Source organism: Streptomyces griseoluteus, assembly GCF_004784465.1.
Lineage (GTDB): Bacteria > Actinomycetota > Actinomycetes > Streptomycetales > Streptomycetaceae > Streptomyces > Streptomyces griseoluteus.
Map to the genome: position 1 here is coordinate 56,666 of NZ_SRRU01000015.1, position 43,450 is coordinate 100,115.

The 43,450-nt window shown below is 68.8% G+C and carries 47 protein-coding genes, 7 pseudogenes and 1 riboswitch (1 of these 55 only partly in view); of the genes and pseudogenes, 26 read left to right on the plus strand and 28 right to left on the minus strand.

From position 1 onward, the window contains the following. Positions 1–127 carry the 5' portion of a TetR/AcrR family transcriptional regulator gene (locus E5082_RS30305; protein ID WP_135794439.1) on the minus strand. It extends 440 nt beyond the left edge of the window, so 127 of the gene's 567 nt are visible here — the first part of the coding sequence; its start codon is at positions 125–127; its stop codon lies beyond the left edge, outside the window. Positions 128–248: 121 nt separating this feature from the next. Between E5082_RS30305 and E5082_RS30310 the strand changes: the two genes are divergently transcribed. Both E5082_RS30310 and E5082_RS30315 read left to right on the plus strand, forming a co-directional pair. Continuing rightward, complete coding sequence (locus E5082_RS30310; RefSeq protein ID WP_135794440.1) at positions 249–1,271, plus strand: NAD-dependent epimerase/dehydratase family protein; 1,023 nt, start codon at positions 249–251, stop codon at positions 1,269–1,271. Between the two features lie 110 nt (positions 1,272–1,381). Next, complete coding sequence (locus tag E5082_RS30315) at positions 1,382–1,846, plus strand: peptidase inhibitor family I36 protein (protein WP_135794441.1); 465 nt, start codon at positions 1,382–1,384, stop codon at positions 1,844–1,846. 516 nt (positions 1,847–2,362) lie between these two features. On the opposite strand, the gene E5082_RS30320 is transcribed toward E5082_RS30315, so the two are convergent. The 4 genes from E5082_RS30320 to E5082_RS30340 all read right to left on the minus strand — a co-directional run bounded on the left by E5082_RS30320 (position 2,363) and on the right by E5082_RS30340 (position 9,022). Further along, complete coding sequence (locus E5082_RS30320; RefSeq protein WP_135794442.1) at positions 2,363–2,611, minus strand: hypothetical protein; 249 nt, start codon at positions 2,609–2,611, stop codon at positions 2,363–2,365. Further along, on the minus strand, positions 2,608–3,942 hold the full coding sequence (locus E5082_RS30325) for a S8 family peptidase (protein WP_135794443.1): 1,335 nt from the start codon (positions 3,940–3,942) through the stop codon (positions 2,608–2,610). Before E5082_RS30325 ends, E5082_RS30320 begins: the two co-directional genes overlap by 4 nt. Positions 3,943–4,860: 918 nt before the next feature. After that, complete coding sequence (locus tag E5082_RS30335) at positions 4,861–6,045, minus strand: DUF2235 domain-containing protein (protein WP_135794444.1); 1,185 nt, start codon at positions 6,043–6,045, stop codon at positions 4,861–4,863. A gap of 1,126 nt (positions 6,046–7,171) precedes the next feature. Continuing rightward, on the minus strand, positions 7,172–9,022 hold the full coding sequence (locus E5082_RS30340) for a peroxidase family protein (RefSeq protein WP_135794445.1): 1,851 nt from the start codon (positions 9,020–9,022) through the stop codon (positions 7,172–7,174). A gap of 665 nt (positions 9,023–9,687) precedes the next feature. Here E5082_RS30340 and E5082_RS33930 point away from each other — a divergent pair. Next, the gene (locus tag E5082_RS33930) at positions 9,688–10,200 is read left to right on the plus strand and encodes a hypothetical protein (RefSeq protein WP_466523084.1); all 513 of its coding nucleotides are present in this window, start codon (positions 9,688–9,690) and stop codon (positions 10,198–10,200) included. Here E5082_RS33930 and E5082_RS33600 read toward each other — a convergent pair. Beyond that, positions 10,148–10,291 carry a GNAT family N-acetyltransferase gene (locus E5082_RS33600; RefSeq protein ID WP_341869184.1) on the minus strand — a complete coding sequence of 48 codons (144 nt, stop codon included), beginning with the start codon at positions 10,289–10,291 and terminating at the stop codon, positions 10,148–10,150. The genes E5082_RS33930 and E5082_RS33600 overlap by 53 nt on opposite strands. Before the next feature lie 237 nt (positions 10,292–10,528). Next, positions 10,529–11,476, minus strand: coding sequence for a YcxB family protein (locus tag E5082_RS30360; protein WP_135794447.1), 948 nt, complete (start codon positions 11,474–11,476; stop codon positions 10,529–10,531). A 562-nt stretch (positions 11,477–12,038) separates the two neighbouring features. Here E5082_RS30360 and E5082_RS30365 point away from each other — a divergent pair. Then, positions 12,039–12,698, plus strand: coding sequence for an NADPH-dependent F420 reductase (locus E5082_RS30365; RefSeq protein WP_135794448.1), 660 nt, complete (start codon positions 12,039–12,041; stop codon positions 12,696–12,698). Between the two features lie 28 nt (positions 12,699–12,726). Here E5082_RS30365 and E5082_RS30370 read toward each other — a convergent pair. After that, a protein-coding gene (locus E5082_RS30370; RefSeq protein ID WP_425276875.1) for an IS5 family transposase occupies positions 12,727–13,544 on the minus strand; the annotation gives its coding sequence in 2 pieces (ribosomal slippage) (positions 12,727–13,199 and positions 13,199–13,544; 819 coding nt in all). Between the two features lie 219 nt (positions 13,545–13,763). Between E5082_RS30370 and E5082_RS30375 the strand changes: the two genes are divergently transcribed. From E5082_RS30375 to E5082_RS33205, 4 genes are all read left to right on the plus strand, one after another. Next, positions 13,764–14,255, plus strand: coding sequence for a DUF6461 domain-containing protein (locus E5082_RS30375; protein ID WP_135794449.1), 492 nt, complete (start codon positions 13,764–13,766; stop codon positions 14,253–14,255). A gap of 86 nt (positions 14,256–14,341) precedes the next feature. Next, positions 14,342–14,578, plus strand: coding sequence for a helix-turn-helix domain-containing protein (locus E5082_RS33815; RefSeq protein WP_380949470.1), 237 nt, complete (start codon positions 14,342–14,344; stop codon positions 14,576–14,578). After that, entirely contained in the window at positions 14,544–14,951 is a 408-nt protein-coding gene (locus E5082_RS33820; RefSeq protein ID WP_135794451.1) for a winged helix-turn-helix domain-containing protein, read from the plus strand. The genes E5082_RS33815 and E5082_RS33820 overlap by 35 nt, the downstream gene beginning before the upstream one ends. 22 nt (positions 14,952–14,973) lie before the next feature. Further along, positions 14,974–15,141 carry a hypothetical protein gene (locus tag E5082_RS33205; protein WP_244321653.1) on the plus strand — a complete coding sequence of 56 codons (168 nt, stop codon included), beginning with the start codon at positions 14,974–14,976 and terminating at the stop codon, positions 15,139–15,141. Positions 15,142–15,603: 462 nt separating this feature from the next. On the opposite strand, the gene E5082_RS30395 is transcribed toward E5082_RS33205, so the two are convergent. Together E5082_RS30395 and E5082_RS30400 are read right to left on the minus strand one after the other, a co-directional pair. After that, positions 15,604–16,404: an SDR family oxidoreductase gene (locus E5082_RS30395; protein WP_135794452.1), complete on the minus strand. Its 801-nt coding sequence runs from the start codon at positions 16,402–16,404 to the stop codon at positions 15,604–15,606. Between the two features lie 450 nt (positions 16,405–16,854). Further along, positions 16,855–17,254, minus strand: a pseudogene (locus E5082_RS30400) (NUDIX domain-containing protein); the annotation flags it as partial. A gap of 65 nt (positions 17,255–17,319) precedes the next feature. Between E5082_RS30400 and E5082_RS30405 the strand changes: the two are divergent. Continuing rightward, positions 17,320–17,760 (plus strand): transposase family protein, encoded by a 441-nt coding sequence (locus E5082_RS30405; RefSeq protein ID WP_244321654.1) that lies wholly within the window; start codon positions 17,320–17,322, stop codon positions 17,758–17,760. 130 nt (positions 17,761–17,890) lie between these two features. On the opposite strand, the gene E5082_RS30410 is transcribed toward E5082_RS30405, so the two are convergent. Then, positions 17,891–18,100, minus strand: coding sequence for a hypothetical protein (locus E5082_RS30410; protein ID WP_135794453.1), 210 nt, complete (start codon positions 18,098–18,100; stop codon positions 17,891–17,893). 49 nt (positions 18,101–18,149) lie between these two features. Then, a complete protein-coding gene (locus E5082_RS30415) occupies positions 18,150–18,662 on the minus strand; it encodes a DUF3293 domain-containing protein (protein ID WP_135794454.1) in 513 nt (170 codons plus the stop codon). A 195-nt stretch (positions 18,663–18,857) separates the two neighbouring features. After that, positions 18,858–18,966, plus strand: a riboswitch (SAM riboswitch). Positions 18,967–19,089: 123 nt separating this feature from the next. Here E5082_RS30415 and E5082_RS32540 point away from each other — a divergent pair. Further along, positions 19,090–19,377: a hypothetical protein gene (locus tag E5082_RS32540; RefSeq protein ID WP_167514179.1), complete on the plus strand. Its 288-nt coding sequence runs from the start codon at positions 19,090–19,092 to the stop codon at positions 19,375–19,377. Here E5082_RS32540 and E5082_RS33825 read toward each other — a convergent pair. Together E5082_RS33825 and E5082_RS30425 are read right to left on the minus strand one after the other, a co-directional pair. Next, a pseudogene (locus E5082_RS33825) lies at positions 19,266–19,562 on the minus strand (helix-turn-helix domain-containing protein); the annotation flags it as partial. The gene E5082_RS32540 and the pseudogene E5082_RS33825 sit on opposite strands and share 112 nt — an antisense overlap. A gap of 132 nt (positions 19,563–19,694) precedes the next feature. Beyond that, the gene (locus E5082_RS30425; protein WP_167514182.1) at positions 19,695–20,396 is read right to left on the minus strand and encodes a TetR/AcrR family transcriptional regulator; all 702 of its coding nucleotides are present in this window, start codon (positions 20,394–20,396) and stop codon (positions 19,695–19,697) included. A 277-nt stretch (positions 20,397–20,673) separates the two neighbouring features. Between E5082_RS30425 and E5082_RS30430 the strand changes: the two genes are divergently transcribed. After that, positions 20,674–21,105, plus strand: coding sequence for a hypothetical protein (locus E5082_RS30430; protein WP_135794456.1), 432 nt, complete (start codon positions 20,674–20,676; stop codon positions 21,103–21,105). A gap of 147 nt (positions 21,106–21,252) precedes the next feature. Further along, positions 21,253–22,467 carry an FAD-dependent monooxygenase gene (locus E5082_RS30435; protein WP_244321659.1) on the plus strand — a complete coding sequence of 405 codons (1,215 nt, stop codon included), beginning with the start codon at positions 21,253–21,255 and terminating at the stop codon, positions 22,465–22,467. 31 nt (positions 22,468–22,498) lie between these two features. Here E5082_RS30435 and E5082_RS33830 read toward each other — a convergent pair whose 3' ends face one another. Next, positions 22,499–22,723 carry a hypothetical protein gene (locus E5082_RS33830; protein WP_167514183.1) on the minus strand — a complete coding sequence of 75 codons (225 nt, stop codon included), beginning with the start codon at positions 22,721–22,723 and terminating at the stop codon, positions 22,499–22,501. A gap of 110 nt (positions 22,724–22,833) precedes the next feature. After that, positions 22,834–23,802 (minus strand): GlxA family transcriptional regulator, encoded by a 969-nt coding sequence (locus E5082_RS30445; RefSeq protein ID WP_135794458.1) that lies wholly within the window; start codon positions 23,800–23,802, stop codon positions 22,834–22,836. A gap of 135 nt (positions 23,803–23,937) precedes the next feature. On the opposite strand from E5082_RS30445, the gene E5082_RS30450 reads away from it, so the two are divergent. Next, complete coding sequence (locus E5082_RS30450) at positions 23,938–24,576, plus strand: HD domain-containing protein (RefSeq protein WP_167514184.1); 639 nt, start codon at positions 23,938–23,940, stop codon at positions 24,574–24,576. 119 nt (positions 24,577–24,695) lie between these two features. After that, positions 24,696–25,625 carry an NADP-dependent oxidoreductase gene (locus tag E5082_RS30455; RefSeq protein ID WP_135794459.1) on the plus strand — a complete coding sequence of 310 codons (930 nt, stop codon included), beginning with the start codon at positions 24,696–24,698 and terminating at the stop codon, positions 25,623–25,625. Between the two features lie 43 nt (positions 25,626–25,668). On the opposite strand, the gene E5082_RS33605 is transcribed toward E5082_RS30455, so the two are convergent. Both E5082_RS33605 and E5082_RS33220 read right to left on the minus strand, forming a co-directional pair. Then, a complete protein-coding gene (locus E5082_RS33605) occupies positions 25,669–26,088 on the minus strand; it encodes a divalent metal cation transporter (RefSeq protein WP_341869185.1) in 420 nt (139 codons plus the stop codon). Next, positions 26,028–26,531, minus strand: a pseudogene (locus E5082_RS33220) (hypothetical protein); the annotation flags it as partial. The pseudogene E5082_RS33220 and the gene E5082_RS33605, both read right to left, overlap by 61 nt. Before the next feature lie 12 nt (positions 26,532–26,543). Between E5082_RS33220 and E5082_RS30465 the strand changes: the two are divergent. Together E5082_RS30465 and E5082_RS33225 are read left to right on the plus strand one after the other, a co-directional pair. Continuing rightward, positions 26,544–26,993, plus strand: a complete 450-nt coding sequence (locus E5082_RS30465) for a hypothetical protein (RefSeq protein WP_135794460.1) — start codon at positions 26,544–26,546, stop codon at positions 26,991–26,993. A 130-nt stretch (positions 26,994–27,123) separates the two neighbouring features. Then, positions 27,124–27,297 (plus strand): annotated as a pseudogene (locus E5082_RS33225) (IS701 family transposase); the annotation flags it as partial. Between the two features lie 51 nt (positions 27,298–27,348). Here the strand turns inward: E5082_RS33225 and E5082_RS30470 are convergent. Beyond that, positions 27,349–27,690, minus strand: a complete 342-nt coding sequence (locus tag E5082_RS30470; RefSeq protein WP_135794461.1) for a helix-turn-helix transcriptional regulator — start codon at positions 27,688–27,690, stop codon at positions 27,349–27,351. 234 nt (positions 27,691–27,924) lie between these two features. On the opposite strand from E5082_RS30470, the gene E5082_RS30475 reads away from it, so the two are divergent. Then, complete coding sequence (locus E5082_RS30475; protein ID WP_244321656.1) at positions 27,925–28,332, plus strand: STAS domain-containing protein; 408 nt, start codon at positions 27,925–27,927, stop codon at positions 28,330–28,332. Between the two features lie 198 nt (positions 28,333–28,530). Further along, positions 28,531–29,213 (plus strand): annotated as a pseudogene (locus E5082_RS33235) (PALP domain-containing protein); the annotation flags it as partial. A gap of 75 nt (positions 29,214–29,288) precedes the next feature. Here E5082_RS33235 and E5082_RS33835 read toward each other — a convergent pair. The 5 genes and pseudogenes from E5082_RS33835 to E5082_RS30510 all read right to left on the minus strand — a co-directional run. Next, positions 29,289–29,446: pseudogene (locus E5082_RS33835) on the minus strand (IS701 family transposase); the annotation flags it as partial. A 158-nt stretch (positions 29,447–29,604) separates the two neighbouring features. Beyond that, positions 29,605–29,766: pseudogene (locus tag E5082_RS30495) on the minus strand (SDR family oxidoreductase); the annotation flags it as partial. A 66-nt stretch (positions 29,767–29,832) separates the two neighbouring features. Next, positions 29,833–30,183: a hypothetical protein gene (locus E5082_RS30500; RefSeq protein ID WP_208766263.1), complete on the minus strand. Its 351-nt coding sequence runs from the start codon at positions 30,181–30,183 to the stop codon at positions 29,833–29,835. A 4-nt stretch (positions 30,184–30,187) separates the two neighbouring features. After that, positions 30,188–30,526 (minus strand): hypothetical protein, encoded by a 339-nt coding sequence (locus tag E5082_RS30505; RefSeq protein ID WP_208766264.1) that lies wholly within the window; start codon positions 30,524–30,526, stop codon positions 30,188–30,190. Between the two features lie 11 nt (positions 30,527–30,537). Then, complete coding sequence (locus tag E5082_RS30510) at positions 30,538–30,861, minus strand: PadR family transcriptional regulator (protein ID WP_135794464.1); 324 nt, start codon at positions 30,859–30,861, stop codon at positions 30,538–30,540. A gap of 697 nt (positions 30,862–31,558) precedes the next feature. Between E5082_RS30510 and E5082_RS30520 the strand changes: the two genes are divergently transcribed. Continuing rightward, positions 31,559–32,560 (plus strand): alpha/beta hydrolase, encoded by a 1,002-nt coding sequence (locus E5082_RS30520; RefSeq protein ID WP_135794466.1) that lies wholly within the window; start codon positions 31,559–31,561, stop codon positions 32,558–32,560. A gap of 661 nt (positions 32,561–33,221) precedes the next feature. Here the strand turns inward: E5082_RS30520 and E5082_RS30525 are convergent. Beyond that, positions 33,222–33,410 (minus strand): hypothetical protein, encoded by a 189-nt coding sequence (locus E5082_RS30525; RefSeq protein ID WP_135794467.1) that lies wholly within the window; start codon positions 33,408–33,410, stop codon positions 33,222–33,224. A gap of 294 nt (positions 33,411–33,704) precedes the next feature. Here E5082_RS30525 and E5082_RS30530 point away from each other — a divergent pair, with 294 nt between their 5' ends. Both E5082_RS30530 and E5082_RS30535 read left to right on the plus strand, forming a co-directional pair. Then, the gene (locus E5082_RS30530; protein ID WP_135794468.1) at positions 33,705–34,355 is read left to right on the plus strand and encodes a DUF4360 domain-containing protein; all 651 of its coding nucleotides are present in this window, start codon (positions 33,705–33,707) and stop codon (positions 34,353–34,355) included. Positions 34,356–34,877: 522 nt separating this feature from the next. Further along, positions 34,878–35,807 carry an amidohydrolase family protein gene (locus tag E5082_RS30535; RefSeq protein WP_135794469.1) on the plus strand — a complete coding sequence of 310 codons (930 nt, stop codon included), beginning with the start codon at positions 34,878–34,880 and terminating at the stop codon, positions 35,805–35,807. 63 nt (positions 35,808–35,870) lie between these two features. On the opposite strand, the gene E5082_RS30540 is transcribed toward E5082_RS30535, so the two are convergent. Next, on the minus strand, positions 35,871–36,308 hold the full coding sequence (locus E5082_RS30540; protein WP_135794470.1) for a glutaredoxin domain-containing protein: 438 nt from the start codon (positions 36,306–36,308) through the stop codon (positions 35,871–35,873). 297 nt (positions 36,309–36,605) lie between these two features. Between E5082_RS30540 and E5082_RS30545 the strand changes: the two genes are divergently transcribed. The 3 genes from E5082_RS30545 (at position 36,606) to E5082_RS32550 (ending at position 37,705) form a co-directional block, all read left to right on the plus strand. After that, on the plus strand, positions 36,606–36,920 hold the full coding sequence (locus E5082_RS30545; protein ID WP_135794471.1) for an ArsR/SmtB family transcription factor: 315 nt from the start codon (positions 36,606–36,608) through the stop codon (positions 36,918–36,920). After that, positions 36,917–37,327 carry an SRPBCC family protein gene (locus E5082_RS30550; protein ID WP_135794472.1) on the plus strand — a complete coding sequence of 137 codons (411 nt, stop codon included), beginning with the start codon at positions 36,917–36,919 and terminating at the stop codon, positions 37,325–37,327. Before E5082_RS30545 ends, E5082_RS30550 begins: the two co-directional genes overlap by 4 nt. 177 nt (positions 37,328–37,504) lie before the next feature. Next, the gene (locus E5082_RS32550; RefSeq protein ID WP_167514180.1) at positions 37,505–37,705 is read left to right on the plus strand and encodes a hypothetical protein; all 201 of its coding nucleotides are present in this window, start codon (positions 37,505–37,507) and stop codon (positions 37,703–37,705) included. A gap of 1,122 nt (positions 37,706–38,827) precedes the next feature. On the opposite strand, the gene E5082_RS30560 is transcribed toward E5082_RS32550, so the two are convergent. Further along, positions 38,828–39,994 carry a hypothetical protein gene (locus tag E5082_RS30560; RefSeq protein ID WP_135794474.1) on the minus strand — a complete coding sequence of 389 codons (1,167 nt, stop codon included), beginning with the start codon at positions 39,992–39,994 and terminating at the stop codon, positions 38,828–38,830. A gap of 203 nt (positions 39,995–40,197) precedes the next feature. Between E5082_RS30560 and E5082_RS30565 the strand changes: the two genes are divergently transcribed. After that, entirely contained in the window at positions 40,198–40,800 is a 603-nt protein-coding gene (locus tag E5082_RS30565; RefSeq protein ID WP_244321657.1) for a Tat pathway signal protein, read from the plus strand. 999 nt (positions 40,801–41,799) lie between these two features. Here the strand turns inward: E5082_RS30565 and E5082_RS30575 are convergent. Beyond that, complete coding sequence (locus E5082_RS30575) at positions 41,800–42,201, minus strand: hypothetical protein (protein ID WP_135794475.1); 402 nt, start codon at positions 42,199–42,201, stop codon at positions 41,800–41,802. Between the two features lie 143 nt (positions 42,202–42,344). Between E5082_RS30575 and E5082_RS30580 the strand changes: the two genes are divergently transcribed. Further along, on the plus strand, positions 42,345–43,328 hold the full coding sequence (locus E5082_RS30580) for an ArsR/SmtB family transcription factor (protein WP_135794476.1): 984 nt from the start codon (positions 42,345–42,347) through the stop codon (positions 43,326–43,328). Positions 43,329–43,450 lie beyond the last annotated feature (122 nt).

Here is a 43,450-nt window from a genome sequence, read left to right on the forward strand (position 1 = left end):
CCGACCGCGCGATCGCGGTCAAAGAGGCACCCGTCGATTCGGTCAGCGCCGCCCGCGCGGCACTCAGGATGCGCTCGCGGTTGTCGGCGGCGTCCTTTCGGGACGGTTTGCGAGGGGTCGGGTTCATGCACTGTCACTTGTCCGCTCGGGGCTCGGCTGGCGAAACGGAGGCCCCTCCGGTATGTTCCAGTCAGGTGCGGAGGCCCCTCCGCTTTGCATTCTGGCACATCCCCTGCAGGGAGGCTCCCATGAGCGAGACGGTTCTGGTCACCGGTGGCACCGGCTATGTGGCCGGCTGGTGCATCACCGAACTACTCAAGCGTGGCTACGACGTACGCACCACCGTGCGCAGCGCGAAGCGCGAGCAGGTCGTCACCGGCGCCGTCGCGAGCGAAGTCAACCCCGCCGGCCGGCTGACCTTCGCCACCGCAGACCTGACCGCCGACACCGGCTGGGACGAAGCCATGCACGGCGTCACCTACGTCCTCCACGTCGCCTCCCCGCTCGGTGTGCAAAACGACAGCGCCGCCGACCTCATCACCCCGGCCCGCGACGGCAGCTTGCGCGTCCTGCGGGCCGCGGCCAAAGCGAGTGTCAAACGCGTCGTGATGACCTCCGCGGCGAACGCCGCCAGCCCGTCGTCCTACGCAACCGAGGGAGTGACCGACGAGACGCTGTGGACCGACCCCGCCGACCCCACTCTCATTCCCTACCGCCGCTCCAAGACCCTCGCCGAACGCGCCGCCTGGGACTTCATCGAGAACAACGACACCGGTGATATGGAGCTGACCACCGTTCTCCCCGGTGCTGTGTTCGGGCCGATCCTGACCACCAGCAACATCGGCTCCGTCGGCATCATCGCGCGCATGCTCAAAGGCGAAATGGCGGGCATTCCCCGGATCGGACTGGAGATCGTGGATGTCCGCGACCTCGTCGACGTCCACCTGCGCGCCATGACCTCGCCGGCCGCCGCGGGCCAACGCTTCCTCGCCACCGGGGAGTTCATGTGGATGGCAGACATGGCCCAGGCGCTCCATGACGGGCTCGGCGCCCGCGGCAGCAGGGTCTCCACCCGTCACATCCCCGACTTCGCCGTCCGCCTCGCCGCCCGCTTCCGCGACCCGTCATTGCGCGAAATCACCCCGGCGCTGGGGCGACGCAACCGGCACAGCACGGAAAAGGCCCGCACTCTGCTCGGCTGGCAGCCGCGCCCCGCCCGGCAAAGTGTCCTGGACTGCGCCAACAGCCTCATCGCCCACAACGCCGTCTGACACTGGCACCCGCACCAGCCCGACGCGTCACGCCCAGGGCCGCACCACCCGCGGCCCCACCGCATCCCTGATGAGGACACTCCTCTGGATGAACGTCGCGGGGAGGCCGAATGGCGAACCGTTCCGCCTGGACAGACGGATGTCATGAAACGTCCGCACCTGGAGCACCTCCGCACCGGAGCGACCACGCGCTCCCCGCCGTCATCACGACCGTCCTGGCCGGTCTCTCCCCCGCCCACACCGCCACCCCTGCGGGTACCCTCACCGTGGTCCGGGGCCAGATCGCGTGTCCGCGCGGGTTCGTATGTATCTACCCCGACATCAACTTCAACGGCCAGCCCTACGTCAAACGCGCCGTCGACGGGTCCCTGCCGCACCTGCCCGACTACATCCGCGGCAAGGGCAGCTCCATCATCAACAACAGCCGCACCGCCCGCGTCTACCAGAAGGACCACTACTTCGACCGGCACGTCTGCGTCGGACGCGAGGGCGGCACCATCGGCGACCTGCGCTCCTACCCGCTCAACGACACCGCCCACAGCCTCCGCAACAATGACACTCCCTGGGGCTCCTGACCAGCCACCAACAGATGGAGAGGAGCAGTCAGCCGGTGTGTCCGGGATGGCCCCCGGTCAGCAGGGTGTTATCGGATCTGTGCTTGCCCTAAACATGGCCGTTTCCGACGTCACCCAGCTGACGAACCGGGCGGGTGCGGTTGAGATTGGGCCACTAGCCTGCGAGTGCCCGGCTCTGACAGGCAGCCAGGCATCGGTGGCCCTTGCCGAGCGCTTTGCTGCTGGTCACGGACCCTTTCGGTCGTGTGGCGGCGCCGGGATTCGAACCTGGGAAGGCTGAGCCGGCAGATTTACAGCGGGCTCCACTCCGTTCCCCGCCTCTGGCCTGCGACTTCATTTGAGGACGCCATGTCGGGGTCCGCCCGGAAACACGGCACTCACGCCGCTCCCGTGTGTACCGGCGCCCATGCTCCGGGCAGCGGCGCGCACCAAACGCGCTCCGCGAGGTCTCCCAAACTCCCGGGGGACTCAAGCACGCAGCGTCCTGGTTGAGGCGGGGGACGGCCGTCACTGAGCTCACTGGATCGGGGAGTCGGGCGGGGAGAGCCGGATGCTGCGCTCCCGGTCGACGGAGTCGACGCCATCGACCGCCTCGAGGGCCGGGATCCGGTCCTCCGCGACGGTACCGGAGAGCGTGCCGAGGACCGGCTGCTCGCCCGTGACCGTCAGCCCGGCCCGCCGCAGGGCCTCGACCACTTCCGCGAACCGGTCGGGGTCGACCGCAAGGATGACCCCGACCGGCGCGGATGGGGACGACTCGCTCACGGGGCCTGGAGCAGGCCCGCCCCGACGTCCCGGACGGGCTGCATCAGCGGGAACGCGCCGGACTTCAGGCCGGCCATGAGATCGGCCGCGGAGGCGTTGGGGTTCGCCTGGGCGAGCAGGGCGATGACACCCGCCACGTGCGGCGTGGCCATGCTGGTGCCACTCATTGGTTGGTACCCGCCGCCGGGGGCGGCCGAGTGCACCTGCCAGCCGGGCGCGGCAATGTCGATCTCGCCGCCCTGTCCGTTGATGCCGGCGTTGGAGAAGAACGTCGGCGCGATCGCCTTGTCGAGCGCGGCCACCGCGAGGATGGAGGGACAGTTGGCCGGCCGACCGACCGGCTGGATGACCTGGGGTCGTTGGCTTTCGTTGCCCGCGGCGGCGACGATCACCGTCCCGCGCTCCAGCGCGCGCTGGGCCAGGATCTCGTAGGTCTGCGGGAACAGTTCACCCAGTCGGACCCCAGCGCCGAGCGACATGGAGATCACCCGCGCGCCGTGGGCGACGGCCCAGGCAATGCCGGCCAGGATCTGGCCGTCGGTGCCGGTACCCGCGTTGCTGAGCACCTTTCCCGCGAGGATCTGGGCTTCGGGAGCCACGCCGTAGCGGGGGCCCTGCCGGGGGCCGGCCGGACCGGCGGCGGTGCCGATGCAGTGCGTGCCGTGGCCATGACCGTCCTTTACGGTCTCGCCGGGCACGAAGGATTCCGTCGCCTCGATGCGGCCGGCGAAGTCCGGATGGTCGGTGTCCACGCCGGTGTCCAGGACGGCGATCTTCACACCGCGTCCGGTCAGGTGGGACAGGTTGGCTCGGATCGCCTGCAGGCCCCAGGTCCACTTCTCCTCGATCCAGGTCGGGCCCTGGCCTGCGGCTATCTCGGTCCTGGTGTGGCGGGCGACCACGTCCTCGTCGCTGCGGTAGGCCGGGAAGTACTCGGTCGGCGCCTGCTGCGGGGCGGTGATCGGCAGTGCGTAGACCATGCGCTCCGGTTCCGCCGCGATGATCGAGGGTTCCGCCTCGGCCGTGGTCACCAGCGCGTGGCGCTGCTCGGGCCGGACCTCAACGACGGCGGCGTTGAGGTCCTCGAAGAGCACCGAGACGTCGGGGCGATCGAGGAGTTCGGCAACGTTCCCGGCCTCGGTGCCTCGAACGCGCTCGACGGACGCGATGTCGGCGGAAGAACGCAGTGCGTTGATTCCGCTCTCCTGGTTGCTCGGGTCGAGCAGGACCACGTACCGACCGGTGTACTCGGCGCCGTGGCCTCTGACGGAGCCGTTGGGCCGGTTGGGCTGCTCGCCGAAGGCGCGCCCGTCCATGGGACCGTTCGCCATCAAATTTCCCACTTTCTGTTGGTTTACCCCGCTTCGTGGACGCGCGTCGATGCACAAAGTGTCGGGTGCGAGGGGTGGCGGGGTGCGGTTCGATCGTGGATCGATGCGCGATGCCGTCGCCTGCAAGGCTGCCCCTCGCCAGGCCGTCAGCGTCCCTCGCTTAGACCGTGGCATTGGGCACGGAAGCCCGCAACTTAGCGCCGCCCCGACCGGCCGCGTGTAAAGCGCCGCCCAGCCGGCCGACGATTCCTGGAGCGGACAACTCGAAGCGTCAATCGTTCGGTGGGTCAGGCCTGCCGAGGAGCGCCGCGGTGAATCCTCACAGTCGTTCGTACAGTGCGCGCCCATGAACCGCGCCCGCTCCACATGCGGGTGGGTCGACGGCGGACAGGATGGGAGCTAGAAAGAGTGGACGACGTAGGGCGAGGTCAGTCCCCTACGTGGACCACGATGAGGTCTGAAAGCGGGTATCTGGGCGGGGCTGTTCGGCCGGTCCGCCGTCTGCCCTGGCGCGAGATCACGCTCGACCACCACGACCGCACCCGAGCTCACCACCGCCTGGACATCCGGCGGCTGAAGACCGTCGACTTCGCCCACCTCGACTACCCCGACGCACGCCAGGCCATACAAGTCGTGCGCTGGAAGAAGGACTTCACCGGCGCAAGCTCACCATCGAGCACGTCTCCCCGATCACCGGCCTGCCGCCCGGCACGGCGACCGCTGCCAGCTCGCGGCCTGGATCAGAGGGCACTGACGAGTTGGTGGGTGATAGCGGGTAAGGCGTGTTTGACCTGGTCGCGGCCTGTTCTCAGGTGGGTATGTTGGGCCCACACGGTGGCCGACGTGGGCACGCGAAAGCCATCGACACGGGCGGGCGGGGCAGTCCGTCAGTCGGCCGGAGTGAAGTTGAGCGCCTCATCAGCCAGTGCGGCCAGCCCCCGGCTCAGCCGGTGCGGGCGCCATCGGCGGCAGGACGGCCGCGAGGTCTGGCAGCAGGACGGGCTCCAGCCGGACCCGCTCCTGGTGGATGAGATACCGCCTGAGTTCCGGCGGCCGGTATCCGGCGTCGCGGTCGTAGCGCTCCTTGACCGGAACCGCCAGGAACTCGTTCCCGTCGGGCTCGTTCCTATCGTTCACCGCGCTGTCCAGCGGCCGGTGGTAGGCCTTGGCCAGCCGGTACATGCGCGTCCGCGACTCGTGCAGCGTACCCGAGCCGTCCGGCTCGACCCGGAAGCCCACGCTCTGCTGCGGCCTCATCTCCTCCGGCCCGGCCGCGCTGAGCGCCTCGTCGTCGAACCCCAGGCCGTAGCGCCGGGCCTGATCGGCCATCCACAGCAGGGCTATGTCGGACAGGCCCGCCTCCGTGTACCCGCCACCCACATCGCAGTGCACCCCGGCGAACCAGACCTGCTTCAGCTCCTGCCCCTGCTGGGCGGCGTCGGGTCGCTGGTGCCACAGCGCCGGCCGGAACGCCGAGCGCTTCTCGTCGATAGCCAGCGCGTGGAAGGCCCCGTTGACCCAGCCGCTCAGCTCGGTGTCGTGGAACGCCCAGCGGTGGTTGAACCCGTTCACCGCCGACTGGAGCAATGCGGCGTCCTGCAGAGGTATGCCCAGAGCACCCACGGTGTCCCACACCCCGATGAAGTGGATCCTCGTCTCGCGGGCGTACGAACGGCGGAACAACGTCGATGCCACGCCGTTCGGATGCTCGGTCCGGTCGCGGTAGAGGGACCACGCAGCCTGCATGCGGTCGGCGTGTTCCCGCCGCAGGATGCCGCTGTTGCGCACCAGCCCCGCCAGGCTGCGGGCGGTGAACGCGCCCCGGCTGAAGCCGAAGAGGAACAGTTCGTCGTGGGGCTCGTACGTCTCGACGAGGAACCGGTAGGCGTCCGCGACATTCCGCGAAAGCCCCACACCGAAGGCGCCGCCCCGCAGCCGCTCCCACTGCTGGGTACCGACGCCGCTGTGGTAGTAGACCCGCTGCTCCTTCCCCTCGACGGACCCCTGAAGCACGGACAGAGCGACCTTGGCAACGTTCGTCTTGCTCGGCTGGTCGGCGAAGTTCCATGTGCCGTCGCAGCAGACGACCAGACGCTTGGCCATGATCATCCCTCCTCGCGAGAGCGTGGAGTGGCGTATAGCACCACCTCCATGCTTCCACCACCCGTCGGGCCGCGCCATCCGTGAACGGGATCTGTCCAGGCGAGGTTGTTTGGTGTGTCGCGCCAGTTCGGGGTGGGGCCTGTCGGCGCATCCGGAGCATGGCGACCAAGGACGGGAATGACGCGCCGGGAATGACCTCAATCAGGTGAAGCCGAAGAGGAGTACCGGGCACAGGTGCGGCGACCGGCGACGAAGCAGGCCGCCGAGCGTGAAGCCCGCCGTCGCATCTGCACCGACTGCGGGGCGAAGTTCACCGACGCCCGCTGGGAGACGGCGCAGGCGACGGACTGGGGAGCCCCGAAGGACTCCCACCCGCGCTTGTGCGACGGCTGCAAGCAGAGGGCCGCCGCGGTCGCCGCGAGTACATTTCTGTCGTTTCCGTCGGGCCAATTGGCGATCAGCTCCCCCGCGTCTGGCGCCCTGGCCTGCAGCCCTCTGCTCACCCCTGACGACAAGAGCCCCCCTTGGGCACGCAGTTCAGCCGCTGCGGGGACTCTTTTAATTCCCATATCCACGCGGACCTCCGCGGAGAAGTACAAGACGCCGGGTAAGCAGGTCGGGAGCAGGGTCACCCTGACGGCGGCGCACTGCATAAACATGCGTGGTGATCCCTACAACACATACTCGGCCAAGGTGGCTGCTTGCGACCGCCGCAACCCTCCCGCGGCGGACACCCCTGCCCTCGTTGGTCGCCAGAGGTGTTGTTGAGCTACTTCACGTAACCCTATTGATGGACGTGGCAGGAAGCGCACGGCGGGCCCTGGTCGGGGCGGGCATTGACAAGTGCCTGGCGCCCTCCAGCTAGTGTGCCTGGAGGACAGCTGGGTCAGGGTCGTGTAGGTGCTCACACAGGAGACAGACCATCAGGCCTGAGCCGATTCAAAAAGCGTCCCCGTCCGCAGACGCATCAGCCCAACGCTCTGCAAGCGCCGCAATGCAGTCACACCCCCATGACATGGCGTCGCTGACGGCCGATAAGCACCAAACGAAACGACGTCATTAGGCCACGCATCCCACTGCCCTCCAGGACGAGGTCGGCCCTGAATGCTGCTGCCATCACGGCTCCTCACTCTCGCCCGGCGGTGTTCCAGGGCGTGAAGGCGTTCTCCACTCCGGCTAGTGCGGTCCGCAGCTCCGGGTGGTGGCGCAGCAGTACGGTCCCCATGGTGGTGTCGTCGATCCAGCGCAGTCCGGCATTCGAGTAGACCTCGGGCGTGTAGTACTCGGTGAAGAACCGGTCGCTGTTCAGCCGACGCGAGGCCATGAGGATGAAGATACGGAACGCGGTGTCGCTGAAGGCGAATCCGGCGGGGAGTTTCTCCGCGTACAAGCCGACGGTCAGGTCGACCTTCTCGATGTCGCCCCCGTAGACCCGTTCGATCTGGTCGGCCCAGTCGCGGTTCTCGGTCAGCTCCTCGAAAGACTTGGCGGGCTTCAGGCGCAGCAGTCGGCGGAACTCGTTGTAGCGGGGGACGCCGAGTTCCCTGCTGCGCAGGATGTCCGTGGCGGCGAGGTCCTGCAGGTGCCCGTCCGGCCGTTCGAACTCCTGCAGGAACTTAGGGAAGTTGTGCATGGTGACCAGGCCCGGGTGGAGGGTGCCGAAGCTGTAGAGCAGGTCGCGCATGGGGACGGTTTCCATGATTTTCAGCGCCTCGGGACCGGCGAGCTCGCGGAGGGTTGCCTCCCGTAGCGTCGCGTCGTCGCTCGCGGCACGCAGGTGCCAGTCGTCGCGGACCAGCGGGTGCATGCGGTAGACGGCGACGAACTCCTCCGTGATCGCGTACGGAACGCCGTAGTGGTCGGTCTCGTCCCCGGGGATGCCGCTGATCACTTCGGAGCCGCTGATCCGCCCGAAGAGGTTGTGGACGCGCTCGCCCGCGAGTCCCCACCAGTTGGTACGCAGCGCGGTGACGGTGGTCGGATGGCTGATGACCGCCGGGGTCCACTCCACCGTGTGGATCTTGGCGAGGAGAGCGGCGTTGACCAGCCGGGCGCGCTGGAAGAGCTCCTCGTCGTCCCAGCCGGGGTACTGCGCGTGGAGATGGTCGCAGATCGCGTTGTGCTCCTTGGCGAACAGCGTCTGCATCATCGCGAGACCCAGCCAGAAGCCGGGCACGCGGGACGGGTCGCGGTCCGGGTCGGACGGGAACGGCGTTCCGTCGTCGCCCCACAGGCGCAGTTTGCCGTTCTCCCCGGTGCGCAGCGCGCGCTGTTCCTCCCCGCTCGACCCGTAGATCTGGGAGGCGTCCCACCAGTGCGAAGAGACGTTGACACGCGTGTCGGGCGTACCGGCCGGGGCGTGCGGGTCGCGGGTGGGGTCGTCAGGGGTGCGCATGATACGCATGGGCCGCTCGGGCCAAGGGTCATCGTCGCGCAGGGGGACACTCCACGCCCGGTCCGTGGGGCTCGTGCCGTGGCTGAACCAGTCACGCACCATGAACTGCAGCCAGGCCGCCACGAGGGAGTTCACCGTCTCGGCAGGAATGAACTCGTGCCGGGTGAGAAGTTCGCGGCTGACCATGCGCGGGTTGGGCTCGGAGAGCACGTCGTCGGCCGAGACCGGAGGGATCCTGTCCAGCGGGATGTTGCGGCCGAAGCGGGTGCCGGCCATACCCATGCGCGGCTGGTCGAGGTCGTTGTAACTGCCGTCGGCCGTCCGGTTCACCAGGTGTGCCGTGCCGTTCAACGGGGCCGGCTTGGGAACGTTCACCGCGGGGATCCGGTTGGTGTCGTGCAGGTTCTCCTGCCGCAGTTTCACGCGCAGCCCGAACAAGGTACCGAGTCCGAACGGCACGGGCAGCTTGTCCCAGCCGATCCTGCGGTCCGCGAACTCGGCGACACCGGTGGCGATGCGCCAGGGCAGTGTGCGGCGGTAGCCGGAGGGCGCGTCGTCGGCGGACGGGCGTTGATCAGTCATCGGATCCTCCTTGCGAATGGTTCAGGGTGCTTGAATCGTTGGGCGGCACGGCGTCGGCGAGGATCACGTCACTGGCTGGCCTTCTCACTGATCATGTAAATCGGGGTGGCTACGAAGAATCTGGAAACGCCTGGGAAGACGGAGGCGTCCACAAACTCGCAGCCGCCGCACGCCGCAGACCCGGAACCGGCTGTCGACGACGGTGGCGGAGTCCGGGGCCCCATCGGCTGCGGAGTCCGCCCGGTAGGCGTGCGCGCGGGCGAGGTACTGGACGCTGACCGCCGCCTGGTTCTCGTCCAGGACCACTCGAGTCACTAGGCCCTCGAGCGCGTCGGTCTGCGTACCCGCATGCCGGCTCTGGCGAGACGAGCGGCGAGCGGGGCGCCGCCGGCCCACGCCCCCACTACGACGTAGTCGAACCCTTCCGTGGCTGCCGCCGTCGCGCCTTCGGCCGGTCGCCGGTTGCCGGCCAGCCCGAGAACCGCCGTCGACCGCCTGCCGACGACACGTTTTCCTGCCACCATGATGTCCTCCCTGAAGGAGACCTGCGGAGCGGCCCAGCTCACCCAGGTAGTTGTCCCCGCCGGACGCCTCTCGATCCCTGCCGTCCTGCAGAATCACCCGCTCGTCGGAGCCCTGACGCAAGTGACGTCGAGGAGTGGGACGTGTGCGACCTGCCGCTGCCTTCTTGCGGCATCGCCAACCGTTGCGAGGAGTGGCGTAAGAAAACCTTCGCGGACACGCTCACGGCCAGCATCGAGCGGCTCCGCGAGCAGGCAGCGATGACACGACGCCAGGCGACGGCGCGGGAGCGAGCGACAGCTCAGCCGATCACGGACCGTGCGAAGGCGACGGTGCCGCCGAATGCGCCCGCGGCGGCCAGGACCGCGACAGCCCAGTGCTGCGGGACAGCCGGTCTGCCGGAGGCTGCGCGCGCCTTCCGGCAGATCGACGCCCTCACCACCGCCGGATGCCGAAAGGTCACGGGGCGAGGAGGACCCGCTTGCGGAGCAGCCCTCACCTCCGGCGGCCTGTGCGTCCCCTTCTCCCTCCAGGTCACCCTCGGCCAGGACCATCTGCCTTCCCGTATCGACACCGCCAGCGGCGTCACCCTCGGCCTCACCGTCAGCACAACTGCATTCCGATCCCGGCGCCCCAGATCTCGGGCATCGCGTTGAGCGTGCCGAATTGCGCGACGGCAGAGCTCTCCTCAGACGGGCGGAAACTTGCGAACCCGACGATCCCCGCCTCGGTTTCGGCTACCAGCATTCTCGACGATGGCCACCGTGTCTCAGCGATACGTGACTTGTCGAGACCCACCGGATGAGCGGGCGGGTCGTCGAGTGCCCGATCGACGAGAATGGTCCATCGTGAGCATGGACTTCACCGTGTGCAGAGCCCACCAGCACGCCGCCGGACTGCTTCGTGGACGCCCACACCATCGAGATCTTCGGCACCTGCGGTTGCTGCGCCCCACAGCCGCCGAGGAGTGGGCTCCGGGCCCGCTCAGAAGTCGTAGCAGGCGTAGTCGCCGTCGGGGCCCCGAGCGATCCGGTCCGAGCCCCAGCAGTGCAGCATCGGCCCGATGCGGTAGACGGCGGCGCCCCCGACCAGCAGCACGGCTGCGGCGAGCACGGCGGTCACGATCCGCATCACCTTCATCCGGCGTACGACCCACCACGCGCGGGCGACGGCCGCCACCCCCAGGATCAGGGCAATGGCCGAGACCGGCGCGTTGTTGTGCTGGAGTTCGGAGAAGGCATCTGGATCCACGGCCTTCTGGACGGCGGCGTAGGCGAAGAAGAGCAGCACCAGCCCGAGGAGCAGCAGCCCGACGGAGCCCGCTCCGCGCCCGACGTCCCGGCCCCGGGTCGGCGTACTGTCGGCGTCCGGCGCCGCGGCGGCGTCCGCGCGTATGAGGTGCCGACCGAAGATCGCCCGCAGCCGGTCCGCATCCTCCGGGTTGCTCAGGCCGCGCTTGGGCAGGACGCCGACGCCGACGGCGGACTTGTCGGCGCTGAGCAGCACGAACAGCTCCGGGGTCTCGGCATAGCGCGGGTAGAGGTGCCAGTCGAGGGTGGCCGAGCTGTGGGCGGTGGTGAGGCAGATCCCCGTGTCGTCGACGACGGCGCGGAAGTCGCCCTGCCGCTCGCTGAGCCGGTGGAACTGGCGGGCCTGCAGCCGCGGCCCGGCGGTCATGAAGGCGACGGAGGCCACCAGCGCCAGGTACAGATACCACGGGGTGTCACGCCGGCCGTCGCCGAGCGTCGACAGAAGGACTCCGACGGCCGTGACCACCAGCGTGTAGATCAACAGCCGACGCCGGAAACGGCCCGCTCTGGTGACCTTCGCCCGGGTGCGGATCGCTGCCGCGAGGTCGTCGACGGTGACCCGGTAGGCCAGCTCCACCGGTCTCTCCGCGACGGCGTCCGTCGCTTCCCGGCCCTCGGCCATGTCCCCTCCCCGGTTCGGTGATCAACCGGATCGTAGCGCCGGGGAAGGAGGGGACGTGCTCGGGGTCAGGAGGCGGTTCTGAGAGCGTCGCCGCCCTGGTCGTGACCTGCTGGAACCGTGCTTACCGCTACAGTAATCGCTGTTCCGTTGTTCCCCGAGGCCGAAGACATTCGGGACGCCGGCGGGCAGAAGCGCCGCTACCGAGTCGGCGACCGCCTCACGGAGGGGGCGGGTGGAGTCTTCACCCTCTGGCTTCGGCCGCAATCCAGTTCCGCCACACGTGAATCGTGTTGGGTACCTCGGGGCGATCGAGGAGCCGAAGAGCATAACTGGCATGTCACCAGGCCCATGGATTGTCAGATCGAGCGGCAGTTTCCAGCCTGCCGCGCAGATCCTCACAGCCGCTACTCCCCCTCCCCGCCGGCTCACGGCAGGCTCCCGGTTCGGGCCCGGCCCGTGCTCCGTCACCGGCTCGGCGCAGCGGCCGGAATAGGGCCCGGCTCCGTGAGGTTGACGCCGATGACAGGCGCATGCACGTGCATGGACATCGGGAGGGTCAGCCATGAAGATCGGCATCATCGGCGCGGGGAACATCGGCGGCAACCTCACCCGGCGGCTCACCGCCCTCGGGCACGACGTCGCCGTCGCCAACTCCCGCGGCCCGGAGACGCTCCGCGAACTGGCCGAGGAGACCGGCGCGACCCCGGTCCGGGCCGAGGACGCGGCCGAGGGCGCCCAGGTCGTGGTCGTCACCGTCCCGCTGAAGGCGGTCCCGCTGCTGCCCGACGGCCTGCTGGACGGCGCGGCCGAGGGCGCCGCGGTGATCGACACCGGCAACTACTACCCGCAGCGGGACGGCCGGATCGCGGCCATCGAGGACGAGGGCCTCACCGAGAGCCGCTGGACCGAGCGGCACCTCGGCCACCCGGTGATCAAGGCGTTCAACGGCACCTACGCCCAGGACATCCTGGACCGTCCACGCCCGGCGGGCGACCCGGACCGCCTCGCCCTGCCGGTCGCCGGCGACGACGAGGCGGCCAAGCGGACCGTCCGGGCCCTGATCGAGGAACTGGGCTTCGACACGGTCGACGCCGGCGGCATCACCGACTCCTGGCGCCAGCAGCCGGGCACCCCCGTCTACGGCCTGCGGGCGGGCGTGGAGGCGGTCCGCAAGGCCCTGGCCGAGGCGTCCCCGCAACGCCCGGCGGACTTCCGGGCCTGAGGGAGGGCCTCCACGCGCCTAAGAGGTCCTAACAAAGGCGTTGGATGTGTCGGTGAGTGATGAGGCAGGTGGCGAGACCGAGGAAGGCCTCGTGGATGTCGTCGCGTCGCTCCCAGCGGATCCGCAGGCGACGGAATCCGTGCAGCCAGGCGATGGTGCGCTCGACGACCCAGCGGAAAACGCCCAGGCCAGAGCCGTGTTCCACGCCTCGCTCCGCGATGACTGGGCGGATACCGCGCTGCCACAGCAGGCGCCGGTATTTGTCGTGGTCGTAGCCGCGGTCGGCAAGCAGGGCGTCAGGCCGATGTCTGGGCCGGCCGACGACGCCGGCAACCGCCGGGATCTTGTCGAGCAGGGGCAGCAGCTGAGTGACGTCGTTGCGGTTTCCACCGGTCAGCGACACCGCGAGCGGGATGCCCTGGCCGTCGGTGAGGACGTGGTGCTTGCTGCCCGGCCGTGCGCGGTCGACCGGGCTGGGACCGCTTTTGGGCCCCGTCGAGCGGCCCGGACGTGGGAGGAGTCGATCACCGCCCGCGACCAGTCCAGCTTCTTCGCCGCCCGCAGCTTCTTCAGGAGCACCAGGTGCAGTTCGTCCCACACGCCGGCCTCGTTCCACGCGGCCAGCCGCCGCCAGCAGGTCATGCCCGAGCCAAAGCCCAGCTCCTGCGGCAGGTACTCCCACTGGATGCCCGTGTGCAGGACGAACAGGATCCCGCACAGCGCCTGCCGGTCCGGGACTCGCGGTCTGCCCTCGACCAGCTTCGGACCCGGCACGGGCAACAACGGCTCGATGAGCGACCACAGTTCGTCCGAAACGATCCAGGGCCGCGACTGACGTTTCCCCACGATCGGACCAACGACCAGCCAAGCCGAACGTCACATGATCAACGGCTTCTGTTAGGACCTCTAAGCGGTTACGGCGAAGTTGACTACTGAATTCTTTGGCCGCTCAGGCGCGCGACCAGAGGGTCTGCTGCTACACCTGTCGCTGACCGACCGGCCGCCGTTCTGACGACGGCTCGCGGCTGTGCTGGCTTGTCAGGGGGTTCCTCTACGGTGCCCGGTATGACGCACTGGATACATGGCCCGCTCCCGCATCACGAGGAAGCCAACGTCGTCTTCTTCCGAGGGATCTCTCTGGACGCGCTCACGCAAGGACTCCTCGGTCAGCGGCGAATGCCACTCGCGTACGGCAAGGGCACCGATTGGGGGTTGGTGATGCACGACATGCTCAGCTGGGAGAGCGGTGACTACGACCTCGCCCATTATGGGCAGTTGTGCCCGGCCAGCGGCGAGCTCGTCGTTTTCGTGATCGAACCATGCATCGCCAAAGCCCATGGCCCCTCGTTCCAGTACTACCGCGATGGACGGCTGATCACCGCCTTCAGCTTTGAGACTCCGTACTACCGGGGAGGCGAGGAGCCCGACCTGCTGCTGCCCACCCTCAGGGCGGCGAACCTCATCGACCCGGCGGATCTTGACAGGGATGACAACGAGGAGCGGATTGTGGAGGTGATCACCGGTTTCTTTTCGTTGCCCGAACTCGAAATGCCTTGACCGACGGAACTGAGCAGCCTCGGTGATATGGGTATGAGGCAGGGCGGGAGGGGCTGCCCATGCCGAAGGCCCTGCGTGTGGAGTTGATGTCTGATCAGGAGTGCGAGGTGCGTGAGCGTCTGCGGGCACGTGGTCTCACGCCGGGCACCAGACCGCGTCTGGAGTGCACACGGCTGGTGGGACGGGGCCTGACCGTGCCCAAGGTCGCTGACCTGCTCGAATGTAACGACGTCACCGTGCGTGGTGCGGTCCACCGCTTCGCGGCACGCGGGTTGGACGCGCTGACGGATGCCCCACGCCCGGGGCGCCTCGGTCACCCGTGAGGACGGCGAGGCGCTGGCTGCCCTACTGGACGAGTCCGCCCGGCAGGGCCGTACCTGGACTGCCGCCGCGTGGTGTGACTGGCTGGCCGCGGAACGGGGCGTCCGGGTCTCGGCGGCCTGGCTGACAGAGGCGCTCCACCGGCACGGATTCCGGTGGAAACGACCCGGGGACACGCTGCGGCACAAGGCCGACCCCGTCCTCCAGCAGGCCGCGCGGGCCCAGCTGGGGGCTCGGGCCGGGCATAGGGTCGGTGCTCCACGACCTGTGCGAGTCGGTCGAGGGCATGTCCCCCCCTGCGAAGACTGGGCCGTCGGCCGTCCGTTCACGAGGGACGCATGCTGGAGTGGGCCGACCTGCACCACCCCTGTGTGACCGAGCGGGAGTTGACCGCGCGGTGACGGTCCACGACGAGCGGGACCTGATCCGGCAGATCGAGAGTCATCTGCTGCTGGCCGCCGCCCGGGAGGAGGGTCGTACCGCCGCCCTACGCCTCAACTCCCGGCTGGGCTGGCTCACCGACAGTCAACGGGATGCTGTAGAGGAGCACTTCGAGACCGAGTAGCTGGCGCTGGCCCGGCTCTCGTGGCGGCGTACGGCCGAGCGGGCGAAGGAGCTGCGGCAGGCGTACGAGTCGTGTTACCGGGTACTCCGCCGCTGACCTGCTGTGTGCTGGGGTGCGCGGTGCTCGCGGCGGCGGCCCTGGTGGTGTCCGTCGCGGCGTCAATAGCGGACTGGCCGGTTGGCCCTCGTACCGCCGGCCGGCGTTGGCCAGGCGCTGGTGAACCCCAACCGGAAGCGAGCGCCGCCGGAGAGCATCTTCCGGCAGGCGCCGTCTGCGTCGTCCAGTCGAGGCGTCGTAACCTCGTCACAGTGCGGCCCGACGACAAGCTGCACGTCGCCGTATACGTCATGGGGAAGCCTGTCGAGCGTGACTCCGGGTCCGCTCTCGGCGACGTCAGCGTTGCGCCGCCTAACCAGTGACGCAGGCCGGCAAGCCCTGACGAGCGGGGACGGGTCTCTCCGGTCACGGACGGCGCCAGGCGTCGTCGGGCAGGTGGCTGCCGGCTTGCGGGCCCATCCGCAGCATGCCCCCGTCGACCACCCACGAGGCGCCCGTGACATAGGAGGCGTCGGGCCCCGCGAGGAACGCGATGACAGCCGCGACCTCGCGGGCGTCCCCAGGCCGTCCCAGTGGTATGCCGGGGCGCCGCTCGGCGTCGACGTCGGCGTCCTCCTGGCCCGTCATCGGCGTGGCGATCTCCCCAGGGGCGACGGCATTGACGGTGATCCCATGTTCGGCCAGCTCGAGCGCCATGACTTGGGTGAGCAGCCCGAGGCCGCCTTTGGCCGCGCAATACGGTGCCGCGCCCACACGAGGCTGGTGTTCGTGGACGCTCGTGACGTTGACGATCCGGCCGCCGTCACCTTGAGCGATCATGTGGCGGGCGGCACGCTGGGAGCACAGGAAAGGCCCGACGAGGTCGACGTCCAGGACTTGGCGCACCGTGCCGAGGTCCAGTTCGAGAAACGGCGTCATGGTGCCGGTTCCCGCATTGTTGACCAGCACATCTATCCTGCCGAGCCGTTCCGCCAGCCGGTCGACGACATCGGCGCCCTCCGGCAGGCTGGTGAGGTCCAACTGTTCGACCTCGGCGCGGCGTCCGGCCTTGCGGACCTCGTCCGCCGTCCGTTGTGCGCCTTCGCGGTCGTGGTGCCAGGTCACGCCGATGTCCAGGCCGGCTTCGGCCAGCCGGACCGCGGCGGCCCTGCCGATTCCCGAGTCGGACCCGGTGACCAGGGCGACGGGTGTGGTGTGCGACTTCATGTCGGCTCCAGGTCGAATGAGTGCTTCGAGACGACCGTTCCGCGAGGGGCGCAAGGCCGCTCCCCACACCGGGTTCGGCCTCCCGTCGTGGCCATTGCTCCGAAGGGCCGGGACCGACCGGTGGACGGCGGCTCGCTCGTCACTCGTCGGTGCCGACGAGTTCCCCGGCGAGCCGTCCTCAAGCACCGGCGAGCGGCGGCGCCGGTCGAGTGTGCTGCGATGTCGCTCCGAGCCACGCGCGGATGCCGACGTCACACATCGGCTCTCGCGTCGGAGACGCCACTGCTCAGGGCGTGTCCCTGAGCGAAGAGTGGCTGGCCGAAACGGTGCGTCGTCGACTCCAGCCCTGGGCCTACCGCTTCCTCGCCGACGACGGCCACTACGGGCTGCCGGAGCGGCCTCTGGGTGCCGTCGTTACCGTCAGGCGTAGCGTCACCGCAAACTGGCGCGTCAGCCGAGATAGGGCTGCTCACGGTGCTCCAGAAAGTGACGGATCCGGAGCCGCTGCGTGTGGTGCATCGACAGTTGATCGATCTCCTCCGGCTGGACGAACCGCAGCTCCGTGGACTCGTCCGAGATCGCGATTCGGTCGCCGACCGTGCGGGCGGTGAAGCAGATGTTGAACTGTCGGCGCACCTCACCGTCCGAGTAGGCGATGACGTGGCGAGCGTCGGTGTACGTGCCCACGAGCCCGGTGATCTCTACGTCCAGACCCGTTTCCTCCTTCACCTCGCGGACGGCCGTTCCCGGGAGTGAGTCGGTCATCTCCATGCCGCCACCGGGCAACGCCCAGAGCGTTATCCCGGCGGCGATGAAGGAGCACGCGACCTTCATCGTCGGTGACCACGGAGACGCGGCGACCACGTTGCGCGATCACCTGGAGTGCTCTTTGCCCCGTGACCTGCCTGGAAGACCGTGCCTGCCGACGCATCACCCCTGCTTTCGCCTGCTCTTGACCGGCTGCGCGAGCAGTCCGACGTCGGGCCCGGGGAGGTGCCCGGCCTGCAGGAGCGGTTGGCGCGCGATCCGCGAGGAGTGCGCCGTGCCCTGGCCGTCGTACTCACGCTGACCGCGTGCGCGGTGCTGACCGGTGCGACCGCGCTGCTGGCGGTCGGCGAGTGGATCGCGGACGCGCCGCCGCACGTGCTGGAGCGACTCGGCGTGCGCCCCGATCCAGTGCTGCCCCGGAGGCCGGTGCCATCGGAGGCGCCGGTCCGCCGGCTGCTCGCCCGCATCGACGGTGATGCCCTGGATCGGGCGGTGGGCGGATGGCTCGCAGTGCGCCGGGAGGGAGATCTCTCCAGTGACCGGACGCTATCCGCCCTGCAGGTTGCGCCCTGCAGGTTGCGTCAGTAGGGACGTTGAGACCCGCTCTTCCATATGACTGAGCACCCGCCGAAACGCCCGGCAGAGGTTTCGGGCGGCAGGGGCACGCTGGGCGACCGCGTCGCCGTCGGTGCGGGCGTACGGCTCCAGCATCGTCACGTCAGCTTGTGCCCTCCACGTGGGGGCGGGCCAGGTGGCGCAGCAGGGAGGTCTTGTCCCACACATGCCAGCGCGCACCGCACACGGGGTCGGTTTCGTAGGTCACCTCCGCGGGGAAACCGTCGGCCTTGACCCGCTCGGCGGGCGGTCCGGAGAGCACCCTGGCGCATCGGGGGCAACGTTCCGGGGTGCGCATGGGGTACATGCCCATCGTTTTCCTGTTCCTGGTGCTGTTGTTTCGGCGTCCGGTCGCGGGTCCGTCAGACGGTCGGACAAGTGACAAAGCTTTGACCCCTGTTGGTGAACGCCGTCCATCCCTGGACGTCCGTCACGCCGCTGTCGCAGGACAGCAGCTGCCAGGCACCGGGGGTCCAGGCGAAGACCGCGTCCTGGCGGAGGCACCGTCCCAGTTCACGTGCCGCCGAGTCGCTCAAGCCGACGATGGCGACGCTCTGCTCCATGTGTGTGCCGTGCGCATCACCTCCCGCTGCGGGCCACCACGCGAGCCCTCGCCGGTCAAGTTCGTCGAGGAGCAGGGCCTGAGCGCGGGCGTTGTCCGCGGCGAGGGCGGGACGGCCGTGAGGGTCGCACGCCGTGACGACGTGGAGGGCGGCGGTTCCCGCAGGTCCGGGGAGGTGGGGGAAAAGGCCATCGGCCGTGCCCCGCGGACGCGGTGCGACCCGTACCGTCCGGTCCGGGAATCGGATATCGACGACCGTCCGCCGGTAGAGATCCCAGTTCGGGGGTGTGGTCGCAGCGTCAGTGACCTGCATGAGGCCCTCCTGTGGACGAAGGACCCCCTTACCCACCGGCAGGGAGATCGGTGCTCTCTCCCACAAGGCCGTGGAAGCCGGTCCTCGGCGCAATCGGCGTCGTGACCGGGCGGAACTATGCCACACCACCGGTCAAGGGGCACAGCGTTGTGGATCACATTGCGCAAAATCCGGACAGGTGTTGGCTTCGCGCCCGGTCACGAGTTTCAGCGTCAAGCCCCGGCTTGCTGGGCGACACCCCGCTCGCCGCGCATGCCCCAGGTGACGACCAGCCCAGCGCGCGGTGCGTTGGGAAACGGCAGATCACCGGGTGTCGAACTCAAGAACCTCGTCGCCCTCGAGTTCGAGCTGTAACCCGGTCGGGGGCGCCGGGACGGGAGAGCAGGAACGGAGGCCGGGGAGAGCTGCGGCAGCAGGAGTGTTACGGATGGTGCCGCTGGCCGGGGAGCTGACCGCGTCACTGATCAGCCGGGCCGCGGACCGGACCCGGCCGGAGGGCGACCATGGGCTGTTCGCGTCGAACGTCGAGGTGGGCACCCACCTCGTCCTTGATGCCGAGCTGGCCGTTTGCCGCACCGGCGAAGTCACCCTGGTCAGCCGCCTGCCCCGCTCCTGCGGGCCCGGCGAACTGGTCCTGACGGACCGCGAGTTTCTCGGCGTGCATCTCGGCAGCGATGCCGGCCCCTGTGACCGCAGCGCCCGCGGACCGCCGTAGTCCCACATCCGCCGCCACCGCTGCACCGAGCGGACGCTGGCCCTCAGGTCCGTGGCGATCACCGAGCTCGCCTCGCCCTGAGCGAACCTCTCGGCCGCCTTCAGCCATAACTCCTCGCGGAACTCCTGCCGTTCGGCGGTCAGCCCGCCCCCTTGTGGATACCGCGTGCCCCGGTGATACCGCACGGACGACCAGCCATCAGCCCCTACGACACCGTGAGTTCCACCTCAGTAGCTGGCCACGGGGCGTGTCGAGGGTCTGGCGGATGCGCGGCCTACGGCACCGCCGACAGGAATCGTCCCCGCGGGGGGTGACTTTTACGCGGGGCCGGCTGCCCCGCTGGGCGATCCTTCCCGGTCTGCGGGGGCGAGTCCCTGGGAAACCGGGAGACGGCCGTGCAAAAGGAGGCTGACGAGCTGGTCGACCACCGCCTCGTCCGGCGCAGTGCGGTTCACCGCGGCCAGGTACACGACCGTTCCGGAGTAGATGTCGACCATCAGTGACGTATCGGTGTCCGGCGGCAACCGGCCTGCGAGGCGGGCCCGCTCCAGCAGGTTCACGACCGAAGCGCGGCGGGGCTCGATGAGCTCGGCGAAGGCACCAGTGCCGGTGGGATCCTCGATCACGTCGGCGAGAAGCGCCGGAAGGATCAGGCACGTGGGCAGGGCGGAGACGAGATCGATGGTGAGACGGACGGCGGTGCGCAGGTCGGCTTCCAGATCACCGGTCTCGTCGATGGCAGGCAGGGGGACTTCCCCACGGAGTGATTCGATCACGAGTGCGGCCTTGTTCGGCCACCACCGGTAGATGGTGGCCTTGCTGACCCCGGCCCGCCGGGCGATGCCATCGAAGGCGAGGCGCTGGTACCCGACCTCGCCGAGGAGGTCTTTCGTGGCCCTGAGCACCGCTTTGTGAGACTCCTGGCTGCGCCGCCGCGAGTCATGCGTAATGCGGTCGGGCTCGGCGCACTCAGGAATCATCGTGTCCGACCGGCCGCCCTGCGACCTAGGAGCGTCCACCGCATGCCTCCCTGTGTGAGCCATTGACCCCGTTGACTTCGTCCATAAAACGAGCCAATGTTAATGAAACGGGGCGTTTCGTACCGTAAAGCCCCGTCTTGTAGTCAATAGTAAGATCCGCAAGCCTGCCTGGGAAACTGCTGTCACTCGTCCAGTGCCTCCGGCGGGTGGATCACCGCGTGCCGGACCCGCGCGCAGGATCCGGCGCGCGTGGGCGTTCCCCTTGAGCGCCCGCGATCCTTGTTTCTGTTTCGACCCCCAGAAGGGGGTACATAAGATGCGCGCAACTACGAGCAAGATGCGGCGCATAGCCGCTGTGGTGTGCACGGCTCCCCTCTTTGCCATCGCGGCCGGAGCCGGCGCAGCCAGTGCGGCCGCTTTCCCCTCGTCGTCCCATGTCGCCTCGGCTCCCTCCTACGACAGCAACAGCCGGGGAGATCGCTGCTTCTTCGGCGGCGGCTGGGGCTGGGGCTGGGGAGATCGTTGCTCCTTCAGCGACGGCTGGGGCTGGGGAGGCGGCAGCCACTTCGGCGACGGCTGGGGTTGGGGAGGCGGCGGCCACTCCGGCGACGGCTGGGGCTGGGGAGGCGGCGGCCACTCCGGCGACGGCTGGGGCTACGGTCACGGGTTCGGCGGCGATTATGGCTTCGGGGGTGACCACGGTGGCTATCACGGCGGCGGTGATCATGGTGGTGGGCATGGTTACTGACGCTCCGGCGCAGTGAGCTGGCGTCAACGTGCGGCAGTTGTGTGAGTGCTGCATCCGGATGCCCGGTCAGATCGGGCATCCGGACCGCTCTGGTGCGGCGGGCCTCCCTATCGACCGGTGGACGGGCGGTGCGCAGCGTTGAAGATCGTGTGTGTCGGTGCGGGGCCTGCGGGACTGTACTTCGCAATCTCGGCCAAGTTGCGCGACGCCGGGCACGAGATCACCGTGTACGACCGCGACCCACCCGCGGCGACCTACGGCTGGGGCGTCGTGTACTGGGACGACCTGCTGGACGTCCTCTACCGCAACGACCCCGAAAGCGCCCGGGAAGTCACAGCCAGGTCCGTGCTGTGGCAGGACCAGGAGGTGCGGGTACACGGCTCTGGCGGCGAGCAGACGGCGTACTTCGGGGGTTACGGATACAGCATCAGCCGATCCGCATTGCTCGAAGTCCTGGCCCGGCGTGCCGCGCAACTCGGCGTCGACGTCCGGTACGGCCACCGTGTCGCAGACGCCTCGACGCTTCCCGAGGCGGACCTTCTCGTGGCCGCCGACGGTGCGAACAGTCAGATCCGTGGACAGAGCGCGGGCTTCGGGACGCGCATCGAGGTCGGTCTCAATCCCTACATCTGGCTTGGCACGGACCATGCCTTCCGCAGTTTCGTGTTCAACTTCGAGCGGACGTCTGCCGGATGGATCTGGTTTCACGCCTATCCGTCGGTCGCAGGAATCAGCACCTGCATCGTCGAATGCTCACCGCAGACCTGGCACGGTCTGGGACTCGACGAGCTGGCCCACGACCAGGGAATGGGACTGCTGGAGGACATCTTCAAACCCGCACTCGCCGGCCACCGCCTGATCAGCCGATCACGGAACGCATCGCCGCCTTGGCAGCGCTTCGCACACGTGACCAACAAGACCTGGTACCACGGCTCGACGGTACTCGTGGGCGACGCTGCCCATACCACCCACTTCACGCTCGGCTCGGGCACCAGACTGGCAATCATCGATGGGATCGTCCTCGCGCACAGCCTGCAGGAATACCTCGATGTGGAGGACGCGCTGCGGGAGTACGACCGCCATCGCCGCGCGGAACTCCATCCGGTGCAGGCGGCCGCGCGTACCAGCATGGCGTGGTTCGAGCACTTGGACCAGTACGCCGACCGCGGTGCCGTGGCCTTCGCGCACGCCATGTCGGTACGCCTGGGCGGCCAGCACCCCTGGCACCAGCAGCTGCACCTTGCCACCCAGACGGCTGCCGTTCGCACGACACGGCGCGCCTTCGCCACTGGCCGACGCTGGTACCTCGCCCGTCGGCGAGGCCAAGGGAAAGACAACCAGTGGTCGTGGCAGAAGCCGTAACTCTGCAGTAGCTCCGCGGTGAACGGCGACGTCACCAGGGCGCCGCGCGCTGACGCTCCTCGAAGCGGACGACCTGCGCAAGGCTGTCCACCGCGTCTTGGACGTCTTCGCCGAGGCCGCGGAACTCGACCGTGAACGTGTCCAGCGGGAGGCTCAGTTTCATGCCGTCCAGGCTGCGTTCCGGGGGCGCCGCAACGGTTTTCGTATCGCCCGCAGTGGACCACGGCTGGACGGGCTCACCGAATTCGCCGACCATCTCGCGGAGTTGCTCACCGAAGACTCGGGGGCCTCACAGCATGCCCAGGCGACGGCCTGGCCCGGCGCGGCGGCCATGACCCACCCGCACCGCCGCCCCCCCGTCGGGCCCTACTCGGCGTTGCGGGTCGTGGCGAAGCGGCGCTGGTAGGCGGCGGGGCTGATGGACAGTTCCCGTGCGAAGACGCGGCGGAGGCTCTCGTAGCCCGGGAATCCGGCCAAGGACGCCGCCTGCGTCGCGGTGTACCCCTGGTCGAGCAGCGACTTCGCGATGTCGAACCGGATCGACTCGACGTACCGGGCCGGCGTGGTGCCCAGTTCCTCCCGGAACAGCCGCGTGAGGTGACGCGTGCTGAGGTTCAGACGCGCGGCCAGTTCGGTGAGGGAGTAGTTGTCGGCGGGCTGCGCCGAGACCAGGTCGACGACCCTGCGCAGGGCGGGCGAGCGGGGCGGCGGGCCCTGCAGGGGAGCGGAGAACTGCGACTGGCCCCCCGCCCGCTGCAGGTAGACGACCAGGGAGCGGGCCACCTCCCGGGCGAGGTCGGGACCGTGGTCCTCCTCGACGAGGGCCAGCGCGAGGTCGATGCCCGCGGTGACACCCGCCGAGGTGTAGACCGTGCCGTCGCGCACGTAGATGGCGTCGGGTTCGACGCGGGTCCTGGGGTGCAGGGCGGCGAGTCTGTCCGCGATCTTCCAGTGGGTGGTCGCCCGTTTGCCGTCCAGGAGGCCGGTCGCGCCGAGGACGAAGGCACCGGAGCACACGGAGGCGACCCGGCCGGAACGGGCTGCCAGGTCCCTGGCGGCTTCGACAAGGTCGCGCGTGACCGGGGTCCTGGGGTAGACGTCTCCGCCCGGCATCAGGAACGTGTCGGGGTCCGGCTGCGTGGTGGCGCTGCCGTCGACGGCGATCCGCATCCCGATCGAGGAGGCGATGCCGGCCCCCGTCGTGGACACAAGGGTGATCCGGTAGTCGGCACCGAGCAGGTTCGCTTCCCCGAACACCTCGGCGGGGCCGGCGACGTCCAGCAACTTGACCCCGTCGTAGACGAGGATCGCCACCCGATGCGTGCCGGAGCTCACAGACCCATCCTGAGGTGACTGGATTCGAGTGGTTCATGGCCGGACTGAGGCGGCGCCGGGGGCCGCGGGGTCGGCACCGTGGAGAACGGGCGCACGGTCCACTCGTCACACATCGCACCAGAAAGCACGGACACCATGACCGACATCATCGCAGGGGTGGAAGTACCCGGAACATCGGCCGTCGCGGAGGCCACGGACTTCCTCCGGGAGAGGACCAATCCCCTGATCTTCCACCACTCCCGGCGGGTATTCCTCTTCGCTTCGCTGCACGCCCGCGAGCTCGGTCTCCAGCCCGATCCCGAGTTGCTCTACATCTCGTCGATGTTCCACGACACGGGTCTTTCCATCCCGTTCTCGGAGACGCAGCAGCGTTTCGAGCTGGACGGCGCCGACCACGCGCGGAAGTTCCTGCTCGACCGCGGGTTCTCCGAGGGCGCGGCTGAGGTGGTCTGGACGGCGATCGCCCTGCACACGACGCCGGCGATCCCCGGCCGGATGGGTCCCGAGACCGCCGCCATGAACCAGGGCGTGCTGACCGACGCGCTCGGCCGGGGGCTGGACAAACTGGACGGCGACCGGGTCGACGAGATCGTCGCCGCTCATCCTCGCGGTGACTTCAAGAAGGAGTTCCTGCAGCAATTCGTCGACGGCCTCAAGGACCGCCCGGACACCACGTACGGAACCATCAACGCGGACGTCCTGGAGCATTTCGTTCCCGGATTCCGCCGCGCGTCCATGGTCGAGCGCGTCCTCGACGCTCCCTGGCCGCGGTGACCCGGCAACAGCCGGCACCGGGCCGATGCGTTCCCTTTCGTGACGGGGCCGGCCAGTCGGCGCTGAGCCACCTCTTCATCTCCCACCAGACAGCAGCAGACAGCAGCGAAGGAGTGCTCGTGCGAGCCATCACCGTCCGGGACCGCGACGCCGGGATCGCGGGGCTGACCCTGGAGGACCTCCCCCATCCGAACGCCGCCGAGAACGATGTCGTCGTGCGGGTGCACGCCGCGGGCTTCACCCGGGGAGAGCTCGACTGGCCCGCGACCTGGACCGACCGCGCCGGCCGTGACCGCACCCCGAGCGTGCCCGGCCACGAGGTCTCGGGGGTGGTGGCCGAACTCGGCTACGGAACGACCGGCCTCACCGTCGGCCAGCGGGTCTTCGGGCTGACCGACTGGGCCCGCGACGGATCACTCGCCGAGTACGTCGCCGTGGAGGCCCGCAACCTCGCCCCGCTCCCCGCCGACGTCACCCACACGGTGGCGGCCGCACTGCCGATCTCTGGGCTCACCGCCTGGCAGGGCCTGTTCGACCACGCGGGTCTCACCACGGGCCAGACCGTCGTCATCCACGGCGCCGCCGGCGCTGTCGGCTCGGTCGCCGTCCAGCTCGCCCGCGAAGCGGGGGTCCGGGTGGTCGGCACCGGCCGCGCCGCCCACCGGGACACCGTCCTGGATCTGGGCGCGCACGCGTTCCTCGACCTGGACCACGATCGCCTGGAGGACGCCGGGCAGGCCGACGTCGTGTTCGACGTGATCGGCGGCGAGATCCTCGACCGCTCGGCCGCACTGGTGCGTCCCGGCGGCACGCTCGTCACCATCGCTCACCCGCCCACCGTGCGCCCCGAGGAGGGGCGGGCCGTGTTCTTCGTGGTGGAGCCCGACCGCGCACGCCTCGCCGACCTCGCCCGGCGCCTCAGGGACGGGCGGCTCCAGGTAGGGGTCGGCGCGGTGCGGCCGCTCGCCGAGGCAGCCGCCTCCTTCGCCTCCAGGCAGCGCGTGCCCGGCCGCACGATCATCCGCGTCGCCGAGGACGAGGGGGCGTGAGGGGCTGGGATGAATGCCACCTGCGCGCACCCGTCATGGCCGGCTACAAGCGGGCACGGGTCAGGACCGGCGGAGGTCCGGGCTCCGGCACGACGGGTGGGGCGGTCGCCCCGGCGAGCGCGAAGGCCAGTCCGGCTCCGGGCCCCAGGACCGAGCCGAGCCCGGCGTGGAAGCCGTCGAGGCTCTCGCTGCCTGGGCGGGTGTCGTGCAGGGTGACGGCGGCCAGGGTGAGCATGCCCGCGTTGACCACGCCAGCCAGGCCGAGGGCGACCGTGAGCGAGGTGCGGTGGGTTCGCAGGGTGCGCTGCTTGACACTCCAGGAGTGCCGCGTGGCAGCTTGCCGATCGAGGACTGGAGGTAGATCACGTGGGGCATGCCGGTGGCCCCGATGATGCCCGCCGCGAGCACCAGGCTGTCCGAGCCGACGAGGCCGGGCCGCATGCCGGACAAGGCACCGTGCCAGGACCCGGCGCGGACGAACTGGTAGGCGAAGCCCAGGACGAGCACGAGCACGAGCAGCAGGAGCACGGTGACCCTCTCGAAGCGGCGGCGTCCCTCGGGGGCCAGGATCAGCAGAAGCAGCGAGGAACCGGCGACGATGAGCGCGGCGGGCAGCAGCGGCAGGCCGAACAGGAAGTACTTGGGGTGCCGCCCCGCCGACGAACTCGGCGTCCGCCGGTCCCGTCGTCCACCTGTCCCTCTTCGACGCCATGGGCCACGACGAGCCCAGCGGAGTGATCGGCCGGGGCCGATCAGGCGAGAGCATGGTTGTCGCGGCGTTTGCCGAGCCCGGCCGAAGTCCGGGTCTACTTTGAGGGCGTTTCCAGCCGGTGTTCCGGCAGGTGGCGGCGGAAGGGCAGGGGGCGGTCGTGGACCAGCGATCGTCAGAGCGGCGCGAACTTCCACGAGACCAGGGAAGTGTGGGCCTACACCGGGCGCAAGAGCCGGCCGGTGGCCGCCGGGGCACGTGCCTGCTGCGCCTGCGGCTGGCGTGGCCGAACCCTCCAGTGGGACCAGGACGAGCTCGGAGACATCGGCACCGAAGCCGACACCGACACCGAGCCGTTCTACGAGGACTGGCTCGCTCACACTGAGACCGTCGAGCATCAGACGGTTGCACTCCCCCAAGCCCTGGACGCGCTGCTGGAGCAGTTGGACACCCGGCTCACCACCCTGGCACTGGACGCCCCGGCCGCCGCGCTGAAAGCCGTGGACGCGGTCGACCGTCTCGCCAAGGATGTCGGTCGGCTCGCAGCCCGTACCGTCGAGGCCGACACCCCCGAGCAGTTGGAAGCGCTGGGAACGGCGCTCGGCATCGCCCCCACGGAAGCTGGCTCGCGCGTCACCCGCTTCCGCCTGGAACTGTGACCCGGCCGATCGCTCGGAGGAGGCGACCGATCCCCGTCGGCCCGGCCGTCTGCCCTTCGCCGCGAGTTTTTGTCCGACCGCCCGTCGTGCCCGCTCGAGCTCCACCGGCGACACCCCCACGGACGCCGAGCCGGACAACCTGATGCCCCTCACCTGCGACGAGATCGGTCGTCTGTTCATCGCCCTCGCCGTACAGCACATCCAGGACGCAGCACACCGCCTCCGCTGGCCCCAGTGGCGACGCCGTCACCAGGCCCGATCACGGCTCAGCCACTACCGCAGCCAGGCCTCGACCCCGGCATGATCACGATCGACCGCTGGAGTGCTGGTTCGCCGCGGCTTGCGTTGGCCTGCGTTATACGGGCTCGCTGGGCATTGCCTGGCGATGGGTCTGGTCCTGGAGATTGAGCAGGGAGAGGAGTGAGGCCACCGTCAGGCCCAGACCGGCTTCGGTCGGATGGCGCAGGACCTTGGCGGGGTCGATCTCATAGATGTTGCCGCGCCCCTGGCGCGTGTGTGAGAGGTAGCCGGCCTGCTCCAGGTCCGCGATGATCTTCTGCACGGCGCGCTCAGTGAGGCGGCAGCGGACGGCGATGTCGCGGACCCGTGCGCTCTGGTTGTCCGCGATGGCCGCAAGGACGCGAGCGTGGTTCGTCAGGAACGTCCACCCGCTGTGTGACTCAGGTACCCCATCCATGGCCCGATTCTAGCGAGCAACTATGCACGCTTTCAAAAACACGTACGCGCTTTCGTGCATAACTTGACGCGTATTGTTTCCGTGGGGCAACGTTGGGGCGGTCGCACCGGTGCACACTTGGAGTCAGCCATGCAGCAACCCTCGGACCACGTCCGGTCCCCTCTGGCGCCGAACCTCCCTTGCTCCGAGAGAGATGGTGCTGCGGTATCGCTTCCGCCCGGTCAGGCAACTGCGTTGTTCGCGTCGAGCGGTAACCGGAGCCGGGTGATAGTGCGAGGTGAACTCGACCTCGTCTCGGGCGAGCAGATCCGAGGCCGCCTGGTCGACGCCCTGGCCGCTTCGTCCGACCGTCTCGAGCTGGACCTGAGCGGGGTCAGCTTCTGTGACTGCGCCGGCCTCAATGTGCTTCTGGAACTCCGGCACCGGGCCGTGAGTCAGGGCAAGACCGTCACGATCCAGGCCGCCAGCCCTGTGGTCGACAGGTTGCTCGACCTCATCGGAGCGCAGGAGCTGTTCGCACCCGAACGGTCGCGGTGCGCCGAACCCGCGTCGTTCGGCGCCGCCTCCTGGTCCTCACCGAAGCCGGGAGCGTTGCCCAGCGTCAAAGTCCAGCGTGGCCGGCGCCTGTCTGCATGTGGGTGAACCCGCTTGGGTGGATGATGGCCCATGACGGCGGCCCATAGTCAGCCGACGCCCTGCTGAACTGGTTGACCCAAGAGTTGGCCCAAGGACCAGCAAACCCTGGTGGCCGACCCGCTGGAAGCGACGCTGCCACGGCTGGATCGGCCGTCGCGCGGGCGGCCTCGGCCGCCGCCTCCAGGTCGCCGTCGACCACGTTCAGCCGGGCTCCGTGCGCCTCGATCTGCTCCCGCTTCTTGGCCGCCGAGCGTCTTCTACGCCTCGCACGTGTTCAACTCGTACCTCCTGCACGGCACCAAGAACCTGTGTCCACGAGCTGTGGGAGGACCTCGGCGGGCGCCTGCCCGAGGTGCTCGTCCTCTCGGTGGGCAACGGCCCATGACCCTCCGGAAACACCCTGTCTGGGCGGCCGCCCTGGGGCATGTTTTCGTGCAGTGCTGGCCTGGCAGTACGTCCCGGCAACGGGCAGTGGGCTCTATAGAGTCTCCCAGGAGGTAGCCCCGTCTCGGTTTTCTGAGCGGGGCTGCGCCGTTTCACACGGTGTGGGTGGCACCGTCCTCTGCCCTCGCCGCAACGGGACCGCCGTCGACCCTCTGCTGAGGTTATGCCCATATCCCCCACCTACGCGGAGGGCATCGCCATTCCCCGCCCGCCCCGCGCCCGCCAGATCCTGCGCGCGGTACGGGAGTCAGGGGGCAACCTTCCAGGCCGTGACGGAGGATCAGATCTGGCATGCACAGCTGGACCTGGCGTCCCGTGGACTGTACGTGGAGACGACGGCCGTGGCCTGCTGGGCGCCGGTGCGGGAGGGGGCGCTCGGCGAGAAGTCGGCGGTGGTGCCGCTGTGCGGGGCGGGGCTGAAGTCGGGCCTGGCCCGGCCGTAGCCACCGCGCGTCCTGCGGGCTCCGCGCGCCGGCGCCCGGCCCCGCCCTGGCATCAGGCCGCCCCCGGTGCTGGCCTTCCCAACAGGCGTAGCGCAACAGGCGCTGCATCGGCCCGGGCCGAGCAAAGCCCGCCTGCTCGGCCAGCTGCGAGCAGTTCTTCCGCTCGATGCCCGACAGCAGCCTGAGTAGGTAAGCGCGGGCCGCCGCCTGAACCTGCCCGCGATCCGGGCCATGACCTGGTCGAACATCGCCTGCCACCGGGCAGGGTCTACGCTATGACCTGCGGCCACCGCACGATCTTCAGGAGTCCACACAACCCCCGATGATCACGTGGTGGCCGACCCTCTTGCGGGGCTGGGCCTCACCGTGGTCGCGAAGTCGAACTCGCGTGTCAGGCGGTGAAGCCGCCGTCGACATGGATCGAGGCTCCGGTGATGTACGAGCCGTCCGCACTTGCAAGGTGGGCGACGGTGGCCGCGATCTCGGCTGCTTCCGCATAGCGGCCCTCAGCCGTGAAGCCGGCGATCACCTCGGCATTCGGCCCGTCAGCGGGGCCAGGTGCCCGGCGGGGCTGTCGCAGTCGGCATATGGGCGGTCCCGACCAGGTGCTCATCAGTTTCTATGCCTCGGTGGAGCGGCGGTCTGGCGGTTGCACGGCGGCACGCTGGCGGTCGCGGCGCCGACGGAGATGGGCAACTGCCGCGCCCAGGATGACCAGGCCGGGTCCGGTGTGCACGGCGAAGACGCCCAGCAGGTGTGGGCCGCCCCAGTCCTGCGCATAGCTCTCAGGGTTGGAGTAGTCGATGATGAAGAACTCGGCGATTCCCCGGGCAATCAGGTAAACCGCCAGAAGTCCACCGACAAGCATCGCGGCCGCTCTGAGGACCCGCCGCCGGGACCTCGGTGAGACCACACACACCACTGAGCCGACCACAAGCGTGAGAAAGACGCAGGCGACAGCTATGAGCATGAGCTCAGCCCTTTTCAATTGGCTTACGGTGGCGGCGATAGGTGCGGACTAGCAGTCCGGCCCAGGGAGCGAGGGAGGCCGACAGCGCCAGCGCTCGGCGCGGTGTGGTCGGGGCCCACAGGATGTTGTCTGTCAGTCCAGCCTGCAGCGCGAGGTGGGTGACGCTGGTGGACGCCACGATCGCCAGCGCGACCAGCACCAGTGTGAAGCGTGCCCGCACATGCTGTGTGGCAGCGTGGGCGACCACGTCGATCAGGGTGCGGGGGGTGAGGTCGGTGTCGTCGAGGAGGGCGCGGAACTCTTCGCCGTAGCGCTCACGCCACGGCTTCGGGTGTAGTGCCACGAGCAGATCCCTCACGCCCATCCCAACCGCCGCCTTCCGGTGCTCACTACGCGCGACCAACTCTCCAGGTGCGCCGCCAGCGCCTCCCGCCCGGCCGGGGTGATCTCGTACGGGCGCCGGCGCTCTTCGCTGGGCAGTGCAACGATCAGCCCGCGGTCGACGAGCTTGCTCAACGAGCCGTATAGCGTGCCCGGACCTAGTTGGACCCCGGTCTGCTCCTTCACGTCGGCGGTGATGGCGTAGCCGTGCTTTGGCCCATCGCTGAGTGAGAGCAGCACCAGTGCGCCCGGTTCGCCGAACCGAGCCAGTCCCTCCGAACGTCTTTGGTTCGTCATGCGATGCATCGTATGACGTAATAGAGCGCTCGTGAAGGGCGCGACGGAGAATTGCCACCCAGAACTGCGTACTCACAGCCTTCGACGGTTACAACGGGTTCATCTGGGGCGAGTTCCTCGACCGCTGGCTCTGGCTGTGGCCGGTCCGCCGCTGCAACGGCGGACCGGCCACATCAAGGCCGCGGTAACGAGCAGAAGTTGACCTCGCAGTTGCCGGACCCTGCACTTCCTTGTACGAGCGATGCCCCCCACACACGAGTGCGACGCTAGGAGGGGGTACCAACCCAGTGCACGTCGGACGACGGCGTGACCGTGCTGGTGGCGTTCTCCAAGACCGACCAGGCCGCCAGGGGCGAGCAGACCTTCGTGCCGGCCGGCCCCGACGCGCCGGCCGTGTGCTCCCTGACGCGGGTGCGCGCATGGCTGGAGGAGCTGCGCCACCACGGCATCACGTCCGGCCCGTTGGGCCCGGGTGTGAGTTGCGGTTGGCGTCGGGATGAGCGGGTCGTCCGGCCGCCGGATGCGGACTTGGCGGGGGCGGGGGATGAAGCCCCGAAGAAGGTGTCCTCGTCCCAGGTGGTCGGCGTCAGGGGCCACAGGTCGGGGATGCCCAAGCGGCGCTCGATCCCTGCTGCGGGACCGGCAAGGTGTCGAAATCCGGATGATGCGAAAGGAACAGGGGCGCTAGCGTGCACCTATGGATCTTGAACCTGGAAAGACCGTGGCCGCCGTTCCCGTTCCTCTCGATGCCGAACTCCAGGTCGCTTATGACGCCTACCTGGCGGAGGAACCGGACTTGGCGCCGATGAGCCTCGAGAAGCTGTCGGTGATCCGCGCGGAGGTCGACGCCGCAGTGGCGGCGCTCGAGGACCTCAGCCATGGCGGGCGCTTCACCGTCTTCCAGCCTTCGGTGCCCGGCCTGGACGGCGCCCCCGAGATCCCGCTGCTGGTGTGCACACCCTCCGGCGCGCCCGCATCGCGGCCGGCGCTCTACTTCATACACGGCGGCGGCTTCTACGGTAGCGATCACCGCACCGGGCTCGACCAGATACTCGAGACGGCCGAGCGGTTCGGGGCCACGCTGATCTCGGTCGGCTACCGGCTCGCGCCCGAGCACCCCTACCCCGCCCAGATCAACGACGCTTACGCCGGTCTGCTGTGGGTCGCCGACCACGCGGACGAGCTCGGCATCGACTCCGAACGCATCGTCGTCACGGGCTTCAGCGCCGGCGGCGCCCTCAGCGCCGCGCTCGCTTTGACCGTGCGCGACAAGGGTGGTCCCCGCCTGCTCGGCCAGCTGCTGATTGCCCCGCTGCTCGACGACCGCAACGACAGCGCCTCGGCCCTGCAGATGGACGACGTCGAACTCTTCGACCGCAGCCGCAACAAGTTCGCCTGGAGCTCGCTGCTCGGCGACGCCCGGGGCGAGGCTGACGTGCCGCAGTACGCTGCGCCCGCTCGCGCCACCGACCTGGCCGGCCTGCCGCCCACATTCCTCGACGTCGGCTCCGCCGAGTGCCTGCGCGATGAGATCCTCGCCTACGCCGACCGGATCTGGCAGGCCGGCGGCGAAGCCGAGCTTCACGTGTGGCCCGGCGGGATCCACGGTTTCGACCGGAAAGCCCCCGAGGCGCGGATCAGCAAGGCCGCTGTCGCGGCACGCCGCAACTGGCTGGAGCACCTTCTCGCCACCAACTGACGGTCTCCTCCGGCGGTAGTCGGTCGCGGGATGGACAACGTGCCGGCCAGGCGTCCAGTAGCAACGAGGTCGAGGAACCTTGCGACGGAACTGAGGTGGTAGCTGCGTGACACGGCGCCCCCCCACGGTTCCGGACCAACCAGTGTCCAGCCGTGAGGTGGCGCGTTCGCGTAACTGACGTCGGCGCCTCATGACGCGATCCCCTGCCGCTGCGGCGGGCTGACCCGGGCGACGGCCCCCTACGGCATGTGCGGGGCTTGTCGGGCGGAGGAAGCTCCCGCAGGTGAGTGGACGAGTCGCTGCCAGGCTCGCTGGAAGTCCACCCCCGGGACTTCGACCTGGTGATGACCAGGTATGACCTGATCGTGAACGCGATCACCGAGGCCCTGCCGGACGCGCCGACCATCGACGACCTCCAGGACGGCGGGGCACAGCGTTTCGGCCATCCAGTGCCCGCCGACGTGCTCCGCACGCAGATCGACATCTTCAACATGTCGCTGAGGACGCACCGCCAGAACAAACCCCTTGCTCACAGCTCCCCCAGGGGATGGTCATGTCTGGCCCACACTGACCGGCGGGCAAGAAGGTGGGCCCCGAACTCCTGCGACTGGTTCGGGGCCCACCTGTGTATGGCGTGGGTTACGGGATGGAGTGCCACGCCTCACCGGGGGGTGAGGCCGCGCCAGTTCGGCAGGCTGTAGCGGGTAACCAGAGACCACGCGGTCCGCGCGGCGTCCTCTACCCAGCCGTGCCCCGCCGCGGGCAGGCCATCGACTCCACGCAGCCACTTCGTGATCTGCTCCTCCGAGGCATGCGTGTTGCCCTTGCCGAGGTACTTCAGGACGTACACCGCGAGGTACTCCTCGTCCCGCGTGTCGCCCTGACCGGTGAGGATGGGCCTGAGCTTGGAACGGAGTGCCGGCCTGGGCGCACCCCTCGACGGTGCCTCGGCCTGGGTGAACCCCGGGACGGTGCGCCGACTGGGGGCCCGTGAAGTGAATGGCTTGAGTTGACCCTGTCGGGCCGGGGCGGGGCTTCCTACGATTCCCTCGCCTCCCCCTCCTTCACAGGTTTCACACAGTTTCTTCAAAGTTGAACGGAGGGCCGGAGTCCGAACCCCCCACCCACTCAACCGGGAGAAACCATGGCTGGTGGATTCCTCCTGAGCGGCGCCGTAGCCGCTCTCCTCACCACCGCGCTACCCACCCCGAACCCGTCCTCCGTGTTCGACGACCCGCCTCCGGACAAGATCGTCATCGACGTGGCGACGGTGAACGGCTCCGGCTGTCCGGCCGGTACGGCCGCCGTGGCGGTGTCGCCGGACAACACCGCCTTCACGGTGACGTACAGCGACTACCTCGCCCAGGCCGGCGGCAACTCCGACCCCACGGCCTTCCGCAAGAACTGCCAGCTCAACCTGGTGGTCCATGTCCCGCAGGGCTTCACCTACGCCGTCGCCCAGGCGGACTACCGGGGCTTCCTCTCGCTCCAGCCCGGCGCGACCGCCACGCAGAAAGCCTCGTACTACTTCCAGGGCTCCTCGAGCACCGTGCCGAGAACCCACCCCTTCGGCGGCGCCTACAACGACGACTGGCAGGTCACCGACAGCACCGACTGGGCCCAACTGGTCTGGGCGCCCTGCGGTGTCCTGCGCAACTTCAACATCAACACCGAGCTCAGGGTGAACGCGGGCAGCGCGAACCCCGGCAAGGTCAGCTTCATGACGATGGACTCCACCGACGGAGACATCAGCACGATCTACCACCTGGCGTGGAAGGAGTGCCCGAAGCAGTAGTGCGCCACCGGCCGTGCGACGCCGTCCGCCCCTCGGCCGGCGTCGCACGAGGCATCGGAGTCTGTCCGGCAGTTCGCGTCGCGGCCCCAAGGGGGGCGGCATGACCGGACCGGCCCGCCTTGACGACGCTCGTCATCAATACAGCTAATCCGCTTGTCCCATTCCCGCCGCGTTCGGCCAGCACTGGGCGTTCGGCCAGCCCGTTGCCGGGGCCGAGGTCAGGCCGGCGGCGGGGGCCGGGGCCGTCATATGGCTCGATGCTGGTTTTGGCTGCCCTGAGACTGGGTGCGCCACCCCTGTCAACCCGACCCAGCCGCCGTGCAGGACGGCGGCGGCACGATGCCTCTCGGACCGACGGCTGTCGTGACGAAGTGAAGGCAGCCGTGAGCACCGGGCGTCGGTCCGTGCCCTCGCCCACGAGATCAGTGGCCCTGGTGACCGATCACTCACGCCGTCAGTAGGACAAGGGCTGGACCCATCCCGTCGCCATGGCTGATCGTGGGAGACGTGAACGATCACCGAATGGCACCTGTCAGTCGCACAAGTTCGCCAGGCGCGACAAGCGACGTGGCCGTGGATGAAGAGGCCGGTGAGGTCCGCCGTTTCTGGAACCGGCTCGGCCTTCCCGGACTGATCGATGTCCACACGCACTTCATGCCCGAGCGCGTCCTGCACAAGGTCTGGGAATACTTCGACGCGCAGGGGCCGCTGACCGGCGGACTGGAGTGGCCGATCAGCTACCGGCAGCAGGAGGCGGAACGCACCGCTGTGCTGCGCAAGTTCGGTGTACGGGCGTTCACTTCGATGCTCTACCCGCACAAGCCCGGCATGGCCCGCTGGCTCAATGGCTGGGCCGCCGAGTTCGCCCACCGCAACCCCGACTGTCTCCACACCGCCACCCTCTACCCCGAGCCGGGTGTCGAGACCTACGTTCGAGAGGCTGTCGAAGCGGGCGCGCGCGTGTTCAAGGCGCACGTACAAGTGGGGGCCTACGACCCGGCCGACGAACTTATCCAGCGGGCGTGGGGGGTGCTGGCCGAGGCCCGCGTTCCCGTGGTGATCCACTGCGGCTCCGGTCCCGCTCCAGGTAAATACACCGGCCCCGAGCCGATCGCACAGGTACTGGCGCGACACCCGAAGCTACGGCTGATCGTCGCACACATGGGGATGCCCGAGTACGGGGACTTCCTCGGCATCGCCGAGCAGTACGCGGAGGTCCGGCTGGACACCACCATGACGTTCACCGACTTCACCGAGGCGTTCATGCCGTTCCCCCGCCATGCCTTGCCTCGGCTCGCCGGGCTCGGCGACCGTATCCTGCTCGGTTCCGACTTCCCCAACATCCCTTACCCGTACGCACATCAGCTCCATGCTCTGGAGCGGCTCGGCCTCGGGCCGGAGTGGCTGCGAGCCGTGTGCCACGACAACGCGGCAACGTTGTTCGGACTGTGATGAAAGGCCTCGGCTCCTAACAGGCCCTCGGGGAGTATGCGGTCACCCGGGCGCCGTTTCTGATCACGCGGAAGAGGAAAGCTGTTCGCGCACCCATGCGGGATGGGGGTTGGTGTGTGGCTGGCCCGCCACGACGACGGTCGGCACGGTCTCGTTGCCGTCATTGGCTGCTCTCACCGCTGCGGCTCCTGCCGGGTCGCGCCAGATGTTGACCCAAAGTAACTGCCGGGCACTGCGGCCCAGCCGGATGCGCAGTCGCACGCAGTACTTACAGCCCGGACGCCAGAAGACGATTGGTCGACCGTCGGCCACGCTGCGGCGTTGCGCCTCCCGGGCGCCGACCGACCTCGGGAAGATCAGAGGCGAGTTCACGCCTGCGAGCGCCAAGAACGCCAGGAAGAGTGCTGCGGCTGTGCCGGGGCTCCCATTGAACATCTGCCCAGTCGCGACAGCTGAGCCGCACAGCACAAGCAACATCGGCAGGATCCAGGCGCGCATCATGGTGCCGCAGGCTACTCGACGAGTCGAAATGCTCCTTGAACTAGGCCACTCACCTGGACGTTCGCCGGGCGCTGAGGCGGCCTACGTCTGATCATGTGCTCCGACCAAGGTTGCACGTGGACGAAGGCCGTGAAGGTGAGTGCTGACGCCCCGCGAGCCGGGGCCGACTGAGCTGAGTGGCCTCCCGGTCCGCCATGCGGAAAGGCGGTCACCTCGACGTGACCGCCCTACTTGGCCCTTCAATCGATGCGTCGGAGATTGTTGACGCGTCGGAATTTTCTGACGCATAATGGTGTCATGCCTTCCGACGTGTTCGGCGTGCTGGCCAACCCAGTCCGCCGCAGACTGCTCGAAAGCCTGCGGGACGGCCCTCGCTCCACAGGAGAGCTGGCCGGGATGTTCGAGCTTGGCAGGCCTGCGGTGTCCGAGCACCTGGCGGTGCTCCGTGCCGCCGGACTGGTGCGCGAGGAGCCGCGTGGCCGGCACCGCTTCTACCACCTCGAACCGGCGCGACTGGCCGAGGTGAGCGAGTGGCTGCATCCGTTCGAGCACTACTGGAAGCAGCGCCTGGACGCGCTGTCCGATCTCCTGGACGAGGACAACGAGACATGACCGAGAACAACACGATCACCTGCGAGAAGTTCCTGCCCCACCCGCCGGCCGCGGTGTGGAAGGCCCTGACCGACCCTGACCTCCACGCCCGCTGGTGGGCCGCCGGCGACATCAAGCCCGTCGCCGGGCACCGCTTCACCCTCGACATGGGCACCTTCGGCAGCCAGCCCTGCGAGGTCACCGAGGTGGACGACCAGCGGCTGCTGGCCTATCGATTCGCCGAGGGCTCGCTCGACACCACCATCACCTGGACGCTGCACCCGGAGGGCGAGGGCACCCGCCTCGTCCTCACCCACGCGGGCTTCGACCTCGACTCAGCGATCGGCCGACAGGCGTACGCCGGCATGGGCAAGGGCTGGCCCCACGTCCTGAATCGGCTCGACTCCACCCTGGCCGAGACCGCCTAGGTGTGCTGTCCGGACAGGTTGGTGACGCGGCTGGCTGGGGTGTGGCCTCCGATTCCGGTGTGGGGTCGATGGCCGGCCCGCCGACCTGTACGCCGAGCTGCACGACTACCAGCAGACCCTCCCCTGGTTCCGAGAACCCCACCCCGGCTGGGAGGGCATTCAGGAGCGGGGCAAGGAGTGGGCCGAACGGCCCGCCACGAACGGTTGGACACCCGAACAGATCACCAGTACGACGAACTGCGCGCCGCACTGCTCGACGCCACGGCCGCCGTGAACACCCACCGCTGGTGGGGCAAGTGCAAGGACGCTGGAGCCGACCTGGTCGCCACGCGTCAGGCCCTCACGCACGCCCCCTTCGCCGAGTCCGCCGACTGCTAGTCCGGCTCCCCGCCCTCCGCGTGGGCGCACGGCTGGGGTTAATGGCTACCCCTCCCGTGAACGCGGGAACAGCCCCCGTCGGCGAACCCGAGGAGAAGGGGGTGCCAGGGCGGGACGCAGGGCCGCGCGGAAGCTCTCCAGAGCGGCGGTCATCTGTTCGTCGTCCCCGTGGTGCTCGGTCGCTGCTCTGAAGATCGCGTCGGCTCCCGCCGCGATCTCGGGCTCCGTACGGTTCATGAGCGGTGCGACAGCCGCTCCAAGCCGACTCAAGGGGCAGTCAGACCGGCCGCAGACGCCAAGGCGTCCTGCTCCCACCGGCAACGATCCGGCCTGCCTCACCGAGGAAGACCGGGACAGCGGTCGCCGCTCCGCCTGCTCCTGCCCGCGCTGCGGCCGCACTGCCCTGGTGAGTGCAGCCAGCGCAACGCGCGCCTTGGTGCCCCAGCCCGCGTGGAGATGGTCGTGCGTATTCTCCGCAAACCTGAGCGCGAGGACGGCGGCCACCAGTTCATTGGCCTGGGTGCGGCGCGGTCGGCGGCCAGCTCCTTACGCGCGTCGGCCCGTCGACTGCGGCGCTCGTTCTCCCACCGCCGAGAAGCAGCAGGGCGACGGCGCTGACGCCCGTGGGTGCTTTGTCGAGCAGTTCGCTCCCTATGTGGATCACACCCATCACGACTCCGCGGCGGGGTGGGAGGTTCCCTAAGGCAGACAGGGGGTCGGGCTGCTGCTGCGGGCTGTACCTCCGCGCCGCTACGGGGCGGATCGCCAGGGCCGACACGGCCGATCCTGACCTCTTTGTGCAGGCGCAACGACCCGGTTGGGGCGGGCACGTCACAGTTCGGGCAGTCGTGACGTTCTACCGCCGATGCGGCCTGATCGGGCGTCAATCCATGGCGGCAGTCTCTCAGAACTGCCTCGCACAACACGCAAGTGTCGAGAGGACTTTCGCGAACGGTGACCTGCGGAAACGCGATCACCCCCAAGGCTCTCGCAGAACTCTCACAGACGGTCATTTGTGAGAATGCCGGGAGGCCCGCGTCCAACCGCGCCACGCTGCGGGCAGCGGCGGCGGGGTCTGCACGGACTCGGCCCGGCCCGAGCCCGTGCACCACGGGCGAGTCATCACGCTTCGTCGGCCCACACCGGGGTGCCGTCGCCCCGCACGTGCAGCGTCGGAGAGTGCTCGCGATACCCCCACTGCACTGCATCACTGGGTACCACCCAGCCCTTGGCCTGGAACGCTTGAGCTGGCGTCAACGAAGCGGTGCACGCATCCAGCGGGCTGGTCTTCGTCGCTCTGGCGGGGACGGTGATCTTCACCGAAGTCCCCCACGGGTCTGGACAGGTCTGCTCCACCGAGGCCTGGACGTAGGCGAGCTTCGCCTTCACTGTGACCGGCTTGCCCGAGGTGTTCGTGAACTGCACCAGGAAGGACATCGTCCCGTCTTTGGCGAGGATTGTGCACGGCGTCCACGACACGGCACCTGCACTCCGCGCCTTTCCACATCGATGATTACCCTCAACGCCGCCGGACTCGGTTGGCGCAGAAGTCCCCGGCTTGGCCACGTCCGCGCCCTGAGTGCCCGGCCCGGCCGACCCGATTGGCTTCTCACCCGCCGAGGAGGACTCTCCACTGCCCTCCAGCCACACGACCAGCGCGATTGCCCCGGCCACCCCTACAACTGTGGCCGCCGCCCAGACCCCCCCGTTCTTCCAGCGTCGCCCAGCCGTCTGCGCTAGGACTGCGGTCGGCTCGGCCGCGCCGGCTGTTCCGACGCGTTCGGCCGGTTCGGTGGCCGTGGCCCGCCCGGCAGCCTGCGCGGCTAGGGTCGGCTCGATGGCCTTGGCCGGTTCAACGGGTTCGGCGAGTTGCCCACTGATGCTCGCCAGGACTCGATTCCTCCAGCCCGGTCCACCTGCGGCTCGAAGGCGGCGCGCCAGGTCGGCGATCTCCCAGCCAATCTTGGGGAGCTGTTCAGCGTTCTCGGGCGCATGGTCCTTCAGCGCCCGCGCAACAGCCGCGCAGTCCTCCTCGCTGGGCAGCCGGTTGTGCTTGACGCCGGGCAGCAGTTGGTCGCGGCCCTTCAGCCAGTACGACAGCAGTGCCTCGTCGATCCTCTTGCGGGACTGCCATACGGGCGTCTCCCGCTCGGCTTCCAGAGCCTTCACTAGGACCTTGCGCGGCGGCTTCCCCCGCTCGGTCGGCTCTCCCACGCATGTCTGCCATGCGTCGAGGGCCTGTGCCAGGCGGTGCGACAACTCCGCGAACAACTCCCCCTGATCCCCCATCAACGGCTCCCCTCCGAGGGACATCTCGTTGCGGTGCAACCGAGAAACAGCAGGTTACGGAGGTGCAAGTTGCGCCGCAAATCCTCGTCGCTCTTGCACTGGTGATCTCCCTGTCCCGCTGCGGCAGATTCGGTTTCAGCGGCACGGGACGCCCGGCCGTCGCCCCCCTCGTCGGGGCCAACGAGAACAGGAGAACCACCAGAATGATCAAAATCAAGAGTGCCTTCGCGGTGACAGCGGCTGCGGCAATGCTCGCCGTCGGCGGCCTCACCGCAGCGTCCGCACCTGCCGAGGCTGCGTCGGGCGGCCGGGTGTGCCTCTTCCTGGACAAGGAGGGCGCCAAGTTCGCCGGCCGGACTTACGGACACGTCGCCTGGGCGATCCGCGACCCGAAGAACACCAACCATTGGATCTGGGGCGCGACCGAGAACGCCGAGGGAGACTCCACCACCCTGCCGGGCAAGGACAACGGCAGCTGGATCCAGGGCGGAACCTGGTCAGAGATGCGCGGTGAGACGAAGAGCAAGAAGCGCACGGTCGAGCTCGCCCGCTACGACGCCTACCGGTGCATCAACACGGCTGGCGGCGACCTCAAGGCCGCCCAGCGCACCTTCAACAACATGCAGAAGAACGGCTACCAGATCCTTCACAACAACTGCCTCACGAAGGCAATCGCGATCTTCCGCAAGTACAGCCCCGCCCTCAGCAGCAGCCACCTGCCCGACGGCGACAGCACCCCGCCCAGGAACTACTTCAAGACCACGCTGGACAACGCGCGCGGCTGGGAGAAGGCCCGTACGTACTGAGGGCCAATCAGCAGGAAAGAGCGAAAGCGAGCGCTCGGCCCGCGGTGGCGCCGGTTGCCGGATCAGAGGGTGCTGGTGCCCCTGCGCGGGCTGCAACGACGCACAACGACTGCGGCTAACCAGACGCTACCTGCCGACGAACGACATCGACCGACAAGACAGTAACGAGAAGAGGTCTCACCATGTGGAACAAGTGCCAGCGCTGCAAGGGCGATGGAAAGTGCACCACCTGCGATGGCTCCGGCTACCGAGGTGTGTGGAAGTGCGACAGCTGCCGGGGCAGCGGCGACTGCAAGGCGTGCGACGGCCGCGGCTGAGCTGACCACCTTGGGATGACCTGCGCTCCCAAAATGAAGGGCTCCCCGCCGGCTCGACCGGCGGGGAGCCCCCAGGCTCGTCCCTCCTGTTCATCGGCGTCCTCGCCGGCCGGGTGGAGCAGAGCGCGAACCAGCCCACCGAAAACCTGAGTCCTCCGGGGGCCGGTGTGCCACCTCGTGAACCGCCGGTGGGGCAGGCCCGAATCGGGCCTGCCCCACCGCCCGCCCCAAGTTCCCCGCACGAGCCGGGGTTTCCTGTCCTCGCGCGCCGCCTTGCACAACACGCCACTGACGGACATCGAGAAGCTATTGATCGGGCCGCAGCCTCCCCGGCCCAGCTGCTGCCGGGCTTCACCTGAATTAACGCTGCCGCCACACCACCGGCGCTGAGCTGCATAAATCCCCATCGGCTGGCCTCGCGCCCCAGACTCTGCCCCAGAGAGCTCCTGGTCCCCGAGCAGCAGCACCCGGATGGGCACCGGCGGCGAGGGGGTCGACCAAGGCCCTGGCGGAGCGCCTGGGCTTGTCGCGCCGGACGGTGGACCGCTACGTGCCGGGAAGCTGACGACCCCGCAGAAGCGCTCTCAGGGCCGCCCTGGTGGAAGAGACCGAGTCCGAATGGCAACCGCAGGGCAGGGCACAAGCTCGTGAACAGGCGTCGACCGCGGAGGCCATCACCGCGTCAGTAGTACAGCGTGGGGCTGCAGCTGGTGCGGTGCAGGGCGCCCGTGCTGGTGTACACCTTCACGCAGGAGTAGGCGCTTCCGCTGGTCACGGGGAGCGTGGCGACGTTGTAGTTGATCGGCCCGAACCGTCCGGTCCGATTGAGGGCGTAGGTCGCCGACTTCACCGCTGCCCCCTTGTTGTAGAGGGTGAGGACAGCCTTGGTGCTGCTGCTGTCCGGCGTGGCGTTCTGGTAGAAGTCTGCGTAAACGTAGTTCCCCGACTTGCTGATGCAGGCATCGGTCGTTTCCTTGGTGCCGCATCCTCCTCCTGTCGCCGCAGTTGCGGGCGCGCTGGTGGCGATCGCGAGGCCAAGGATTGTCGCGGCCAGCACGAGCGTGGGTCGCAGCTTCGAGATCATTTTCGTCCTCCGTGCGAGAAGAGAGCATCGGTTTCGGTGCCTCACCACTTTGTGTCGATCCCCCCGCCGCCGCGACGCTTTGTGGCAGCATTCGACCAGGTTCGAATGAATCGTCGTGGCGCGAGAGGGCAGGACGGGGGGCCATGATCGAGCTCACCGTGGACGCTGCCGGGCTCGCTCGCTCCCGCTTCGCTGTCTCGCCGTTGTCCGAGGTGACGGCGACCCTGCTTCCCTGGGGTCTGCAACCGTCCCCCGAAGCCGCCCCGTGGGTCGCTCGCGCACGGCGCGTCCTGCGCCGGGCCCGCCTACCGTTGCTGTCCGCGCTGGCCTTGGCCGGGCCCGGATACGTGCCCGACTTCCTCAGTCCACTCCCCTCCGGCCCCTCACCCACCATCGAGGAGGAGTTGCAGCGGGTCCGGCGCACCCCGCCCGGACGTGTCCTGGCCGAAATGCAGGCGTTGCGCGGCGGCCGGCCACGCAACGGCCTCGCCGGTTCCGAGCTGTCGAAAGACGTACGACGCGCCATGACCCAGGGCGGTGGGCAGATGGCTCGGCAGGCGGCGGACGAGTTACGGCGCTACTGGGAGCTGGCCTTCGCCCCACATTGGGAAGCCGCCGAGGCCGTTCTACATGCGGAGGTCAACCGCTGCGCCGGCGTACTGGTGCGGCAAGGGGCGGCCAAGCTCTTCAACTCGCTGCACCACGGCCTCCGCTGGGCGGACGGAACCCTTCACGTCGAAAGCCGTCTGCGCATCGCACTGCCGGACGTCCCCATGATTGTCGTCATGCCGTCACTGGTCGCACCACGACCGGCCGCGCACGTAGACCCCACCCACGACGAAGACCAGCCCCCGACACTCGTCTATCCCGTGCGCAGCACAGCGATCGCCCGCACCTTCGCCCCGGCAAAGCCCTCCGCCGAGATGGCCCAGCTACTCGGCCCCACCCGCTCCGGGTTGCTCGCCGCGCTGACCCAACCGGCCTCCACCACGGAATTGGCCGCGCGCCAGTTCCTCAGCCCCGCTACCGTCTCCTACCACTTGGGCGTACTGCATCGTGCGGGCCTCGTCACCCGCTCCCGGTCCGGCCGATCGGTGCTGTATCGCCGCACCTCGACAGACACCTAAAGGGTGTTGCACAACGGCGATCACGCTCAGATCCAGCCATCGGCAGCAAGGTCAACTGCCCGAATGTGCCCGTCTTTCTGCCGTCTTGGAACGCCGCAGGAAGGAGACCCGGAAGATCGACC

What these genes read in the sequence shown, in the direction of transcription:
- E5082_RS30580 (WP_135794476.1), top strand. Translation starts at nt 42,345, where the DNA reads ATGATCGAGCTCACCGTGGACGCTGCCGGGCTCGCTCGCTCCCGCTTC.
- E5082_RS30535 (WP_135794469.1), top strand. Translation starts at nt 34,878, where the DNA reads ATGGCACCTGTCAGTCGCACAAGTTCGCCAGGCGCGACAAGCGACGTG.
- E5082_RS30500 (WP_208766263.1), bottom strand. Translation starts at nt 30,183, where the DNA reads ATGCTCATAGCTGTCGCCTGCGTCTTTCTCACGCTTGTGGTCGGCTCA.
- E5082_RS30315 (WP_135794441.1), top strand. Translation starts at nt 1,382, where the DNA reads ATGGCGAACCGTTCCGCCTGGACAGACGGATGTCATGAAACGTCCGCA.
- E5082_RS30365 (WP_135794448.1), top strand. Translation starts at nt 12,039, where the DNA reads ATGAAGATCGGCATCATCGGCGCGGGGAACATCGGCGGCAACCTCACC.
- E5082_RS30565 (WP_244321657.1), top strand. Translation starts at nt 40,198, where the DNA reads ATGATCAAAATCAAGAGTGCCTTCGCGGTGACAGCGGCTGCGGCAATG.
- E5082_RS30545 (WP_135794471.1), top strand. Translation starts at nt 36,606, where the DNA reads ATGCCTTCCGACGTGTTCGGCGTGCTGGCCAACCCAGTCCGCCGCAGA.
- E5082_RS30560 (WP_135794474.1), bottom strand. Translation starts at nt 39,994, where the DNA reads ATGGGGGATCAGGGGGAGTTGTTCGCGGAGTTGTCGCACCGCCTGGCA.
- E5082_RS30360 (WP_135794447.1), bottom strand. Translation starts at nt 11,476, where the DNA reads ATGGCCGAGGGCCGGGAAGCGACGGACGCCGTCGCGGAGAGACCGGTG.
- E5082_RS30530 (WP_135794468.1), top strand. Translation starts at nt 33,705, where the DNA reads ATGGCTGGTGGATTCCTCCTGAGCGGCGCCGTAGCCGCTCTCCTCACC.
- E5082_RS30415 (WP_135794454.1), bottom strand. Translation starts at nt 18,662, where the DNA reads ATGCAGGTCACTGACGCTGCGACCACACCCCCGAACTGGGATCTCTAC.
- E5082_RS30310 (WP_135794440.1), top strand. Translation starts at nt 249, where the DNA reads ATGAGCGAGACGGTTCTGGTCACCGGTGGCACCGGCTATGTGGCCGGC.
- E5082_RS33600 (WP_341869184.1), bottom strand. Translation starts at nt 10,291, where the DNA reads ATGCTGGTAGCCGAAACCGAGGCGGGGATCGTCGGGTTCGCAAGTTTC.
- E5082_RS30340 (WP_135794445.1), bottom strand. Translation starts at nt 9,022, where the DNA reads ATGACTGATCAACGCCCGTCCGCCGACGACGCGCCCTCCGGCTACCGC.
- E5082_RS33815 (WP_380949470.1), top strand. Translation starts at nt 14,342, where the DNA reads ATGTCTGATCAGGAGTGCGAGGTGCGTGAGCGTCTGCGGGCACGTGGT.
- E5082_RS30540 (WP_135794470.1), bottom strand. Translation starts at nt 36,308, where the DNA reads ATGATGCGCGCCTGGATCCTGCCGATGTTGCTTGTGCTGTGCGGCTCA.
- E5082_RS30450 (WP_167514184.1), top strand. Translation starts at nt 23,938, where the DNA reads ATGACCGACATCATCGCAGGGGTGGAAGTACCCGGAACATCGGCCGTC.
- E5082_RS33830 (WP_167514183.1), bottom strand. Translation starts at nt 22,723, where the DNA reads ATGGTCGGCGAATTCGGTGAGCCCGTCCAGCCGTGGTCCACTGCGGGC.
- E5082_RS30520 (WP_135794466.1), top strand. Translation starts at nt 31,559, where the DNA reads ATGGATCTTGAACCTGGAAAGACCGTGGCCGCCGTTCCCGTTCCTCTC.
- E5082_RS30395 (WP_135794452.1), bottom strand. Translation starts at nt 16,404, where the DNA reads ATGAAGTCGCACACCACACCCGTCGCCCTGGTCACCGGGTCCGACTCG.
- E5082_RS30375 (WP_135794449.1), top strand. Translation starts at nt 13,764, where the DNA reads ATGACGCACTGGATACATGGCCCGCTCCCGCATCACGAGGAAGCCAAC.
- E5082_RS30430 (WP_135794456.1), top strand. Translation starts at nt 20,674, where the DNA reads ATGCGCGCAACTACGAGCAAGATGCGGCGCATAGCCGCTGTGGTGTGC.
- E5082_RS33820 (WP_135794451.1), top strand. Translation starts at nt 14,544, where the DNA reads ATGCCCCACGCCCGGGGCGCCTCGGTCACCCGTGAGGACGGCGAGGCG.
- E5082_RS30510 (WP_135794464.1), bottom strand. Translation starts at nt 30,861, where the DNA reads ATGACGAACCAAAGACGTTCGGAGGGACTGGCTCGGTTCGGCGAACCG.
- E5082_RS30550 (WP_135794472.1), top strand. Translation starts at nt 36,917, where the DNA reads ATGACCGAGAACAACACGATCACCTGCGAGAAGTTCCTGCCCCACCCG.
- E5082_RS32540 (WP_167514179.1), top strand. Translation starts at nt 19,090, where the DNA reads ATGGTGCCGCTGGCCGGGGAGCTGACCGCGTCACTGATCAGCCGGGCC.
- E5082_RS30325 (WP_135794443.1), bottom strand. Translation starts at nt 3,942, where the DNA reads ATGGCGAACGGTCCCATGGACGGGCGCGCCTTCGGCGAGCAGCCCAAC.
- E5082_RS30575 (WP_135794475.1), bottom strand. Translation starts at nt 42,201, where the DNA reads ATGATCTCGAAGCTGCGACCCACGCTCGTGCTGGCCGCGACAATCCTT.
- E5082_RS30335 (WP_135794444.1), bottom strand. Translation starts at nt 6,045, where the DNA reads ATGGCCAAGCGTCTGGTCGTCTGCTGCGACGGCACATGGAACTTCGCC.
- E5082_RS30470 (WP_135794461.1), bottom strand. Translation starts at nt 27,690, where the DNA reads ATGGATGGGGTACCTGAGTCACACAGCGGGTGGACGTTCCTGACGAAC.
- E5082_RS30410 (WP_135794453.1), bottom strand. Translation starts at nt 18,100, where the DNA reads ATGGGCATGTACCCCATGCGCACCCCGGAACGTTGCCCCCGATGCGCC.